48 protein-coding genes and 1 riboswitch (2 of these 49 cut by a window edge) are annotated in these 57,075 nt (G+C 60.4%); of the genes, 20 read left to right on the forward strand and 28 right to left on the reverse strand.

The genetic code is table 11. The features are described from left to right. The 5 genes from thiM to ACVC7O_RS04715 all read left to right on the forward strand — a co-directional run. Nucleotides 1-547, forward strand: partial view of a hydroxyethylthiazole kinase gene (gene thiM, locus ACVC7O_RS04695; RefSeq protein ID WP_458324927.1) — the 3' portion only. The gene continues 239 nt to the left of window position 1, outside the view; the window shows 547 of its 786 coding nt (coding positions 240-786); its start codon lies off the left edge, out of view; its stop codon occupies nucleotides 545-547. After that, nucleotides 538-1,176 carry a thiamine phosphate synthase gene (thiE, locus tag ACVC7O_RS04700; RefSeq protein WP_458324928.1) on the forward strand — a complete coding sequence of 213 codons (639 nt, stop codon included), beginning with the start codon at nucleotides 538-540 and terminating at the stop codon, nucleotides 1,174-1,176. The genes thiM and thiE overlap by 10 nt, the downstream gene beginning before the upstream one ends. Then, nucleotides 1,173-1,982, forward strand: coding sequence for a bifunctional hydroxymethylpyrimidine kinase/phosphomethylpyrimidine kinase (gene thiD / locus ACVC7O_RS04705; RefSeq protein WP_458324929.1), 810 nt, complete (start codon nucleotides 1,173-1,175; stop codon nucleotides 1,980-1,982). Before thiE ends, thiD begins: the two co-directional genes overlap by 4 nt. After that, complete coding sequence (locus ACVC7O_RS04710) at nucleotides 1,979-2,743, forward strand: 3-oxoacyl-ACP reductase (protein ID WP_458324930.1); 765 nt, start codon at nucleotides 1,979-1,981, stop codon at nucleotides 2,741-2,743. Before thiD ends, ACVC7O_RS04710 begins: the two co-directional genes overlap by 4 nt. 291 nt (nucleotides 2,744-3,034) lie before the next feature. Continuing rightward, nucleotides 3,035-4,039, forward strand: coding sequence for a calcium-binding protein (locus ACVC7O_RS04715; protein ID WP_458324931.1), 1,005 nt, complete (start codon nucleotides 3,035-3,037; stop codon nucleotides 4,037-4,039). 41 nt (nucleotides 4,040-4,080) lie between these two features. Here ACVC7O_RS04715 and ACVC7O_RS04720 read toward each other — a convergent pair whose 3' ends face one another. The 4 genes from ACVC7O_RS04720 to ACVC7O_RS04735 form a co-directional block, all read right to left on the reverse strand. After that, nucleotides 4,081-5,202 carry a sensor histidine kinase gene (locus ACVC7O_RS04720; RefSeq protein WP_458324932.1) on the reverse strand — a complete coding sequence of 374 codons (1,122 nt, stop codon included), beginning with the start codon at nucleotides 5,200-5,202 and terminating at the stop codon, nucleotides 4,081-4,083. Nucleotides 5,203-5,396: 194 nt separating this feature from the next. Continuing rightward, nucleotides 5,397-6,056, reverse strand: a complete 660-nt coding sequence (locus ACVC7O_RS04725) for a response regulator transcription factor (protein ID WP_458324933.1) — start codon at nucleotides 6,054-6,056, stop codon at nucleotides 5,397-5,399. A gap of 178 nt (nucleotides 6,057-6,234) precedes the next feature. Beyond that, entirely contained in the window at nucleotides 6,235-7,122 is an 888-nt protein-coding gene (gene yghX, locus ACVC7O_RS04730; RefSeq protein WP_458324934.1) for a YghX family hydrolase, read from the reverse strand. A 76-nt stretch (nucleotides 7,123-7,198) separates the two neighbouring features. Beyond that, nucleotides 7,199-8,218 (reverse strand): YHYH protein, encoded by a 1,020-nt coding sequence (locus ACVC7O_RS04735; protein ID WP_458324935.1) that lies wholly within the window; start codon nucleotides 8,216-8,218, stop codon nucleotides 7,199-7,201. A gap of 51 nt (nucleotides 8,219-8,269) precedes the next feature. On the opposite strand from ACVC7O_RS04735, the gene ACVC7O_RS04740 reads away from it, so the two are divergent. Beyond that, entirely contained in the window at nucleotides 8,270-8,770 is a 501-nt protein-coding gene (locus tag ACVC7O_RS04740; RefSeq protein WP_458324936.1) for a MarR family winged helix-turn-helix transcriptional regulator, read from the forward strand. A gap of 124 nt (nucleotides 8,771-8,894) precedes the next feature. Here ACVC7O_RS04740 and ACVC7O_RS04745 read toward each other — a convergent pair whose 3' ends face one another. Both ACVC7O_RS04745 and ACVC7O_RS04750 read right to left on the reverse strand, forming a co-directional pair. Next, the gene (locus tag ACVC7O_RS04745; RefSeq protein WP_458324937.1) at nucleotides 8,895-10,067 is read right to left on the reverse strand and encodes a phosphatase PAP2 family protein; all 1,173 of its coding nucleotides are present in this window, start codon (nucleotides 10,065-10,067) and stop codon (nucleotides 8,895-8,897) included. A gap of 26 nt (nucleotides 10,068-10,093) precedes the next feature. After that, nucleotides 10,094-11,878 carry an adenylate/guanylate cyclase domain-containing protein gene (locus ACVC7O_RS04750; protein WP_458324938.1) on the reverse strand — a complete coding sequence of 595 codons (1,785 nt, stop codon included), beginning with the start codon at nucleotides 11,876-11,878 and terminating at the stop codon, nucleotides 10,094-10,096. A 123-nt stretch (nucleotides 11,879-12,001) separates the two neighbouring features. On the opposite strand from ACVC7O_RS04750, the gene ACVC7O_RS04755 reads away from it, so the two are divergent. Continuing rightward, entirely contained in the window at nucleotides 12,002-13,333 is a 1,332-nt protein-coding gene (locus tag ACVC7O_RS04755; RefSeq protein WP_458324939.1) for a S8 family serine peptidase, read from the forward strand. Nucleotides 13,334-13,462: 129 nt separating this feature from the next. Here ACVC7O_RS04755 and ACVC7O_RS04760 read toward each other — a convergent pair whose 3' ends face one another. Then, nucleotides 13,463-13,930 (reverse strand): DUF2269 family protein, encoded by a 468-nt coding sequence (locus tag ACVC7O_RS04760; RefSeq protein WP_458324940.1) that lies wholly within the window; start codon nucleotides 13,928-13,930, stop codon nucleotides 13,463-13,465. Further along, entirely contained in the window at nucleotides 13,927-15,222 is a 1,296-nt protein-coding gene (locus tag ACVC7O_RS04765) for an SDR family oxidoreductase (protein ID WP_458324941.1), read from the reverse strand. Before ACVC7O_RS04765 ends, ACVC7O_RS04760 begins: the two co-directional genes overlap by 4 nt. A gap of 543 nt (nucleotides 15,223-15,765) precedes the next feature. On the opposite strand from ACVC7O_RS04765, the gene ACVC7O_RS04770 reads away from it, so the two are divergent. The 9 genes from ACVC7O_RS04770 to ACVC7O_RS04810 all read left to right on the forward strand — a co-directional run bounded on the left by ACVC7O_RS04770 (nucleotide 15,766) and on the right by ACVC7O_RS04810 (nucleotide 27,073). Then, complete coding sequence (locus ACVC7O_RS04770; protein WP_458324942.1) at nucleotides 15,766-16,899, forward strand: sugar ABC transporter substrate-binding protein; 1,134 nt, start codon at nucleotides 15,766-15,768, stop codon at nucleotides 16,897-16,899. Between the two features lie 72 nt (nucleotides 16,900-16,971). Further along, nucleotides 16,972-18,507 (forward strand): sugar ABC transporter ATP-binding protein, encoded by a 1,536-nt coding sequence (locus ACVC7O_RS04775; protein WP_458324943.1) that lies wholly within the window; start codon nucleotides 16,972-16,974, stop codon nucleotides 18,505-18,507. Beyond that, nucleotides 18,504-19,544, forward strand: a complete 1,041-nt coding sequence (locus ACVC7O_RS04780) for an ABC transporter permease (RefSeq protein WP_458324944.1) — start codon at nucleotides 18,504-18,506, stop codon at nucleotides 19,542-19,544. Before ACVC7O_RS04775 ends, ACVC7O_RS04780 begins: the two co-directional genes overlap by 4 nt. After that, nucleotides 19,541-20,521 carry an ABC transporter permease gene (locus tag ACVC7O_RS04785; RefSeq protein ID WP_458324945.1) on the forward strand — a complete coding sequence of 327 codons (981 nt, stop codon included), beginning with the start codon at nucleotides 19,541-19,543 and terminating at the stop codon, nucleotides 20,519-20,521. The genes ACVC7O_RS04780 and ACVC7O_RS04785 overlap by 4 nt, the downstream gene beginning before the upstream one ends. Before the next feature lie 12 nt (nucleotides 20,522-20,533). Continuing rightward, nucleotides 20,534-21,448 (forward strand): SMP-30/gluconolactonase/LRE family protein, encoded by a 915-nt coding sequence (locus tag ACVC7O_RS04790; RefSeq protein ID WP_458324946.1) that lies wholly within the window; start codon nucleotides 20,534-20,536, stop codon nucleotides 21,446-21,448. Between the two features lie 28 nt (nucleotides 21,449-21,476). Next, complete coding sequence (locus ACVC7O_RS04795) at nucleotides 21,477-22,034, forward strand: hypothetical protein (RefSeq protein ID WP_458324947.1); 558 nt, start codon at nucleotides 21,477-21,479, stop codon at nucleotides 22,032-22,034. 243 nt (nucleotides 22,035-22,277) lie between these two features. Then, complete coding sequence (locus ACVC7O_RS04800) at nucleotides 22,278-24,014, forward strand: putative bifunctional diguanylate cyclase/phosphodiesterase (protein WP_458324948.1); 1,737 nt, start codon at nucleotides 22,278-22,280, stop codon at nucleotides 24,012-24,014. Between the two features lie 1,036 nt (nucleotides 24,015-25,050). Further along, a complete protein-coding gene (locus ACVC7O_RS04805) occupies nucleotides 25,051-25,872 on the forward strand; it encodes a hypothetical protein (protein ID WP_458324949.1) in 822 nt (273 codons plus the stop codon). 16 nt (nucleotides 25,873-25,888) lie between these two features. Beyond that, nucleotides 25,889-27,073: an MFS transporter gene (locus ACVC7O_RS04810; protein WP_458324950.1), complete on the forward strand. Its 1,185-nt coding sequence runs from the start codon at nucleotides 25,889-25,891 to the stop codon at nucleotides 27,071-27,073. Between the two features lie 102 nt (nucleotides 27,074-27,175). On the opposite strand, the gene ACVC7O_RS04815 is transcribed toward ACVC7O_RS04810, so the two are convergent. Further along, on the reverse strand, nucleotides 27,176-27,790 hold the full coding sequence (locus tag ACVC7O_RS04815) for a DJ-1/PfpI family protein (RefSeq protein WP_458324951.1): 615 nt from the start codon (nucleotides 27,788-27,790) through the stop codon (nucleotides 27,176-27,178). Between the two features lie 83 nt (nucleotides 27,791-27,873). Between ACVC7O_RS04815 and ACVC7O_RS04820 the strand changes: the two genes are divergently transcribed. Further along, the gene (locus tag ACVC7O_RS04820; RefSeq protein ID WP_458324952.1) at nucleotides 27,874-28,893 is read left to right on the forward strand and encodes a GlxA family transcriptional regulator; all 1,020 of its coding nucleotides are present in this window, start codon (nucleotides 27,874-27,876) and stop codon (nucleotides 28,891-28,893) included. Between the two features lie 182 nt (nucleotides 28,894-29,075). On the opposite strand, the gene ACVC7O_RS04825 is transcribed toward ACVC7O_RS04820, so the two are convergent. The 3 genes from ACVC7O_RS04825 to ACVC7O_RS04835 all read right to left on the reverse strand — a co-directional run bounded on the left by ACVC7O_RS04825 (nucleotide 29,076) and on the right by ACVC7O_RS04835 (nucleotide 31,936). Next, entirely contained in the window at nucleotides 29,076-29,834 is a 759-nt protein-coding gene (locus tag ACVC7O_RS04825) for a metallophosphoesterase family protein (protein ID WP_458324953.1), read from the reverse strand. A gap of 250 nt (nucleotides 29,835-30,084) precedes the next feature. Beyond that, nucleotides 30,085-30,984, reverse strand: a complete 900-nt coding sequence (locus ACVC7O_RS04830) for a DMT family transporter (protein WP_458324954.1) — start codon at nucleotides 30,982-30,984, stop codon at nucleotides 30,085-30,087. 235 nt (nucleotides 30,985-31,219) lie between these two features. Next, entirely contained in the window at nucleotides 31,220-31,936 is a 717-nt protein-coding gene (locus ACVC7O_RS04835; RefSeq protein WP_458324955.1) for a TenA family protein, read from the reverse strand. Nucleotides 31,937-31,984: 48 nt separating this feature from the next. Continuing rightward, a riboswitch (TPP riboswitch) is annotated at nucleotides 31,985-32,081 on the reverse strand. A 340-nt stretch (nucleotides 32,082-32,421) separates the two neighbouring features. Between ACVC7O_RS04835 and ACVC7O_RS04840 the strand changes: the two genes are divergently transcribed. Then, nucleotides 32,422-33,777 (forward strand): MFS transporter, encoded by a 1,356-nt coding sequence (locus ACVC7O_RS04840; protein WP_458324956.1) that lies wholly within the window; start codon nucleotides 32,422-32,424, stop codon nucleotides 33,775-33,777. A gap of 112 nt (nucleotides 33,778-33,889) precedes the next feature. Here the strand turns inward: ACVC7O_RS04840 and cynS are convergent, their stop codons facing one another. Genes cynS through ACVC7O_RS04865 form a run of 5 tightly spaced genes read right to left on the reverse strand, consistent with a single transcriptional unit; the run spans nucleotide 33,890 to nucleotide 37,982 of the window. Further along, the gene (cynS, locus tag ACVC7O_RS04845) at nucleotides 33,890-34,357 is read right to left on the reverse strand and encodes a cyanase (protein ID WP_458324957.1); all 468 of its coding nucleotides are present in this window, start codon (nucleotides 34,355-34,357) and stop codon (nucleotides 33,890-33,892) included. A 1-nt stretch (nucleotide 34,358) separates the two neighbouring features. Next, on the reverse strand, nucleotides 34,359-34,838 hold the full coding sequence (locus tag ACVC7O_RS04850; RefSeq protein ID WP_458324958.1) for a nuclear transport factor 2 family protein: 480 nt from the start codon (nucleotides 34,836-34,838) through the stop codon (nucleotides 34,359-34,361). 4 nt (nucleotides 34,839-34,842) lie between these two features. Next, a complete protein-coding gene (locus ACVC7O_RS04855) occupies nucleotides 34,843-35,751 on the reverse strand; it encodes an ABC transporter ATP-binding protein (protein ID WP_458324959.1) in 909 nt (302 codons plus the stop codon). A 9-nt stretch (nucleotides 35,752-35,760) separates the two neighbouring features. After that, complete coding sequence (ntrB, locus tag ACVC7O_RS04860; RefSeq protein WP_458324960.1) at nucleotides 35,761-36,594, reverse strand: nitrate ABC transporter permease; 834 nt, start codon at nucleotides 36,592-36,594, stop codon at nucleotides 35,761-35,763. Next, a complete protein-coding gene (locus ACVC7O_RS04865) occupies nucleotides 36,594-37,982 on the reverse strand; it encodes a CmpA/NrtA family ABC transporter substrate-binding protein (RefSeq protein WP_458324961.1) in 1,389 nt (462 codons plus the stop codon). Before ACVC7O_RS04865 ends, ntrB begins: the two co-directional genes overlap by 1 nt. 177 nt (nucleotides 37,983-38,159) lie before the next feature. Between ACVC7O_RS04865 and ACVC7O_RS04870 the strand changes: the two genes are divergently transcribed. Continuing rightward, on the forward strand, nucleotides 38,160-40,016 hold the full coding sequence (locus ACVC7O_RS04870) for a sigma 54-interacting transcriptional regulator (RefSeq protein ID WP_458324962.1): 1,857 nt from the start codon (nucleotides 38,160-38,162) through the stop codon (nucleotides 40,014-40,016). 444 nt (nucleotides 40,017-40,460) lie between these two features. On the opposite strand, the gene ACVC7O_RS04875 is transcribed toward ACVC7O_RS04870, so the two are convergent. From ACVC7O_RS04875 to ACVC7O_RS04895, 5 genes are all read right to left on the reverse strand, one after another. Further along, the gene (locus ACVC7O_RS04875; RefSeq protein ID WP_458324963.1) at nucleotides 40,461-42,563 is read right to left on the reverse strand and encodes a trypsin-like peptidase domain-containing protein; all 2,103 of its coding nucleotides are present in this window, start codon (nucleotides 42,561-42,563) and stop codon (nucleotides 40,461-40,463) included. Beyond that, on the reverse strand, nucleotides 42,560-43,270 hold the full coding sequence (locus tag ACVC7O_RS04880; protein ID WP_458324964.1) for a hypothetical protein: 711 nt from the start codon (nucleotides 43,268-43,270) through the stop codon (nucleotides 42,560-42,562). Before ACVC7O_RS04880 ends, ACVC7O_RS04875 begins: the two co-directional genes overlap by 4 nt. Nucleotides 43,271-43,886: 616 nt before the next feature. Then, entirely contained in the window at nucleotides 43,887-47,111 is a 3,225-nt protein-coding gene (locus tag ACVC7O_RS04885; protein WP_458324965.1) for a CARDB domain-containing protein, read from the reverse strand. 534 nt (nucleotides 47,112-47,645) lie between these two features. Continuing rightward, the gene (locus tag ACVC7O_RS04890) at nucleotides 47,646-48,824 is read right to left on the reverse strand and encodes an amidohydrolase (protein WP_458324966.1); all 1,179 of its coding nucleotides are present in this window, start codon (nucleotides 48,822-48,824) and stop codon (nucleotides 47,646-47,648) included. Between the two features lie 97 nt (nucleotides 48,825-48,921). Next, complete coding sequence (locus tag ACVC7O_RS04895) at nucleotides 48,922-49,737, reverse strand: AraC family transcriptional regulator (RefSeq protein ID WP_458324967.1); 816 nt, start codon at nucleotides 49,735-49,737, stop codon at nucleotides 48,922-48,924. Nucleotides 49,738-49,937: 200 nt separating this feature from the next. On the opposite strand from ACVC7O_RS04895, the gene ACVC7O_RS04900 reads away from it, so the two are divergent. Further along, entirely contained in the window at nucleotides 49,938-50,483 is a 546-nt protein-coding gene (locus ACVC7O_RS04900; RefSeq protein ID WP_458324968.1) for an AAA family ATPase, read from the forward strand. Between the two features lie 512 nt (nucleotides 50,484-50,995). Here the strand turns inward: ACVC7O_RS04900 and ACVC7O_RS04905 are convergent. The 6 genes in view from ACVC7O_RS04905 to ACVC7O_RS04930 are tightly spaced (at most 55 nt apart) and all read right to left on the reverse strand, a layout consistent with a single transcriptional unit that may run on beyond the window. Then, nucleotides 50,996-52,501 carry an aldehyde dehydrogenase (NADP(+)) gene (locus tag ACVC7O_RS04905; RefSeq protein ID WP_458324969.1) on the reverse strand — a complete coding sequence of 502 codons (1,506 nt, stop codon included), beginning with the start codon at nucleotides 52,499-52,501 and terminating at the stop codon, nucleotides 50,996-50,998. A gap of 55 nt (nucleotides 52,502-52,556) precedes the next feature. Further along, entirely contained in the window at nucleotides 52,557-53,426 is an 870-nt protein-coding gene (locus ACVC7O_RS04910; protein ID WP_458324970.1) for an NAD(P)-dependent oxidoreductase, read from the reverse strand. Continuing rightward, entirely contained in the window at nucleotides 53,423-54,427 is a 1,005-nt protein-coding gene (locus ACVC7O_RS04915; RefSeq protein ID WP_458324971.1) for a 4-hydroxythreonine-4-phosphate dehydrogenase PdxA, read from the reverse strand. The genes ACVC7O_RS04910 and ACVC7O_RS04915 overlap by 4 nt, the downstream gene beginning before the upstream one ends. After that, a complete protein-coding gene (locus ACVC7O_RS04920; protein WP_458324972.1) occupies nucleotides 54,427-55,140 on the reverse strand; it encodes a GntR family transcriptional regulator in 714 nt (237 codons plus the stop codon). The genes ACVC7O_RS04915 and ACVC7O_RS04920 overlap by 1 nt, the downstream gene beginning before the upstream one ends. Nucleotide 55,141: 1 nt before the next feature. Beyond that, nucleotides 55,142-56,053 (reverse strand): dihydrodipicolinate synthase family protein, encoded by a 912-nt coding sequence (locus ACVC7O_RS04925; protein ID WP_458324973.1) that lies wholly within the window; start codon nucleotides 56,051-56,053, stop codon nucleotides 55,142-55,144. Continuing rightward, nucleotides 56,050-57,075 carry the 3' portion of an L-rhamnonate dehydratase gene (locus ACVC7O_RS04930; protein ID WP_458324974.1) on the reverse strand. 150 nt of this gene lie beyond the right edge of the window, so only the last 1,026 of its 1,176 coding nucleotides appear in the window; the start codon falls outside the window, past its right edge; its stop codon occupies nucleotides 56,050-56,052. Before ACVC7O_RS04930 ends, ACVC7O_RS04925 begins: the two co-directional genes overlap by 4 nt.

The raw sequence follows: 57,075 nt of genomic DNA on the forward strand, positions 1-57,075 counted from the left end.
CGCTGCACGCGCGGCACAGGTGCCTTGGGTGTTGGACCCAGTTGCGCATTTCGTGACACCCTACCGGGCGGACGTGACACGGCAGCAGTTGGCGCAGCACCCGACAATCCTGCGCGGCAACGCGTCCGAAATTCTTGCGCTGGCGGGCGAGAAGGCGGCAGGCAAGGGGGCTGACAGCGGCGACAGTGTTGCCGCGGCGAAAGACGGCGCGATCCGGCTTGCTCAAGCCCAGCGTTGCGTCGTCGCCGTGACCGGTGTGGTGGACTTCGTAACGGATGGCACGCGTCACGCCGAGATCTCGGGCGGTGATGCGGTGATGCCGAAGGTCACGGCTCTGGGCTGTGCGCTCACCGCATTGGTGGGCGCCTTCGCCGCGCTTGCAGACCCGCTTGAGGCGAGCATCGCGGCCTGCACCCTCTTCTCCGAGGCGGGCGCGCGCGCCGCCAGGGAGAGCGCAGGCCCCGGCAGCTTTTCCGTGGCCTTTCTTGATCAGTTGCACAGCCTGCAACCCGGTGATCTCGATGCGGGGCGGGTGGTATGGCAATAGACCCGCAGACCCTGCGCCTCTATCTCGTGACCGACCCGGAGCTCTGCGCCCGCACCGGCCTGGCTGAGACGGTGACTGCCGCCGTAGAGGGCGGCGTCAGCTTCGTTCAACTGCGCGACAAGACAGCTTCGTCGGCCCATCGGATTGAGTTGGCCAAGGCGCTCAAGGAGGTTCTCGCGGGCACAGGTATCCCGCTGGTCGTGAATGACGATCTCGACGCTGCCATCGCCGCAGATGCGGACGGCGTTCACCTGGGGCAGGAAGATATCTCGCCCGCCAAGGCACGGGCACGGCTTGGGCCGGACAAGATCATCGGTTTGTCGTGTGAAAGCGCGCAAGACGTGCGCGCCGCCGATCCGGGCGCCGTCGACTACCTCGGGATCGGAACGGTCTTTGCGACCGCGACGAAGGCGGATCATAAGCCGGTCATTGGCTTTTCCGGTCTGCAAGAGCTTTGCGCGCTGTCATCGCTGCCGACGGTCGCGATTGGCGGGCTCAAGGCGCAGCATGCGGCACAGGTCCTCGCGGCGGGTGCGGACGGCATCGCGGTGGTGTCCGCCATCTGCGGCCAGCCGGACCCCCGCGCCGCCGCGCACCGTATCCATGTCCAACTTCAGGAGAGCACATGATCAGAAATGTCTTGTCCATTGCCGGTTCTGACCCGTCGGGCGGCGCTGGCATCCAGGCCGACATCAAGGCCATCTCTGCCAATGGTGCCTACGCGATGGCGGCCCTCACCGCGGTGACGGTGCAGAACACCCAAGGTGTCAGCGCGGTGCACCTCGTCCCGCCGGATATTGTGGCAGCCCAGATCGCAGCCGTCTTCGACGATGTGCGGGTGGATGCCGTCAAAATCGGCATGATCGCGAACGACGAGATCGCGTGTGCGGTCGCTGCAGTTCTGGAGGGAGTAGACAAAACACCAATCGTTCTCGACCCGGTGATGATTGCGAAGGGTGGCGCGCCGCTGCTGGCGGATGATGCGATCGCCATTGTCCGAGACCGGCTATTGCCCCTGGCTGCCGTGGTTACGCCAAACCTGCCCGAAGCGGCCCGCCTGCTTGATCAACCCGTCGCGACCAATCGCCAACAGATGGAGGATCAGGCGCGCGCGCTAGCCAGGCTGGGAGCCCGTTCGGTGCTGATCAAGGGCGGGCATCTTGACGACCCGGACAGCCCGGATGTCTTCGTCTCTGGTGACGCTTTGCATTGGCTCGAAGGCACTCGGATTGCCACGAAAAACACCCACGGCACGGGTTGCACGCTCTCCTCGGCGGTTGCGGCGCAGCTGGCGCAGGGTGTGCCAGACCGCGAGGCTGTCTCTGCCGCCAAAGCCTACATCAGCGCGGCGATTGCGCGGGCCGAGGAGTTGACCGTCGGACATGGGCATGGACCGGTCCATCACTTCTCTGAGCTTTGGGAGACACGGGCATGACGCGAGCGCTTCAGGATCAAACAGTGCTTGTCACGGGTGGCGGACGAGGCCTTGGTGCCGCCATCGCCCGCGCTTTTGCGCGCGAAGGCGCGCGCGTCGCGATCAACTACCGTAACAGCAAGGAGGCCGCCCAGGCCTTGGCGGCTGAGCTTGGGCCCCGCGCGATGACCGTCCAGGCGGATGTGAGGGAGCGCGACGCCGTGGCTCAGATGGTTGAGGCCGTGTCCGAGACCTTTGGGCCAGTCACAACGGCTGTGCACAACGCCTTGGCCGATTACAGCTTCAACGGAGACGCCCGCGCTCAGCTCGATAGCCTGTCGCCGGAGATGATGTTGGCCCAGCATGGCACGGCAACGCTTGGGGCGTTGAACGTGATGCAGGCCGTTCTGCCGGAGATGGAGACCGCAAGCTTTGGCCGGATCATCACCATTGGCACCAATCTCGTGCAGAATCCGGTTGTGCCCTATCACGACTATACCTCGGCCAAGGCGGCCTTGCTGGCCCTGACCCGCACAGCAGCAGCCGAACTCGGGCCGAAGGGGATCACGGTCAACATGGTCTCGGGCGGCTTGCTGCGCACCACCGATGCGAGCGCTGCGACGCCGGAGGCTGTCTTCGATCTCATCGCCGAGATGACCCCTTTGCGGTCCGTCACAACGCCCGCCGAAGCAGCCGATGCGGTGCTCTTCTTCGCCAGCCCTTGGGCGAGGGCCGTGACCGGGCAGAACCTGATCGTCGATGGCGGCTTGGTCTTCGGGTGAGGGGTGTGCATGGTCTTTGGCCTTTTCTGCAGGACTACCCGCCGGGTTTGCCACGGTTCGCCATGCCGACTTGCTTCCCAAGCGTTTCGGCAGAGAAGCGCGCATCCTGAGTGCTTTTTTCCGAATCTGAACATCCGCTGAACAGGGTGCTCAGCGGGCGTTCAGCCTGACCTGCCATACCCTCTCCGGCCCGCATTGGCGCGGCACGATCAACCCACCGGCCCGGATGATTTCAAGGAGGGGAGGGGCGAGACGGCGGATCGTTTCAGCAACGGAAAGAGGACGTCAGCGATGCAAGGAAATACACAAGGAAACTCCGACGGTCGCGGAGGTGGCCAGAACGGTGGCAACAGGAACCGCGATACCATTGATCTTGAGGATCTGGCTGGGGCGAGCGATGTCGATCTTGATCTCAGCGATGTCGACGACGACGGGTTCGTCGCCGCCCAAATCGACACGGATGGTGACGGAACGACCGACGAGACCATCGAGTTCGAACTGCCTGACAGGGGCGATGTGACCGTGGTCGGGACCGATGGCGACAACACACTTCTTGGCAGCGACGGCGATGACACCTTTATCGGGTCGGCTGGCAATGATGCGTTTGTTGGCGGCGATGGGGACGATACCATTGATTACTCCGACCTCGGGGCCGCCATTTCGATCAGTTCCGCTGGCGGGTTGGACAAGGGCGGGCTCGGGACCGACACGCTCGGCACCTTCGACGTGGATGCCGGAACCATCGAAGTGGTCGAGACCGTGATTGGCGATGAGGACGAACGAAACGTCGTTGACTCGACGTCGGTCCAGGGCGCGGTCGCCACCGAGGTGGATCTGTCGAGCGGTGCCTACATTGGCAACATTGTCGAAGATATCGGTGGCTTTTCGGTTGGCGACGCGTTTTCGCTGACGCTCGAGAACTTCGTCGATGTGCTTGGCAGCGACAATGACGATCAGATCACGGGAAGCCGTCAGGCAAACCTTCTGACCGGCGCTGCAGGCGCGGATGTGATCAGCGGTGGCGGTGGGCAGGATAGGATCATCGGCGGAACCGGTGATGATAGCCTGACCGGGGGTCGCGGTGCGGATATCTTTGAATTCGCGGTGGGCGATGGGTCTGATGTGGTGACCGACTTCAATGTTGGCGTGGATGCGCTCACCTTCACGGGCGTCGGTACGGAGGACATCGCGGTTGTGGCTGACGAAACAGATACGACCCTGAGCTATGGTGACAGCACACTTCTCCTTGCGGATGTGGTTGAAGAGGATTTGTCGTCCTTGCTTCTCATCGCCTGACATGGCGCGGGCCAGCGGGCGGCTGTCTGCTGGTCCGATTATCACGCGTCGATGGGCAACTCCAGGATGACACGCAGACCGCCGAGGGCCGCTGTCTCGAGATGGATTGACCCGTCATAGAGAGCTGCAACATCGCGCGCGATGGTCAGGCCAAGACCTGACCCACCCGTTGGGGGAGCGAGACGCACGCCAGGTTCGAGCACGCGCATCCGCTCGCCTGCTGGCACGCCGGGGCCATCGTCATCAACTGTGATGATTGCAGCGCCCGCCGTCTTTTTCACCGTCACCTGCACGCGGCTATGTGCCCATTGGGCGGCATTCTCTATCAGGCTCCCCAGTATGTCCTGAAGATCGGGTGATGCCACGGACAGCTGCAGCTCTGACGGTGCATCGATATCAAATGTCACATCTGGGTAAAGCCGTCTGGTCGCCCGGATGAGGGCCTCCAGCGATGCGATCACTTTCACCGTTTCGCCGGGAAGCAGGGCGTCGGGGCCCGTGCCCGCGTGGTCGAGATGGAGCGCTGTTGCCTCCTTGAGGCGGGCCAGAGCCTCCTCGGCGGCCGCAACATCCAGCGGTCGCCCACGCGCCGCGCGTTGAATTTCGCCGCAGAGAACAGTTGTCGGTGTTTTCAGCGCGTGGGCCAACCCTGCGGCCTGCAGTCTTCCCCGATCACGTTGGCGGCGGTTGCGGTCGATGAGCGTGTCGAGATCGCGCACCAAGGGGGCAACCTCTGACGGGAACGCATCGGGCGCGGGCCGCGCGTCGGTCTGTGACAGCTCGACAACGGCGGCGCGCAGCTGCCTGAGCGGACCAAGGGCCACGCCGAGCATCACCGCCGCCGCAGCCACCAGCGACACACCAAAGCCGCAGAGGCCAAGCGAAAGGCTGCGGCGGAACGAGGCCACCAGCGTCTCCATCCTGGCCAGATCGGCGGCAACGCCCAGCCGCCAGCGGGCACCATCGCGGATCTGGACGCTCTGGCTGAGCAGGCGCAGATCCTGACCCACAGGCCCTTTGACGACTTGACGTTCCGGTACGGTGGCCGGCAGGCCGAGAGCCAGATGCTGATCCAAAAGGGACGGCGACGTGACGGTGCGACCGCTTGTTTCAGCTTGAAAATAGAGGCCGGAATAGATGCGCGAGAAGGATGGGGTGGTCATGTACGTGGCCGGATCCTGTGGTTCCAATGCGACTGCGCGCCGCAAAACCGCGAGCTCTTCGTGTAGCTGTTGGTCAAATTGGCGGAGCGTTGTGCTTTTGAAAACCGTAAGGATGGCGACACCACCGGCTGTCAGCGACACCGCAATCCAGAGGGTGGCAGCGATCAGAACACGCAGGCGAAGCGAGCGCGGCCTCATCCCGGGCCCAGGCGATAGCCGCAACCTCGCACCGTTTCGACCACATTGGGCCCCAGTTTGCGGCGCAGCCGCGCAACGAAGACCTCGATTGTGTTGCTGTCCCGCTCGTCATGCAGACCATAGACGATTTCGGCAAGTTCTGCCTTGGAATGAACCCGGTCAGGCGTCTGAATGAGGGTCGCGAAGACCTTGTATTCGTGCGTGGTCAGCGCAACGGAGCACCCGTCCCGGGTTACCCGGTGGGCTTGCGGGTCCAGCGTGATCGCCCCGACCCGGGAAATCGGCCATGCCGCCCCACCCGCGCGGCGTATGAGGGCATTTATGCGCGCAATCAGCTCCTCGATGCAAAAGGGTTTGCCGAGATAATCATCGCCGCCCGTGTTCAGCCCTTCCACACGGTCCTGCCATCGGTTGCGTGCCGTCAGTAGTAGCACCGGTGTGCTCAGGCCTTCGCGCCGCCAGGCACGCAATACCGAGACACCATCGAGACGCGGCAGAGACAGATCGAGCACGATGGCGTGGTAGAGCTCGGTTGCGCCGAGGTGATAGCCGTCCTCGCCATCACGGGCGACGTCGACTGTGAAGCGCTCCGCCTCCAGCGCTTCGGTGATCTGGGCAGCAACGCGGTGTTCATCTTCGATCAGCAGCAGGCGCATGTCAGTTTTCCTGCGGGTCAGTCCAAAAACACCTTCACGGAAGAAGGATCTGGAATTGGCAAGGGCGCTCTGGGCTCGCTTTTCGTTTGGCTGGCTCTTCTAGTCCATGGTCATCCATTTGATGAAGCGCTTTATCAAATAGGGGGCGGAGAGGCACGCCGCCGACGGGAAGACGTCGCTACAGCAAGTATGTGTTGAACCAGCCGATCGTCCGGTCCCACGCCAGGTTGGCCATAGCCTCATCATAGCGCGGTGTGCTGTCGTTGTGGAAACCGTGGTTCGCGCCTTCGTAGATATAGGCCTCATACACCTTGTCATGTGCTTGCAAGGCAGCTTCGAAATCCGGCCAGCCTGCGTTGATCCGCTCGTCCAGCTCACCCATCTGGATCAGAAGTGGGGCAGCGATCTTCGGCACGTCTTCCGTTGCGGGTTGCCGCCCGTAGAAGGGAACGCCTGCTGCAAGTTCGGGATAGGCCACTGCAATGGCACCGACCACACCGCCACCATAGCAAAAGCCGACAGCGCCGACGCGGCCCGTGCTGTCGTCCCGCGTCAACAGGTGTTCGAACCCCGCGAAGAAGTCATTCATCAAGGCGACGCCATCAACTGTCCGCTGCAGCTCTCTCCCGTCGGCGTCATTGCCGGGATACCCACCCACCGACGTCAGACCATCGGGTGCCAATGCCATGAAACCTGCCTTGGCCACGCGGCGCGCAACGTCTTCGATGTAGGGGTTGAGGCCGCGGTTCTCGTGGATGACCAGCACGGCGGGCAGCGGTTCTTCAACCTCGGCTGGACGCACCAGATACCCCCGAACGTCACCCGTGCCATTTGGCGAGGGATACATGATGTAGTCGGCATGGATATCGGGGTCATTGAACGAGACTTGCTCGGCCAAGGCATAGTTCGGGCTCAGCATGTTGAGCAGCGCCGCAGCGGTCACACCACCCACTGCAAACTTGCCGGCGCGATCCAGGAATTCGCGCTTGGTGATCTTTCCGTGCGCGTAGAAATCATAAAGATCAAGGAGTTCCTGATCGAAGTCTTTGGCGGTCATGCGGGTCATGGCAAGTCTCCCTTGTGTTGAACGGTCGGTGCTACTGTGAGATCTGATGATATTGCATGTGTCGAGGTCTCTCGCGCTAGGGCCTCGGACGGCGCGCGGTGGCGTCGCAGATGGCGTCTGGATCATTCAAGGTGCAGCCGGTTTCGGCCCGCAGACAGCCTAGGATTGCGTTCGAGCCGGCGGCACCCGCGTGATAGTGATAGCTGCCGTCTTCTCCAATATGACCATTGCAGCGGTCGAGCGTGGTCGGGTGCGATCCATCGGCCATCAGATGGGCGTAAATCGGATACCCATCCATCGCGATCCCGATCTGGGCACCGTGGTTTGGCAAGCTCCCAACGGGGGCGTCGTTCAGACAATCGGTGACCGCGTGATAGTGGTATCCGACGTGAAGGTTGACGTGCCCTCCACAATCATCGAACGGCGCAATAGTGTAGGCGCCCAGAATGGCGTCCACAGGCGCCGGGCCGTCCAGCCGCACCCCGTTGTATGCGACGCCCGATCCGGACATCCGTGTTGGAAACGTTTCGGTCGGTGGGCCGGGATCAAGCGGGATGATATAGGTGACGGAGGCGTCATCCGGCATGTATTCCGGCAGGCATTCGACGCAGTGGTTTTGATAGTCCGGGTCGACGTCCGGGCGCGCGGCGGCCTCGCAGGCCTCAAGCGTGCCGGTGAAACGGACCTCTCCGGTTTCCGGATCAAAGAGTTGCCAATTGGTGTCGCCGTAAAACTCGGCCAACTCCTTTATGAAGGCACCATCGACAGTGTGAACGTCGCCGTCGTGCAACCAGATGCCGCCGCTGTCCGGGCCGTCGTTAATGTTGTGCGGGCACCAAGGGCCGGGGGTGTAGCTGGTGGGGTCGTCTGTAACGGTAATGGCGAAACACGTGGTTTCTGTCCCGCCGCTTAACGTGCAATCCACCGCCCTTGGGCCCGCCAGAACGCTCGCCTCCGCGAAAAACCGCGCGATATCTTCCAGCTTGGCGTCTCCTTCGTTGGCGAAGGCCGTCGCAGGTAAGCCCACGGCAATGGACAGACAGCATTGGATAAAACCCGATTTGCCAAGTTTGTGGACTGCTTTCACGAATGCCATGGGTGCGCGTCCTGCTTGCGTCTGATTCTTAGTTAGCTTACTAATAATTGAATGAAACGCAACGAAGCCAACCTCCACTTCCTGCTGCATTCCGCCGCTTTGGTCGAAGACGCGGTGCGGCGCGAGCTTTTGCCGCTTGGCCTCGGGCCTAGTCAGGCCCGGGTTCTCGATGCGCTGGACCGAATGGGGCCATCGTCACAGGTGGAGCTGGCAGAGGAGTGCAGCATTACCGCTGCCAGCATGAGCACGATGACGATGCGTCTGCTGGCAGCAGGGTTTGTCGAGCGGCGACAGGATCCCGACGAGCGGCGTTGCAATATACTGCGGTTGTCGGAAAGCGGCGCGCGACTGCTCGTAGATGTCCGTGCGGCTTGGGATGCGGTGGACCGTGTCGTGGAAGACGCCGTTGGTCAGGAAAAGGCCGCGACCATCGCCGAACTGACGCGCGACCTGAGGAACGCGCTGGGTGGGCGCACGCCCGCGGCGCGGCGCGTCAGAAGGCCGAAAGCCGAGGCAGACGCCCGGTGTCAAGAAACTGAAGTCGTAGGCTGAACAAGGCTATGTCAGCTAAGCAAACCGCCCTGACCTCTCGGTTCCACCGCCGAGCGGCGGTCGCTGACGACGGTCACAAGGGCAAAAGTATTGCTGTTCGGCACCGGACAACGAAAGCCGCGCCCTAGCACTTCTCGTCTGCATCTGCCTCGACCTCTGGTTCTGGCCAGGCCGTTTCCGGGACTGGCAGCGGGCCGTTCCCCCATTCAGCCCGCGCGGCCGTCATCAAATCTCGAATGCGGCCTGTCTCCACGCGGATGATCGTCGCGTAGGCGGCGTGTGCAAGCCGACGGCCAGCTTCGCTGTCAGACGGATAGTGCAGCCCGAGAATTTCACGGTTGCGGGCGATGCGGCGCGCCATGTCGAACAGCGGATTTGTCCGGTCCTCCGAGAAGGTCACGCCTGCAATGGGCTGGGGTTGCAGTTGGCCTCCCATCGCCGCATCCAGCAAGAGCGCAGTCAACCACGCCTGCGTCGCGTGCCCACTGGGGAAAGAGGCATGTTCGGGCGGATCAATTGGTGGCAGCAACGTCGGGCACAGTTGCGAGGGGCGCGGCCGGTTGTAGAACGCCTTGAAGAGCATCGCGATATGCGTCCCGGCCTCGATTGCGAAGGCTGTGAGTTTCGCGGTGTTCGGATGCGTAATCCGGTTGAAGGTTATGATGCCGCTGAAACACTGGTCGATGGAAATGGCCTGTTCGAGACCTTCGGCGAGAACGCCGGGCCGGTACTCGATGAGGCCGACCAGCTCGATCAATTCCTGTTCGAGCACGGATAGATCTTGTGCGACTGTGCTGGGCCAGGCGGGCAGAGGCTCAAACGGCGCTTCCGCCGCACTGACTGCGCCAAACTCGAAAGGCCCAGCCTCGGTGGCCGGAAACCCAAGTGACTGAGGGGGCGCATCGGCAGAAGCCCAGGATTGAATGTGCTGCGAAAACTCGGGCAGGAGGCTGCGGGCGTAGGGAAACGGACCCCAGTGCGCGTCTGTCCAGACGCCGCCGATGTTGAGGTTGTAGTACTCGTGCAGGCGCAGCGCCCGGGCCGGATCGGGGGCCTTGGTATGGGTGATGTTCGGATCCACATGCGGCCAGGATTGGCCGCGCCACCACCAGAGACTTGGATCATCCGGGACGTCAGGATTATTCGCGCGGTCGATATTCGCAGTGATCCCAAGCGTTCGCCCGCCACCGGCGCTGCCCGACGATCCCGTCATCGAGGCGTTGGAGTTGTTCGAATTATTCGAGTTATTGGAATTGTTTGAGTTGTTGGAGTTATTCGAGTTGTTGGAATTGTGCATGTGGAAGCCCCCTAAAAAGAGTGTTTTCAGTCCGGAATCCCGGCGGCGCGCAGATGTTCGATCCAGCCCTCCTGAAGCGCTGCATCCGCGAAAGTTGCGTGCGCTTTCGCATATTCGCCCAGTCGAAAATCAGGCGCGGCTGATAGCAGGATATCTGCGGTATCCCGCGCAGCAGTGATGTTGCCGTCCGCGGCAAGCGACGCGGCCAGCAAGCGCAATGACGGCAGGTGCCCCTTTTGCTCATCGAGGGCACGGCGGGCCCAGAAGATCGCACGCTGATAGTTGCCCGCAGAGTAGTGCGCCAGCGCAAGCCAATCGAACTCGCGAAACGGGATCTGATCAAGGGGAACAAGCTGATGTGCTTGCTCGGCATACATGACGGCGTCTTGACCCCGCCCGACGTAGGCCATCATCCCCGCAGAAATCATCATGACAAAGGTGTTGCCGGGGCCCGCGCGGCGGGCGCGTTCCATCAGCGCAAGGGCGCCTTCATGGTCACCGCGCATGAACGCTTTGGTTTGCGCCAGGATCGCCAGCGCCTGGGCATTGGATCCGTCGAGCTTTACCGCCCGTTTTGCATCTTGCTCGGCCTCGGAGGTGGCCAGTTCCCTGTCCTCGGCCCAACCCTGCACGACCATCATGATCCACCACGCCGCGCGCCAGCAATAGGCGGCGGCAAAGTTACCATCATCCGCCACGGCCTGGTCCAGAAAGGTGCGCGCCTCTTCATAGCGCTCCAGCTTCAGTTGCCGCATCAGGTCGAGCGCCTTCAACAGGCAGTCATAGGCGGAAAAGACCTCAGGCGGTTTGCGGATGGCCCGCATCAGCTCCGCTTGGCGCACCTGCGGCGCGATACTCGTGACGATTTCGGAGACAATCCGGTCCTGCTGCTGAAAGAGCTGGTCTTCGCGAATGTCAGACCGTGTGGAGAACATCGTCCCACCCGTCTCGGTGTCACTGAGCGTTGCCGACAGGCGAATTGCGCCCTGCCAGCGCCGGATCGTGCCCTGAAGAACGTAGCGCACACCGAGAACCCGCCGAGCGTCCAACGGGTCGATGTGGCGTTCCCGGAACCCAAGCGTGGAGCCGCGCGCGATGACCACCATTTCGCGCAGCCCCGACAACGACCCGATGATGTCCTCCACGAGGCCATCGGCGAAATAGGTATCGCTCTCAGACGCCCCAAGGTTCTCGAAGGGCAGGACCGCGATGGAGGGGATCTCCTCCTCCGCGCGCAAGACGCGCAGGGAGGATGAGGGCCCGGAGATCAGGTCATATGCGCGAACCGGCCTGTCAAAACCCTTCAGGGCGACAAAGCCCAGGTCCCTTATTTCGGTCGCGCGGGTTGGTCGGATGTTTTCGCAGACGGCGTGTGACAGGATCACGGCATCGGTCGCCGCGGCTTCCTGCAGCCGCTTGGCCAGATTGACCCCTTCTCCGAACACGTCATCTCCTACGTATTGAACATCCGAAAAATGAATTGCGATCCGAAACCGCAGGCCTTTCCATCGCGGGCGGTCCGCCGCACGATCCGCGGCAAGCATCGCCTGCAGGTTTTCGGCGCAGCGCACCGCGGTCTCGACACTCGCAAATGTCGCCAACAGCCCATCGCCGAGGTCCTTGCGCGTGTCGGCCCCGAGCTTGTCCAGCAACGGGTGCGCCGTCGATGTCAGAAAATCATGCAAAACCGCGATGGCATGATCCTCGTCTTGCGATGTGAACGCGGTAAAATCGACTGCATCCGCAAACATGATCGCCGCGAGGCGCTTTGCGGGGCGCGACGCCACTGCATCGGTGGCCTGTGTTAACATTGGTTGGGCGGCCACGGGTGTTGCTGGGCCTTATGATTGATTCAATGGCCTGTTATCCTTACACTATCGAAAAGATAATTTCGACAAAAGTTAACGTTTGACTGCCTTTGCGAGGCCTTGGCCATGTCCCAGCGAAACAGGTACTTCATTTGGCGCGGGATTGCGGATGTCGATGAACAGGTCGACGCGCTGATCAATATCTCCAAGGAATACGAAAGCAGATTGACCCGGGTCACCGACGATTTTGCGGTGATATTCATCACCGACGAAGAAATCCGAAGCGTCTTCCAGACCTTTGATGAAGGTCAGATCATTGTCCGCGGAGAGGCCAAGACGCGCAGCAGGTTTGATCTGAGTGGTCAGTTTCTGTTGGGCGTCGATGCACCAATTGCCTTGGCTGAATACGCGGGGCGGCGCAATGTCCAGCCGGTGCCCGCGCCTCATAGCCGGCTCCAGGCGGAAACACTGATTGCCGCTGATGCAATCCGCGCGTTTGCCGCCTCCGGTGATCGGCCAGTCAATGTCGTTATCGTTGATGGGGGATTGGATGAAGGCTACCTCAGCACAATAGGCTACACGAAGGGCGTGGGGGCCATACCCAATCTGACCGGCTCGAAAACACAGCCTCATGTTCAGGAGGGCAGGCGGCATGCAAATGCCGTCGCGCGCAGTGTCCTGTCAATTGCTCCGCACGTGCAACTGGTGGACGCGCCCATCCTGCCCGACCGCATCGAGAACGCGGACCTCTTCGCGTCGCGCGTCATTGAACTTGTCGTGCACCTGGCGGGTCTGATTGGACAGCGCCGAGAGGAAGCCTGGGTCGTTGTCTGTGCCTGGGGTCTTCTGGACCGGAAGTATGATCGGTTTCTCGGCACCTATGCCGATGACCGGCGGCATCCGCTGTCTGTGATGTTTGAATATCTTGTCTCGAAAGATGTCGACGTTGTCTTCTCGGCCGGAAACAGCGGGTTGTTCTGGCCGGACCTGCGCAGTGGCCACACCGATCGGGGCCCCTTTCAGAGCATCATCGGCTCAAATGGGCTGGGCGCAGTGCTGACCGTTGGCGCTGTCGATGCCATCGGGCAGTGGATCGGTGAAAGCTCGCAAGGACCGGAGCCGGAGGGCCTGCGCTCCCCTGACCTTGGGTTTGAGGCGCGCAAGCCGGATGTGTGCGCGCCGAGCTGGTTTCGCGAGGACGACGACCGGCATGCAGCCTTCACAGGTACATCCGGCGCCTGCGCCGTCGCTGCAGGCGTTGTGGCCGGTGTCCGCAAGCGAATTTCTCCCGATGTCGCCTCGCCCGCAGTGCTAATTGACAAGATCCGGGAGACCGCCCGCCGCGAGGGATACACAAGCGGAACCGGTCGCGCGACGCCCGCCGAATGGCGGCTTGGCTCGGGCATTATCGACTGCGCAGCATTGGTGGACTGCCTCGAAAAGCTGGGTGCAACGTAGGCTTTCATCTGCCCTCAGCCGTCAGCCGAGCCCATAAAGTGTTGCTTTCAGGTCCGACAAGCAACGATGTCTCAAGGAGCCAACACAATGGCGATCCGGCATGTCGATTGCCTGTCGATCCGCGTGGGCTCAAAGTGTTGGCTTGGTCACCATCAGCCAGACGACTGCAAGGACTGCGGCGAAGGAGGGAAATCCGAAAGCGAACCACCATCTATAGAGCCGATGGTAGCTGTCAGGCAGCGGAAGGCCTGCATCTCGCGATGCAATGGCGAGGTCGCGCATCTTGATCTGCATCCAGACCACCGGCAACCAGAACAGGCCCACGAAGACGTAAAGCGCGAGTGACCACGCAACCCAGCCGGTCAGCAGTGGCCAGCCCATCTCGCGCGCCAGCAGATACCCGGTGATGGGCTGCACGATCGCCGCTGTTGCGGTGAAAAGGGTATCAGCCAGTACAACAATCCCGGAGACATGCGCGATCAGCCGCGGGTCACCGCTGCGATTTGACAGGATCATGAAAAAGGCGATGCCAGCCCCTGTGCCCAACAAGACGGTCGCGCCGATGACATGGAGGAAGAGGAGAAACTCGTAGCTCACCTGTCCTCCATCAGCAGCCAGACCATCGCGGCGAGCGCCATGCCCGGAAACACCTTTACCATGGGACCCAGCGGATCGGCCCAAAGGTCTGGCGCCGCGATCAGGGCGCCAATCAGATAGACCGCCGAGAGACCCAGCATCCCAAGTGCGGCGGGTTTGGTCCAGTTCCGCCACAGGATGGCGAGGCCCAGCACGATGTCGGCGATGGCCCCTCCGATCACGGTTGGACTCGCCACCCAAACCGGTGCGCTGCGATCCGTCAGGACTGCCATGGCTCGAGCGGGGTCAAGCAGTGTGATCAGGCCGGACACGCACCAGAAAAGTGCCAGCGTTGCGATGGCAAGGGGCAGCGCAAGATATGCACGGGCGAACAGCCTTTCCTGACTTGTCGCAGGCAGAAGTGCGAGCGTGTCTGGAAGAGAGCGGCACGGGCGCCCGCCCGCCTGCTCCCACGGATCGGGATGCCCGGAAATGCCGTCTCCCAGCGTTGTCAACGCGGTGCTGCGCAGCGGTGACCGCCAACCGAGATGACCGAGCAGGTCCGCTCCTCTTGCCATTGCCATGAGAACTATGTCTGAGATGGCAGGTCTAAATGCGGCGTCCGGCCAGCCTTGCCAGCGCCTTACGCTCTCAACAAGCTCCGGGAACGGGCGGGCCTCATGTTCGGTCAGATCTGCGATCAAGCCGGAGGGCACCGCGCGCCGTGCGGCGGTAACCACCGCGTCAGCAACATCGCCGATATATACCGTCTGAACTGGCGCAGCAGGCATGATCCGGGGGGCGACCAGCGGTAGTGCGGCCGCTGCGCGCAAGAGCGCCGTGCCTCCGTATGCCTCTGGCGACAAGACGAGCGTTGGTCGCAGAATGACCCAGTCGCGCGCACTGGACCGGAGAATTGCATCGCCCCTCGCCTTGGTGCGGAAGAATGCGGTGGACGCGTCCTCGGCCACGCCCGCCGCCGAAATCTGCACAATGCGAAGAGGCAATTCTGCAGCTGCTTCGACGAGTTGAGCGACGGCGGTGACGTGGATGGCTTTCAAGTCGTCCTTTGCGCCATCTTGGAGTGCGCCAGAGGCGTTCACGACCACATCCGCGTCCGACAGCAAGCCGCGCCACTCTTCCACCGTGATGGTCGGAATGTCGCGGATCACCCAGTCGGCGGACGGCATGGTCGCACGTGCAGCCCGGCTGGACCTTCCGACGCCCGTAACCGCAAACCCCGCGTTCTTGAGGGCCTGCATACATGCCGAACCGATCAAACCGTACCCACCTAGAACAACAGCTTTCCGCATGTACGCCTGCCCAATTGCTCTCGCGACGGTATAGGTGTGAGAGACACAAAACCAACGCTTTCGGCTTCTACTCTTTACAAAACATGAAAGCCGACGCGCGGGCGGTTTGCCTGAGTGCGCACCCAAGTCTGGAGGTTCCGCCCCGCGCCATCTTTCGTCGCTCCAATGGAGATAACCCCGCGATTTTGCCAAGACGGAACCCTGGTTTGTCCTCACTGCGGCCCTTTGTGACGTGGCTCAAAGCCGTGTTCCGAGCCATTGGGCAAGATCCTCTGATCTGGAGATAGCCGGCGGCTTCGTTTGGGTCGTTTCCGCGTTTGAGAAGTCATCATCACAGTGCCGAGCAGTCGGACCTGCCCCTCGCGGCTTGAACGCGGCCGGTCGAGCGACGGACCTGATCGGGATGCGCCAATTCCTTGCAAAGAAAACAAAACCGGCTATCGTCGGTCCAAAATCATTTAATCAGACGCCGAGTTTCGGCGCTCAACGACGAAAATAATAAAGGGCGAATAAGGCCCAACAACACCAAGTGGAGGAAACATAATGTTCAATTTCAAGCGGGCGATCGCCCCGTCGGCGCTGGCATTTGCGATGATGGCCGGTGCAGCTGCCGCTGCCCCCAACAAGGTCTCCGGCCCCGGATTCGACGCAGGGTGCTTTGCGCCATGGGATGATCAAATCGGCTATTTCCAATGGGACAAGCGGGAGGGTCCGCACAAGATCGCCATCGTGAACGGCTTTGTCGGCAACACCTGGCGGATCCAGATGATCCAGACTGCCAAAGCCTATGCGGCCCAGCCTGAGATTGCAGCTCAGATCGAAGAATTCAAAGTTGTCTCCACCGGCACGGACGTGGCGGCTCAACTCGGTGCGATCGAGGATTTCATCAACCAGGGCTATGACGCCATTGTGACCATTGCGGTTTCGCCCGAGGGGTTTGACCGCGTCATCCGCCTCGCGGACCGCAACGATGTGGTGCTTGTTCCATTTGATAACGTGCTCGACACCGACAAGGTGATGCAGGTCAACAAGGACCAGCTTGAGATGGGCCGGATGTACGGGCGCTGGCTCTTGGAACAGTTCGGCGACAAGACCGAAGGCAAGATTCTCGAGGTGCGGGGTCTGCCAGGCAACTCGGTCGATCGGGACCGCAACATCGGCTTCCACGAGGTGATGGATGCCTCGGGCGGCAACTGGGATATCGTCGAGGTTGTTGGCAATTGGGATGATGGTACCGCGCAAAAGGTGACGGCGGATGCCATCGCCGTGCACAGTGAATTCGATGGTGTTGTTGTCCAGGGCGGCACCACCGGCGCCGTGCGCGCCATGCTGGATGCGGGCCACCCGATGGTGCCGTTGGCCGGAGAAGCGGAGAACGGGTTCCGCAAGATCTTGGCGGAGCAGGCTGACAATGGGCTGAAGGCGATTTCCATTGGGCAATCGCCGGGGATGGTGTCGGTGGCTATGAAGGCCGCGCTTGCGGCGCTCGACGGTCAGGTGATGCCACAGCTAATTTCCATTCCGATCCCAGCGACACGGTATGATGAGCTTGAAGCGGGCAAGAACTATTGGCCGGATCTCACGGATAACTTCTTTACCGTGAATGAATTTCCCGCCTGCGGTGTCAACATCACGGCCCGGGAGATCATGACCAACGACGCTGAGAACCTCGAATAGCACCATGAAACGCGGCGCCGGGCCCGTGGTCCGGCGCCCTACATCTATTCCTTTGAGTGTTTCGGGACTTTCATGTCGACACCCCTCCGTGAGCCTGCGCAAGCGCACGTCCAACTGACCGGCGTCACCAAACGCTATGGTGGGGTGACTGCGCTGGATAAGGTTGATTTCTCCTGCGACTTGGGTTCGGTCCATGCGGTCCTTGGCGAGAATGGCGCGGGCAAATCGACCCTGATCAAGATCATGTCGGGTGTGGTACAGCCCGACGAGGGTGAAATCAGACTCGATGGAACGCCGACCAGTTTTTCACACCCTGCGGCAGCGAATGCGCAGGGGATTGTCTGCATTTTCCAGGAGCTCTCGCTTTTGTCCGACCTTTCGGTGGCGGACAATATCTCCATCGCCGACCCACCGCGGCGTTTCGGGCTGATCGACCGGAAGAGCCAGCGCCGTCGAGCCGAAGAGCTGTTGGCGCGCATCGGGTGCCAGGACGTCAACCCGATGTCGCGCGTGCGTGATTTGCCCTTGTCGCGCAGGCAGATGGTCGAGATTGCGAAAGCGTTGGCCAAGGATCCCAGTGTCCTGATCCTGGATGAGGCGACCTCCGCACTGACTGCCGCTGATGTGGACACCGTCTTCGACATTCTGCGGCGCTTGCGGGAGGACGGGATTTCGATCCTGACGATCTCGCACCGAATGCACGAGATCGAAGCCATCGCCGACAAGTGTTCGGTGTTCCGCAATGGGCGGCACATCGAAACCTTCCAACAGGGCGCGCGGTCCGAAGGAGAGATCGTACAGATGATGATCGGCCGCGAAATCACGGCGCATTTCCCGCCGAAACCCCCACCTCCGGATGCAGCCAAGCCCATGTTGCAGCTTGAGAATTATTCCTGGGAGGACAAGCTGAAATCCATCGACCTTTCCGTGGGGGCTGGCGAAATCGTGGGTCTTGGCGGGCTGGACGGGCAGGGGCAGAAAGAACTGCTTTTGGGGCTTTTTGGCGTGCTCAAGGTCACCAGCGGAAAAGTCACGGTGCAAGGCAAAGAGGTCACCATCAGCTCGCCGCAAGACGCCAAGAAGGCGGGCGTTGACCTGGCCCTGATCCCGGAAGACCGCAAGACCGAAGGCCTGATGCTGCCCATGTCGATTGCCGACAACCTCACGATTGCCTCGTTGAGCCGCCTGTCGCGGGGCCCATTCGTCGATGCGGATGCGCTGTCGGCGGCGGTCGAAGATGGCATCCAGCGGATGCAGATCAAGGTGGGGTCTAGCGCCGACCCGGTGTCGACCCTATCAGGCGGCAACCAGCAAAAGGTGGTGATCGCAAAATGGCTGATGACCGACCCCAAGATCATTCTGTTGAATGATCCCACTCGGGGTATCGACGTGGGCACCAAGCAGGAAATCTACCGCCTGCTGCGCAACCTCGCGGAAGCGGGCGCGTCGGTGATCTACTACTCTACCGATTACGAAGAGCTGATCGGCTGCTGCGACCGTGTCGCTGTGATGTATGACGGCGAGATCGTGCGGGAGCTGAAAGGCGACGAGATCAACGAGCGCAATATCATCGCATCCGCGCTCAAGATGGATGAGGCAGCGGAATGACCGATCTGAGAATTCGGCTGTCGCAAAACGCGGCGTTGCTGACTGCCATTGCGATCTTCATCCTGTTCTATGTTTTCTACAACATGAACCACCCGCGCGGCTTTTCGGTGGCTGTGCTCATCCAGAACTCTAACGAGGTCTTCACGCTGGCCATGGTGGCCATGGCACAGACCGTGCCGGTGCTGATGGGGGGGCTCGATCTGTCGGTGGGGGCGATCATGACGCTGGTCAACACCATCGCCAGCCACCTTCTCAATGGCAGCCCCATGCAAATGGCGTTCGGGATGGTAATCAGCCTGGCCGCCGGCGCAGCCTGCGGCTTCGTGAACGGCTGCATCGTGGTCTACGGACGCATTCAACCGATCATCGCCACACTGGCCACGGGGGCGATTTTCCTCGGGCTTGCCCTGTTCCTGCGGCCCTCACCTGGTGGGAATGTGGATGATGATCTGTCCTGGGCCGCGACCAATGATCTCTACGAGATCGCGGCCACTTATGGCTTTGCGCAGGACGGCGAGGCGGCGTGGTTTCAACCCATTGCGTGGATCCCCGTGCCGCTTGTGCTGCTTGTGCTGGTGGTCGTCCTGGTTTGGCTGCCCTTCTCGCGGTCGGTGACGGGGCGTACCGTTTATGCCGTGGGCTCGGGCGAGGGGGCCGCCTATATGTCCGGCCTGCCGATTGACCGCGCTAAGATCGCCGCCTTCACGCTTGGCGGTTTCTTTGCGGGGATCGGGGGGCTGTATCTAACCCTGCAGACTTCCTCCGGCAATGCCGACATCCCGCAAGCAGGGGCCTATACGCTGAATTCCATCGCGGCGGTGGTGATTGGCGGCACCTCGCTTCTTGGTGGCGTCGGCACGGCCATCGGGTCGATTTTCGGTGCACTGATCCTGCGCACGATTTCGTTCAATTTCCGGATTTTCGAGATTGATCCCCTGATGCAGCCGCTCTTCGAGGGCGTCGTGCTGCTCGCCGCGGTCAGCCTGGGGGCGTTCCGGGTCCTCCGGGTCAAGAACACGTTGGAGCTCTTCCGATGACGTCCCTGCCGCAAGACCACAGACCGAGCCGCTTCAAACTTGGCGAGGATGACAAGCCGATTGTCATGTCCGCCGGTTTTATCCTCGTGATCCTCGCGGTAGGCACGGTCTACACCATCTACACTCAAGGCACGGCCACCTTGCTGTCGCCCGAGTACCTGCTGCAGCAACTACAGGTGGGCGCGTTTCTGGGGATTGTCGCGGCGGGTATGATGCTCGTGATCCTGCTGGGTCATATTGATCTGTCGATCCCATGGACGATTGCCGCGGGTGCCATGATGGCCACGACCGTCGGTGGGCCTATGGCGATCCCCGTCGGGCTCGGGGTCGGGCTGCTGGTGGGTTTGGTGAACGGGCTCGGGGTGGCCTACCTGCGAATTCCCTCAATGATCTTCACACTTGGGGTCAACGCGGTGATGCGCGGCCTGATGGTGGCCCATACCGGCGGCTTTGCTCCGCAGACGGCCGCGACCGACCTGATGCAATATCTCGCTGTCGGCAAGATCCTCGGCATCCCCGTGGCCTTGATGGTCTGGGCTGTTGTGTCCATCGCCGTCATGCTGCTCCTGCAACGAACCGCCGTCGGCAAGAGTATCTATGCGATCGGTAACAAGGAGGCCGCCGCCTATCTCGCCGGGGTGCCCACCAAGCTGGTCATTGTCACCGCATTCTGCCTCTGCGGCATGCTCGCGGGCCTCTCCGGCACGCTGCTCGCCGGTTATTCGACAAAGGCCTACCAGGGCATGGGTGACGCCTATCTGCTGCCCGCCATCGCCGCCGTGGTGATCGGCGGCACCCATATTCTGGGCGGGCGTGGGCGCTATCTCGGCACGCTGATTGGCGTGATCCTGATCGTTTTGCTGAACTCGGTTCTGTCTATCATGCAGATGCCGGAATCCGGGCGGCAGGTGATTTACGGCAGCGTGATCATCGTCATGCTGCTGGTCTACGGACGGGGACGGAAGGTCACAAGTTAGGGAGAAACGACGATGCTCACCGAGGCCTTTGAAGTGATCGATAAGAGGTTCACGCGTTATGCGATGGGCAACGTGCATCTGGAAACGCTCTACACCGGGACACGCTGGGCCGAGGGTCCGGCTTACTTTCCGGCGGGCAAATACCTGATCTGGTCCGACATCCCCAACGACCGGCTGATGCGCTATGATGAGTTAACCGGCGCGGTGTCTGAGTTCCTGTCGCCCTGCCGCAATCACAATGGACACACAGTCGACCGCGAGGGCCGCCTCGTGTCGTGCGAGCACCGGGGCCGCTGTGTCAGCCGCGTCGAAGTCGATGGGTCCACGACCATCCTCGCCGACCGTTTCCAGGGTAAGCGCCTCAATTCCCCCAACGACGTGATCGTCAAGTCAGACGGGTCGATCTGGTTCACCGATCCCACCTACGGGATCGACAGCGACTATGAAGGTGACAAGGCAGAGCCCGAGCTAGACGGCTCGTATGTCTTCCGCATTGACCCTGATACCGGGGCTCTGTCTGCGATGATCACGGACATGCTCAAGCCAAACGGTCTTGCCTTCTCGCCCGACGAGAGCCTGCTCTACGTGGCTGATACCGGTGCGACACATGTCGAGAACGGCCCCAAGCACATCCGCGCGTTTGAGGTCAGCGGTAATGGCACCCTGTCCGGCGGAGAGGTTTTTGCAAGCTGTGACATTGGTCTCTTTGACGGCTTCCGGTTGGACATCCACGGTAATATTTGGACCTCCGCAGGTGACGGGGTGCATTGCTACGCACCCGATGGCGATCTGATCGGGAAGATCCACACCGGCGAGGTTGTGGCCAACGTTGAGTTTGGTGGCATCAAGCGAAACCGGTTGTTCATCTGTGCGACCACGACGCTGCGGGCGGTCTATCTGAACACAAGGGCCGCACCACGGCCCTGACCGGAGATCAATCAAGGGGGAGCAAAAGATGAAAACGGAGAGCTACACATCGAAACCCGAGGGCAAGATCCCCAACAGCCGGTTTCCGCTTCTGATCCACCGCAACGCGATCCCCGGAGGTGGTACCGATTCGGTCAAGGCGCGGTTCCGCGAAAACGGCTGGGGTAACAACTGGGAGTATCCAGGCATTTACGAATACGCCCATTTTCATTCCACATCGCATGAGTGCCTTGGATGCGCGGCGGGTTGGATGGAGTTCAACCTTTCGGTCGAAGGCTGGACGAAGGTGCGGCTCGACGTCGGCGACGTCATCGTCATGCCGGCGGGGGTGAGCCATGAGATGATCGGCCATTCCGACGACATCATGATGTGCGGCGGCTACGCTGGTGGCCGGGACTGGGACAACATTCAGGAAGCCTATCTGACACCTGAGCTCTACTATCAGGCCTGCAAGCGGATCATGACGCTGCCGATCCCCGACCGCGATCCAGTCACGGGGGACGTCCTGCATCAATGGCATGAGGCGCCGTCGTCGGTTGATGGCGGCTGGAACGACTTCCGCGACGGGCTTGACGCGAGCAGTTGATCAAGCGTGCGTCGAATGATCGACACCGCTCAGAAAGCACGTGACCCTTCGATTGTTCCACTTTTCTATAAAAAAAGTTCTCTCATTGTTCTGGCTTAAACCTTCTTAGTCGTTTGGCAGCTATGTAACCGGCGAACAACGTAGATTGTGTCCGTGGTCCCTGCGCAAATACTCAATCAAATCAATGATAAGTGCACCGAAGGGCTGGCACTTGCTTTGGCGTCCCATGACGACGGAGCCGTCATGGTATTTCAGTGGTGCAACAAAGCTTTCACCAAGATCACCGGCTATGACGCAGAGGAGGTTCTGGGCCAACGCGGGACTATTTTGATCGGCCCGGATCTCGAGCAGGGCATTCACCTTTACATCATTGAAAAGCTGATGAATTGGGAGAATTTTTCAACCAAGGCAGTCAACAACCGCAAAAGCGGCGACACCTATCTGCAACGCATGGGCTGGACACATCTTTCCGATCCCGAAACTGGCGACCACTGGTGGCTCTGCTCGATCATTGAACTCGAGGAAGACCAGGTCAAACCGGCAGCACGCTCCAGTGATCAACTCGCCACGGCGGATCAGGAAGGCTATGCAAAAGCCCTCGAAAAAATTCACCGGCTGGAGAAGGAAAACACGCGGCTGCATGAACTTGCAAAATCTGTGGCCAAGGATGCAAACGAGGACGCTCTGACCGGCCTTTCAAACCGGAGACACTTTGAGGTTGAGTTGAAGACCTGGATCGGAAACCTCAAGACGCGAGGAACCGAATTCGCGGTGCTTTACATTGACCTCGACCGGTTCAAATTCGTCAACGACACGCTTGGCCATGATGCGGGCGACCGTCTTCTGGTTTCTGTTGCCCATATGCTGCGTGAGTTGACCACTGAGGCGGATCTGGTTGCGCGTCTTGGTGGCGATGAGTTTGTGATACTGAAGCCGCTTGGCACGAGTGCGCTCAACGTAAGCAGTCTGGCCGATGAAATTGTGCAGAAGATGCAAGCGCCCTTTTCTTTCGATGGCAAATCCACTGCGTGCAGCGCGAGTGTCGGTGTCGCCATTGCCAACGCCAATATGGACGTTCCGGAACAGGTCGTCGCGGACGCCGACGCAGCCCTCTACCACGCAAAATCGCAAGGACGGGGCCGGTGGTCGTTCTTTACGGAAGAGATGCACGCAAACTCGATCGCGACCAAGCAATTGGCGTCGGATCTTTTGCTTGCCTGCGAAAGACGTGAGTTCATCTCGTATTTTCAACCCTTGATTGATGCGCAGACCGGTCGGATTGTCTGCGCAGAGGCGCTGGTCAGGTGGGATCATCCCAGCAGGGGGATCCTCGCGCCCGTTGCGTTTCTCGATACAGCGGCTCACCTCGGGATCCTCAAGCGGATTGATGAAATCGTTTTTGCCGGCCTGTCGGGCGCCCTGTCAGACTTTGACGACGCAGGCGTTGACCTTCCCCGCGTTGCAGTGAATGTCTCAGCCGCCAGGCTGGCCGATCCAACGTTCATTCATGACATCAAGAGCTCTGGGATCAATCCGAAGCGTCTGACGGTTGAAATTCTGGAGTCCGTTTACCTGGATCGGATCGGTGATGTGGTGCGTTGGATCATCGACGAGCTTGACGAATTGGGCGTGACCATTGCGCTCGACGATTTCGGAACCGGGCATGCGTCGGTGCAGGGGCTGCTGCAAATCAGGCCAACCATTCTGAAGATTGATCGCCACTTCATCCAACCCGTCGTAGCGGACGAAGGTGCGAGGGCGCTGACAGCATCCATTATCGGCATCGGTAAGAGCCTTGGCATGCGCGTGGTCGCGGAAGGCGTCGAGTCCGAAGAACACGCGCGGATCGTCAGCAAGATGGGCTGCGACTATCTGCAAGGGTTCTATTTTGGCAAGCCGATGAGCAAGGCTGATCTGTGCGACCGGCTGCTTGAAACGGGGGGGCAGTTCTGGTCTCCGGAACTGCGGGGCGCGGGCTGAAGGCTGTTTTGAGTGTCCTGCGAACTAATGGCTGTTGGTCGTAATATGTGTCGCTCCGTACATCCAATACCGTCGCGCCAGTGTATGAGGCTAGTGAAACATGTTCGAGGCTCTCGGGTGGGCGGCAAAGACTGTGCAACTCTTAGATCGACCGTCTCTTAGGCCGCGGCAGTCACCGCGAGTTCAATCGCGCGAGACAGAGCTTCATCGGCGGAGTAGGTGGGTCGGCTTGCGGAGCACACCTGTCTGCGCCCCGGCCCGATCTCGTAGACACAGGACACATATGCGCCACCGGCGATTGCGGACGCACATGGAATCCATCTTCCTCCTGGGCCTTCGACGGCGTCTCCAATGCACACATTCACCGACCCGGGCGGAGGACAGGACACCAAAGAGGATACGTCAAGAAGCTCATCAATACTCATAAACATCCCTTTCAGACTACAGTATTTTGGCCAGATTGGGCAAAAATATGGCTGCGGCGCAGCTACCGTCATTGGGGGGTCATATTTCGAAAGGCCGAGACACTTAGAGCGATTTTTCTGGCTATGGTTTTGACAGCTTTGGGAGAGATGTACACCGAGATAAACATTTAAAAACAGAAGGTTGAATTCAGATCAAGGATTAAGATGAGTTTCATTAAATTCTATGAATCTTTCTTACTTCTGATCGCCTTCAATCGAACAGTTTCGCGGTATCTCCCATTGGATCGGTCGCTCCGAGAGTTTCGCGAGCTGCATGTCGGAGAGGTAATGGATACTGCTGCGCCATGAGACCAAATCGCACCTCCGTCGAGACGAGGTATGCGTCCAGGTCAGGGGGATCTCACGAGAATTTCAAACCAGCATGCCCCGCCGCGTGTTCATAAAGTCGTGACAGTTGCCGTGCAGATACGTAGTGCGGAAGGTCCAGCGCCGAGATAAGATCACAGGTCTGAATTCAAGCGAACCGACCGACAAGTAAGAGATCGGTCAGCAGCCACTATTTCTTTTCTACCATCGAAGTTGGCTAACAAATCCTTAACCAATTGATGGGAATGTTGTTGCTTGAACGGAAGCAATTGGCCAAGTGGGTGGGCATGTTACCAAGTAGTTTGTTTAAAATTGTAACGAGCCTGTCGGGGATCCTCCGCGATCTTGAAGGCATGGGAATTCACGTCGAGGTCGGTGACGACTTTGCCAAGTACCGCGCGTACAGGGGTCAGCAACCTGATCGCGGCGCGATCTATCCCATGTTCGATGTGACGAGTTCGTATGTTGATCGTCGCAACGGTTTCTGGATCTGTGGCTTTGACGAAAATGGCGATCTGATCCACACACAGGCGGTACGTCTCCTTGACCTGTCTGGCGTGTCGCTCGGAGCTCATCTGAACGATCACCGTCACAAGTACATCACGCCGGACACGACACCCGATCCGGATCTGACATTTTACTCGGGCCCGGAAGCACTCCGCACAATCACGGGACAGGTCTGTTATCAGGGCGATTTTTGGCTTCGAGCAAACGGCCTAGGAGGGCCGCGAAGCCAAGGCGCAACGGCACTTCTGTCGCGCGCCTTGTTCGAGATTATGGTCGCCGCCTGGAACCCTTCCTTTGTTTTTGCCCTGGTACCCAAACGGTTGGGCGCGAAAGGTGCTCACCTTCGGTATGGTTATACTCATTGTGAACCGGGCAGGTGGCTGGGCCCGGATCAACAGGTTACCGAGGAAGACTATCTGATCTGGATGGGCGCGAAAGACATGGCAAACATGCTTGCTCCATCATCGGACGGCTTTCCGCGCCCGACCGGTGTTTCGGCGGTTCACTCCACTACAGCTGTTGACGCAAAAGGCCACCTCGACACACGTGAAAACGTTTGATCGGCGGGACTGATTAATGACAACCCAGACGCCGGATATCGATAAGGCGGCTCTCGCAGCTGCGCCGCCGCGCAAGGCGATCTTCGGGCCAATCGTGGCAAACGTCGCCTTCGTGATGGAACTCACGTTGGTTCCGTTGCTATTACCCGCGATCCAGTTGCATTTCGGGTTGTCGATTGGCGAACTGGCCTGGGTTTTCAACGCCTACGGCATCGCGGTGGCGGTTGGGGTTATTCTCGGAGGCTGGTGCGGCGATGCGTTCAACACCAGGAGAGTCTTTGCCTACGGTGTCGCCTTTTTCGCGGCGGGGTCTCTCGTGGTGGCCGCCGCCGAAAGCTTCGAGATGCTCGTCATCGGGCGCATATTGCAAGGCCTTGGCGGCGGTATCTTCTCACCGCTTGTGCCGCTTCTATTGACACAAGCTTTACCGCAGAAACCTGGGCGGGCGCTCATCGTCTGGGGCAGCATTTCGGGCTACGTGGCCGCCTTCGCACCACTTTTCTATGGCAGCGTCCTTGGACAACATGGCTGGAACATCGCTTTCATTTTCATTGGGATTGTAGCTGCCGTTGCATGGCTGGTTCTGAGTGCATCGCAGTCTGACAACGACGCTGCACCAGCTGCGGTTCAGCCAAAGCAATACACAGAGCTTTTTCGCACCCGCAATCTCTGGGTGACGTTCCTCTATGTCTTCTGCACATACGGAGCCATCACTTATTACCTCTTCCGATTGCCGGTTTGGCTCTCCGAAAACGATGTTGAGGCGACGAGCGTTGGCCTGGTGCTGTCGATCATGTGGCTGACCTTCTCTGGTTTGAGCACCCTGTTGCGGAATCTGGTCGATAGTCCTCGCCTCCGGGTCATTATGATCGCCGCGCCGCTCCTCATTGTTGCGGGATTTCCCCTGTCTTACTTTGGCGACAGCTTCTTTTTGCTTGTGCTGTCTTCGGTGCTCGTAGGCTCAGGTTTGGCTTGCAGCAACGCACCTTCGACGCAGTTGATCCTAAAGTTTGCGCCTAAGGGCATGAGCGCTGTATCGACCAGCCTTGACATCACCTTCGCGCGCTTGGGCGGAATTGCAGCCGTCGCTCTCTTCGCCGAGACCGAATTCTCTTACGCTGCCGCGGCGATAGGTTTTGCATGCTTGGCGGCGGCCGCGTGTGCGCTTGTGGCCAACAAGGGTTTGGCGATCAACGGATGATTTCGCAGTAACCGTGGGGCCGTAGCTTCGCGGGCGCGTCGCTGCAGATCGGCGAAGAGCAGTCTTAAAACAGATGCTTTTGACCCGCCATCGTGGGAGGGGTTACGGCTGACCAAGTCCGCATTTGTCAGCGAATGGATCCCAGGTTGGGTCCCGGTGCCAGTCGTACTCCGATCCGGTTGCCATCCATTCCGCGGCCTCTTCATCGAGTACATGCGAAATGGCCGCGAGCGCCATATCCATCCCTGCAGAGACGCCCGAGGATGTGAAGAACTTGCCATCGTGGACCCACCGCGCCTTCTCAACCCAGTTCACACGCGGCGCCAGCGGCACGGTGTCCCTGAAATCAATCTTGTTGGTCGTTGCGCGGCGACCGTCGAGCATGCCGGTCAAAGCCAACAGGATGCTCCCTGTACAGACTGTCATAACATGATCGGCTTCGCGCGCCGTCTCGACGATCCAAGTCATGGCCGCGGGGCGCTTTGCGACATCAAGCGCACTGTCGCCGCCGGGGATCAACAGGAGATCGTAATTGGTGCCGTCGCGGATAGTTGCATCCGGGAGGATGCGTTGACCATGGCGTGTGGCGACGGGGTCGTCGGTCTCCGCCACTAGCTTCAATGAGATACGTTCTGCAAATCCCCCTAAGAACTCTACCGGCCCAAAGAGGTCCAGCGTTTGGACTCCCGGAAACACAAAGACTGCAAGTGATTTCATAAGGGATACCTCCAGCGATTTGCGCCGCACTGTCGTGCGGGTTGGCCTAGACTACGTCGATTTGCTTTGGCACAAATGCCAATATGAACACATTTTCTGCCAATCTTCAGGACCGACCGTCTGCCGGCGAGCATCCAGTCCACCAGATCGTCTTTGTGGTTTATCCGGATATCGCGCTTCTGGATCTTGCAGGCCCGCTGCAGGTGTTCGTTTGGGCGCGGAACAAGGACACCGGCGCACTTGGGTATCGTGCCAGCATCGTGTCGAGTGAGGGCGGGCGGATTCCCACGGACACGCTGCTTTCGGTGGAGACTGACCCCATCGACGATTGGGCGGGACGGCACATCGACACTTTGCTGGTGGTCGGTGGCGATGGCGTCTACGAGGCGGCAGAAAACACGGGCTTCGTGACGAAGATAGCCGATCTGGCAGCGCGGGCGGATCGTGTGGCGTCTGTGTGTTCCGGAGCGTTCCTGCTGGCGTCGGCTGGCGTGCTGAGAGGCCGCAGGGCCGCAACTCATTGGGAAGACGCCGACCGCCTTCAGGCCTCTTTTCCGGACACATGTGTGGACATCGACCCGATCTACGTCAAAGACGATCACGTATGGACATCAGCGGGTGTTACAGCTGGCACGGATATGGCGTTGGCCATCGTCGCAGAGGACCTCGGCCAAGAGGTTGCGCTTGATCGCGCCAAAGCGCTGGTCACCTATATGGTGCGGCCCGGTGGGCAATCGCAGTTCAGCCCGGCGCTTGAGCGGCAACGACTTGATCAATCGAACACGTTCGAGAGGCTGCACAATTGGATCGGTGAGAACCTGGCGCGTGACTTGCGGGTTGAAGAGCTGGCCGAACGGGAGAACATGAGCCTTCGCAGCTTTCATCGTCAATACCAGGCCACGATGGGCCTTACTCCGGCGAAGGCCGTCGAGAAGATGCGAACGGAAGCCGCGCGGGACATGCTGGAGTCGACCAGGTTGAGCATGAAGACAATCGCGGTGCGATGCGGTTTCAAAGACGAGGCGCGGATGCGCTGTGCATTTGTCCGGTCATTGGGTGTATCGCCGAGTGCCTATCGGCGCCGATTCCAGATCGTGGTGTGAGGGGTTAAGCAGCCCGCATTTGTAGCAATCAGGCCAGACCAGTTTGTGATCGTGGCGCGCCACGGCACCATCCGATTTTGCCCTTGGGGGCGCCTTCGACGTCCGAGCATCCAGCCGATGTCCTGTCGGTCTGTCCTCAAGGTGCCTCGCACGACCCTGTCCCGTTTTCGCCGCGTAACTGGTCAGCTGATCCAGCCGGTCGCCAATCTGGGCTCCCAGTGGGCGTGATCGGCTGCCTTCGCGGCCTCGATCATGCGTTGCGGATCATAGGCGATATGCCGGAATGTACTCATCCAGCCATGATCCGTCCTCTCGACAAGTGCGTAACACGCAGCAGCTGTTCCGGTCTGCACGATATGCTCCACAGGATCGTTGTCGGTGTAGGCCGGGCATCCCACGCTGCCGGGGTTCAAGACCACGCGCCCGTCAGGCAGATCGACCCGGCGGGGGAGATGCGTGTGACCACACAGGAAGAGCGTGGCGACAATCCCCTCTGCTTCTTTTGCGATCTCGTCCCGTGGTCTCAACAGAACGTCTCCGCTGGGTGAGACGCGCTCGGTCCAGTAGACGGTGTCGCTTCTCGGCGTTCCATGGCACGCAAAGATCTCCCCATCGACGGCGTGTGTAGCGGGCATCTGCCGAACCCAATCGAGGTGGTCGGCCTCCAGCTGATCGAAGGCGGCCGCCTCAATCGTATCCATGTGGTCGCGTGCTTGCTCGGTCAGCCAACGATCGTGGTTGCCCTTAAGAAGGATCATGTCTCTTGCCATCAAGAGGTCCGCTGTCTCCCGCGCAGCCATCGGGCCGCTGAGGTGATCGCCAAGATTGATGATGCTGTCGACACCATGGTCATCGATATCGCGCAGGACAGCGGTCAATGCATCCGCATTGCTGTGAATGTCTGCGATCACGGCAAATCGATGTTGATTAAACGCTGTCATTGTTTTTCCTAGGCTGTGGGGGGCTCACTGCCCTGAAGTTGCAGGTTTCCATGCTCGCAGGGTAGCTGCTGGTGCTTCACTCACAAATGCCAATCTGCGTGCGGAAACTGCCGAAGCATCAAGAAACTCATGAAGTGGGGTCATCCCTGCCAATGGCAATTCAGGGCGTCTGAGCGGACTACCCCAATGGACACGAGCGCTGGCTGGCTGAGACGCAGAAATCCATACTTCGATGCCTTCCGACCAAATCCTAAATCCGCGCCTCGGAACTCAGCCGACCAAGCATGACCGCGCTGAGGACAATCGTGGCGGAGCCGATGATGGCGGTGACACTCGGTATCACGCCAAACAGCGCAAAGTCATAGAGCGCTGCAAATACCAGAACGAAGTAGAACGCCGGCATCACGAGGCTCGCGGCACCACGTTTCATCGACTGAATGAACAGAGCCTGCCCCGAGACCATAACAACACCCAGCGAGATCAGAAGCATCCACTGCGCCCCGGTTGGGGTCGTCCAGACGAACGCGGCGACCGTCAGAGCGATAGTGGTTCCAATGAGGTTGTTGATGACGAGTATGCGCATGGCAGGCTCGGAGCCGGTCAGGCGTTTGATGAAGATGGCTTCCAGACCCATCAGGGCGGCGGCCAGCAAGGCAAAGAGACCCGCGGCCTGGAACGCATCGGTCCCGGGCCGCAGGATCAACATTGCGCCCGCAAGTGCAAAGACTGAGGCAAGCACCTTGCGTAGACCGATGTGCTCGTTGAGCATCAAGGCTGCCAGAGCCATAGTGACAATGGGGCTGAGGAAACTGATTGCGGTCGCATCGGCGACAGGCATTTTTGCAACCGCCGCGAACATGGCCGTGACGCCGGACCAGCCGCAGACTGACCTCATGAGATGCAAGGTCCAGTTCGTATGACTGAAGGTCGGGCGACTGGCAGGTAGGACACACAAGACGGCAAGAAGCGTGAGTGCTGCAAAGCAGAAGCGGCCCGCACTGATCTGCAGGGGATGCAGACCCGAGCCGTCGTCCAGTCCGACACCGAGCGATTTTCCGATGATCGAGGTCATGGCGACCAAAGCCGCTGCACCGATCATCGAAGGCACCGCAAGTGCTGCCGAGTTGAGCTTTTGGGGGCTGTTACTCAAGAGTGTCTCTGACTTTGCATGGTTTTGCGGATGGAGGATACGAGTTCGCGTGTTTTTTCTATCTCCATTAGCCAACCGGTGAGCGCAACCCATCTTCTGATGCGGCCTCACCAGGGGCATCAGAAAAACGATGGGAAGCGTTCGAGCGTCCGAATATGCCGGGTCGCATCTTTCGAGCTTGACCGCATTAGCCACAGGTTGGTCTGCTCACCACGCTACGGCCACTTCGGTGGCATTAGGCTGTTTCGGTTGCAGGGTCCTTCCGTGGCGGAACGTCCAGCGGCGTGGGTGGCTCAGGCCAGCCTGTCCGGTGGTACGCGCTGTGCCAAAACATCCATTCATGCCAGGAGGACTGGGTGAACGCGACCTGCATGGCGTTCCGGGTTGCATCGTCGGCATCGTCAGCCAGGGTATTGGTGAGATCGATCATCGCCTGCACCGAGGCTGCAAAGGCCTCACCGGCGTAGGTGTCGATCCAGGCGCGATAGGGGTTGTTCGCTACTGCTTCTGCGTGGATCGCAGTGCCGACCCGGTGGTAGATCCAGAAACAGGGCAGGAGTGCCGTGACCGCGACCGGGAAAGGCCCAATCGCTGCCGAACTGATCAGAAATGATACATAGTGGTCGCAGGCGCGCGATGGTGGCGTCGCGGCGAATGTCCCGGGTGAGACGCCAAAGCGCGCCATGTAGTCCCCGTGCAGCCTGCGTTCAACGGCGATGGCGCCCGCGGCTGATCCGGCAAGCTGAGCAATGGCGTCTGCTCCTGGGGCGCGGGACGCAGCCATCGCCAGCGCGCGCGCAAAACCTTCCAGGTAGTGCGCGTCCTGAATGATGTATCCTTGGAAGGTCTCGGATGGTAGGGTGCCCATCGCCAGTTCCGTGTTGAACGGCATGGTGCGTATGGTTTCTTGCAAATCCGCCGTTGCAGACCAGAGGGTATCAGTGAAGCTCATCTTTCCATCTCCTTGCGTGTGCACGTGGAGGAGATGGACAGGCCCGAGCAGCACCTGCGCACAACTTCCTCCGCCGGTATGAGCCGGTTCAGGTTCAAAGGGTGCGTCTCAACCCGGCCAATGCCGGATGCCCCTGTTGCAGGTCCGAAGGTCACAGCCTTCGCGGCAATTGTCAAACGACGATCAGGTGTCCGACCTTTGCGATGTTCCGGGGGCCATCTTTCTTCGCCGTCCCATCGCCATCTCAGAGAGGACTATGGAGCTGTCGCAGACGGTGGGATTTGAGATGGTGGATGACGAACTGGACGAGTGGTTGCACGACGAGTTCATCGGTCTGTCAACAACTGCCCCGTAATGCTGGCAGCTGCTTCGGATGCAGCGGCTGCATCGTGGCCCACGATGCCGGAACAGAATGAGGTTCCGGCGAAAACCTGGCATTCGACGAGCGAAGAACCCCTTTGCTTCATGGCCGAAAGCCACCTTTTGTGCAGATTCCGACGTGTTTGGAACCGCAAAGACATCATCGTCAGAACCGTTGCTATCTGCTGTCGCCTTCAAATGAGCAGGTAACGGGTCGCTCGCACGACAAGCGACGCCCCAACCTGAGCGAAAAGCACAGGAGTTTTTCTTTGTCTGTCCTTCATCGCCTCACCGGTGCTGCCTACGGCACTCATTTTGCCGATCAGATCGCACTTGTGTCGGTCCCTCTGGTTGCCGCTTTGGCCTTTGGTGCAACTCCGGAGGTCATCGGCATTCTGGTCGCCTGCCAGTCCATGGCCCATCTGCTTGGCTCAATTCCATTCGGCATTCTTGTCGATCAACAACAGCTTCGGTCCCTCGCGATTGCATCCGCCCTGACCTCCTTTGCGGGATTCGCCACCGCTGCATTGAGCATCTTGCTAGGCACGGTCATCTGGTTTGGCGTTGGGATCACAATTGCGGGCTTTGGCGTCGTCCTTTTCGGTCTGACGGCACTTTCGATTTTGCCTCGAACAGTCGCCGCGCCCGCGCTGGCTCAAGCGAATGCGGCGATCGAGATACCAAGAGCGCTATGCTCGTTCGCTGTCCCATTGGCCATCGGCCTGCTGATCGGCACTGCGCCGGGATGGATGATCTTTGCCTGCGCTTGCATTGGTTCTCTTTTTGCCTTGAGCCTGTCCCTGACGCTGCCGACGTTTGAGGTAAGGCCAAAACAGCAGGCCTCCGCCTTTTCGCGAGTTCTTGAGGGCGGGCAGTACGTGATCTCGCACCGGCTCCTACTGCCGATTGCACTTTGCGCGATCTTCTGGAACCTCGCCTTCGCGGCGTTGCTCGTGGTCCTCGTCCCTATTATCCGGGAGGTCTACCAGTTCGTACCGGGCGCATTCGGATTTGCCCTCTCGGCATTTGGATTGGCCGCTGTGATGGGCTCTTGGCTTGCAGGGCGACTGGCTCAACGCATTGCCCCATCCGTTATCCTTTTGTTCGGTCCCTGCAGTTCGGTCGTCGCAGCGGGCGGTCTGCTTCTGATTGGCGGCGACACTTACGAGGTGTGGCTTTACGCTTGCTTCTTTTTGCTCGGTTTTGGCCCAGCCATGTGGCTTGTCGTCCAAAATTCAGTTCGCCAGCTGGTCACGCCGCCCGCCATGCTTGGGCGGGTCAATGCGGTGATCCAAACGGCGATTTACGGGATCAGACCGTTGGGTGCGCTCGTTGGAGGGGGCGTTGCTGGCAGCCTTGGCCCTCAGACAGGGCTGCTGCTCGTATTCGGCGCCTACGTTCTGTCGTTCTTGGTCGCATTCTTCAGCGGTCTGCGGTTGGTGAGGAGCTATGGCTCACTGTCGTCAGATGGTCCGATGTGACGCTTGGAGAAGCTGCATGCGCGAAGTTGCAGACCTGCGTAATCAGCGTCCGAAGCTTGGGACGCTGATCGACTGTGTTTCCAGCGATATCCTGCGAGCGAAACGCGTCAGCTCACCAGCTGTTGTAGCCGAGGAACTTGCCGGACATTTCGACCTTCACGCGGTCGCCCTTCGGATGCTCCACCCGCGTCACCGACATGTCGAAATCGATGGCCGACATGATGCCGTCGCCGAACTTCTCCTGAATGATCGCCTTGAGTGTCGGGCCATAAACCCCCACAATCTCGTAGAAGCGATAGATGCACGGGTCGGTCGGCACCGCCTGTTCCCAGATCTTGGTGGGGCTTTCGGCCAGCACCGAGGCGGCTTCTTGCGGCAGCCCCATGGTGGTGACCATCAGCTCGGCTTTGTCAGTTGGGAAGGCGTTCATCCCCATGGCGGCGGAATGGGTCCAGACCGGGGACATGTCGATCTTCTCGGCGATCTCCTCCCATGTCAGCCCAGCCTGTTTCTTGGCCGACAGGATCATCGCGGTGACGTCCTCTTTGGTCATCTCGGTCATTGGGATCGTGTCCTTCATTTTATAGTCCTAACTCTGTCAGTCCGGGGTGGTCGTCGGGCCGGGGGGTGCCCTCCGGCCAGTGAAACAGGCGGTCTTCATCCGCAATCGGCACATCGTTGATCGAAGCATGGCGCACGGCCATGTAGCCCAGATCATCAAACTCCCAGTTCTCGTTGCCATGGGCGCGGTACCACTGGCCCGCCTCGTCGTGCCATTCGTAGCAAAAGCGCACCGCGATCCGGTGGCCCGCATGCGCCCAGATCTCCTTGATCAGGCGATAGCCGGTCTCCTTCGCCCATTTGCGGGTGAGGAACGCCTGCACCTCGGCCCGCCCACGCGGAAACTCGGAACGATTGCGCCAGCGGGTGTCCGGCGTATAGGCCTGCGCCACCTTCTCCGGGTCGCGCGTGTTCCAGGCGTTCTCGGCCATGCGCACCTTGGCGACCGCTTCTTCATAGGAAAATGGCGGCAGTGGCGGGCGGGGAAGCGTGTCGCTCATGGCATCACCCTTCCACCGCGCGCAAAACAGGCTTGGCAGGCTCGGGCTCTTCGCTCTCCTGCGCGTCGGACAGATCAATACGGATGGTCTCGGGCTGGTTGGCCCCATCGCCGGGCTGGCCTGCCAGCTCTGCAGACCGCTGCGCAAGGAAATGGACCAGATGGTTACGGATGGCGTAGTAGTTCGGATGCTCGACAATATCATTGCGGACACGCGGACGCGGAATGGTCATCTCCACGCTTTCCGCCACCTGCGCCATCGGCCCGTTTGTCATCAGCAGGATGCGGTCGGCCAGCAGGATCGCCTCATCAATATCATGGGTGATCATGAAGACGGTCTGGTCCGTGTCGCTCCAGACCTTAATCAGCTCGTCCTGAATGGTGCCCCGGGTCAGCGCGTCGAGCGCGCCGAACGGTTCATCCAGCAGCAAGAGCTTGGGCTCGTTGGCGAACGCCCGCGCGATAGACACCCGCTGGCGCATCCCGCCCGAGAGCTGGCTAGGCTTGCGGTGGATGGTGTCACCCGTCAACCCGACCTTGGCGAGAAAGGCCGTCGAATGCTCGATCACCTTCTCCTTGCTCCAGTCCGGAAAGCGGGCCGAAACGCCAAAGGTCACATTCTTGAGCGCCGTCAGCCAAGGCAGCAGCGAGTAGTTCTGAAACACCACACCCCGGTCGAGGCTGGGGCCGGAGACATGCTGCCCATCCATCTTGACCACGCCGCTTGTGGGCTCAGCCAATCCTGCGAGGATGTTCATGATGGTGGATTTGCCGCAGCCCGAATGACCCAAGATGCAGACAAACTCTCCCTTCTCGATGCCAAAGCTGGCGTTCTCGAAGACGGTGAACTCCCCACCTTGCCCATCAGGATAGCGCTGTGTGAGTTGCTCGATACTCAGAAAGGGTTTGGCCACGAAAAGCTCCTATTCCGTGTAGGCGACGGTGCGCTGCAGCAGGCCGAACAGAGAGTCCAGCAGCATGCCCACGACACCGATCATGAGAATGGAAAAGATGACGGAGGTCAGGTCGAGGTTGTTCCACTCGTTCCAGACATAGTAACCGATGCCGGTGCCCCCCACGAGCATCTCGGCTGCGACAATCACCAACCAGGCGATGCCGATGGAGATGCGCATGCCCGTGACGATGGTGGGGGCCGCAGCGGGCAGGATCACGGTGAAAGCCGTCTTCAGCGCGCCTAACTCATGCGTCCGCGCCACATTCACCCAATCCTCGCGCACCCCGGCCACGCCAAAGGCGGTGTTGATCAGCATGGGCCAGATCGAACAGATGAAGATCACGAAGATCGCGCTCATCTCACTGTCCTGAATGACGAAGAGCGCCAACGGCATCCACGCGAGCGGCGAGATCGGCCGCAGCACCTGAATGAAAGGGTTGAGCGCCTTGTAGGCCACCGAAGACATGCCGATTAGAAAGCCCAGCGGGATCGCAATGGCTGCCGCCAGCGCGTAGCCGGTCAGCACCCTGTAGATCGAATAGCCAATCTGGATGCCGATCCCCTTGTCGTTGGGGCCTGCGTCATAGAACGGGTTCGACAGCTGCTCCCACGCCTTGGCCAGCACCTGACTGGGTGGTGGCACACCGGCTTTGGGCTGTCCCCCGCCGGTGAGCAGTTCGTATTCGGTCAGTTCACCCACCGCCTTCTGCGCGGGGATCGACGCTTCCCAGATCAGGCAGCCCACGATCAGGATCAGGATCGAGAGCAGGGTTGCCTTTCGGTTTTCCGACAGGGTTTTCATCAGCCCGCCTTGATCGCGAAACTGTCGACATAGGCCTCAGGCTGATCCGGGTCGAAGGTCTTGCCCATGATCGTGTGCGATTTGTAGGTGATGTCGGGCGCGTCATAGCCCAGATCAGTCATCACCTTCTTGGCATCCGAGGCCAGATACACCTGCTCGGCCACCGCCTTGTAGTCCAAATCACCCTCGATATAGCCCCAACGCTTCATCTGCGTGAGGATCCACACACCCATCGAGTGCCAGGGGAACGGGTCAAAATCGATCCGGTCGGGCACGCGCTGCACCTCGCCCAAACCGTCGGCATATGTGCCGGTCAGCACCTGCTGCACCACCGTGACCGGCTGGTTGAGGTAGTTGGTGGGTGAAATCGCCTCCGCAATCTCGACCCTGTTGTCCGGGTTCGAGGCGTATTGCGTCGCATCGATGATCGACTTCAAGAGCGCGCCATAGGTGTTGGGCAGCTCCTGCGCAAAGCTCAAAGGAGCGGCAAAGGCGCAGCACGGGTGCCCTTCCCAAATCTCCTTGGTCAGGATGTGAATAAAGCCGATGCCCTCGAAGACCGCACGCTGGTTGAACGGATCGGGCGAGAGGTAGCCGTCAAGGTTCCCCGCGCGCAGGTTTGCGACCATCTCGGGCGGAGGAACGACGCGGATTTGGATGTCCTTGTCGGGGTCCAGCCCGAACTCAGCCACGTAGTAGCGCAGCAGGAAGTTGTGCATCGAGTATTCAAACGGTACCCCGAAGGTAAAGCCCTTCCACTGTTGCGGGTCGCGCTTGTCGAGGTGTTCGTTCGACAGGACGATGGCTTGCCCGTTGATGTTTTCCACGGCGGGCATGATGTAGGGCGTCGCGACTGATCCCGCGCCCAGGGTCATGGCCAGCGGCATCGGCGTCAGCATGTGGCTGGCATCATATTCACCCGACAGTGACTTATCGCGCGCCACAGCCCAGCCCGCAGTCTTAATCACCTCGGCGTTCAGACCGTAGCGTTCGTAAAAGCCCAAAGGCTGCGCCATGATAATCGGCGTCGCGCAGGTGATCGGCACAAAGCCGATGTTGAGGTCGGTTTTTTCGGGCTGGCCGAGGTTGTCGAGGATCGCCGCCTTCGCCTGCTCCATCGGGAAGACAGACGCGAGTGCCGCCGCTGCCGTGGCCCCGCCGATCATCCCCATGAAGGACCGACGCCCAATATCATTCTGACCAAAGACGGAGCGGACAATCGCGCTTTCCACCGCACGCTCCATCATCTGCTCAGACGACATCTGATGCGGCTCGATATGGTCATGATCGTGCCCGTGACCCGCCAGACACCCCTCGCAGCCGCAATCCGCGCCATGCCTCAGATCGGTCTTTTCCGAAAACGGATTGCCTAGGCTTTTGATTGTCATGTCCATCTCCTGTCAGCGTTTGAGCAACTGTCCCACGGGTTTGCGCCGGGGAAAATGTGGTCTGAGACCTGCCTGAAAACCGTCACCGCACTGAATTTACTGATGAATTTCTGTGCATTTCTCACGAATTTTCGTAAATTACGGTTTTTCGTGACTATCCATCGCCGGGAAGCTGCGATGCTGATGGCCATGCTGGATTTGCTTGATTCCGACCGGTTGGTCTCGCACCAACCCCTGCCGACGCTGCTCTTGAACACGCAGGACGACCGCGTCTTGTCCGCCAATGACGCGGCATGCCACCTATTTGGCCTTGAAACCTCAGGCAGAGCGTTCTCAGATCTTCTGCAATGTGATGTCTCAACCGCCGCCGTCTTTTTCGATGCAGTGGCGCATTTCGGTACCTACATTGACCGCAGCCTGTCCCTGGCCGACCCGGACGGCACGGAACTGCGCCTGCAAAGCTATGGCGTGCAGGTCCAGCCGGATCTGGTACTGCTCAGCTTTCTGGATCTGGACGAGCAAGACCACCGCAACCGCTTGGCCGAGCAGGAGGCGCATCAGCGCGCGGGGCTCTCGCAATGGCAGAACATCTATGGCTTTTTTCGCGAGGTCGAGGCGCAGAACCACCTTATTCTGGAGGCCGCGGGCGAAGGCATCTACGGCATCAACGCCATGGGTCAGGCGACCTTTGTGAACCGCGCCGCGCAGAAAATGCTGGGCTGGTCTTCAGAAGATCTGATCGGGCGCGACCTGCACGCCACGATCCACCACAAACACCTGAATGGCGAGCATTTTCCAGCCCATACCTGCCCGATCTATGCATCCTTCCGACAGGAAGAGACCAAGCGCGTCGACGATGACGTCTTCTGGCGCAAGGACGGCAAGCCTATTCTGGTCGAATATGTCTCGACGCCGATCTACGATCATGGCGTGCTGGCGGGCGCGGTGGTGATCTTTCGCGATGTGACCGAGCGAAAGGAAAACGAACGCAAGCTGCGCGAGGCACTGGCGCAGGTCGAAGAGCTGAAGGTCAAGCTGGAGCAGGAAAACGACTATTTGCTGACCGAAATTCGCTCGGCCCGCTCGCACACCGGGGTTGTGGGTGTCTCGCCTGCGATCAAATCGCTGAATGCGCGGATCGATCTGGCGGCGCGGAACAAGGCGCCTGTGCTGGTCTCCGGGCCGCCCGGATCGGGCAAGAGCCTGACCGTTTCGGCCATCCACGAGGCCAGCGACCGCGCCCGCCGCCCATTGGTGCGCATCAGCTGCGATCACCTCTCGGCGCAGGAACTGGAGGCGGAGCTTTTTGGTTACCGCCGGGGTGCCTTTGCCGGGGCGACCCGCGACAAGACCGGCAAGCTGATCATGGCGCATAACGGCACGCTGCATCTCGACGAGATTGCAGAGTTGCCGAAGGGTGTGCAGGCCAAGCTTTATGATGTGCTGCAACGCGGCCACTTCCAGCGCCTTGGCGACAGCACGCAGACCCCTGTGTCTCTGACGGTCGTGGCCACGACCTCGCGCGATCTGATGGCAGAGCTGCGTGCGGGTCGGTTCCGGCAGGATCTCTATTTCGCGCTGAACGTCTTTTCGATCACCTGCGAGCCGCTGCACGAGCGGCCCGAGGACATTCCCTATCTGGCCAAGCATTTCCTCGACCGCACCACGCGCCGCCTGCGGTTGCCGGCGACGCGGTTGTCCAAGTCCAATATCGACGCGCTTAAGCAGTACGAATGGCCTGGGAACGTGCGGGAGCTCGAAAACGTCATCGAGAGAGCGGCCATCCTCGCGCAGGGTCGGCGGTTGAAGTTCGACTTTCAGCGCAATGGGCGGGCCCTGGGCAATGGCGCTGATGCGGTTCTGACAGCCGAAGAATTGCGCAGTCTGGAGCGCGAAAACCTTCAAAACGCGCTGCGCCGCACCAAGGGCAAGGTGGCTGGGCATAAAGGTGTCGCGGCCATGCTGGGTATCGCGCCAACGACGGCGTACTCCAAGATCAAGTCTCTCGGCATCGACCCCAAATATTTTAAGTGAGATGTGTTAGTGCGGTCTACGCTTCTTGTGGCGCTGCAAAAGCTGCAGCCTTTCCTGTCGCAAAAACCACTCGGTGATCGTCTGACACTCATCGCGCCTGTATAGCGCTGTCGACCAGATCGGCGGTAGCCGACGCTACGTCCCCGCGAGTGAATAGTTTTAGTTCGATCCGACGTAGCGGCCACAATGCATTGTCGGTCTGCGTGTCGTTTCCGTGCCAATCTACGACTCTCTCCCGGACGGTGTACCGGCGCAGTGCCAGTGGCGAACGACAGAGGAAGCCGTTCGCTCTCCGCCAACGGATGCTTCTCAGATTAGACCCGCAGGTCAGGGAAGCGGTGGTCACAAAGCCGGTTGATGGAAAAATGGAGGATCGCGGGCCGTTTTTCCGCTATGCGCACGGCCGTTCAACGACGAAGCTAATCATTTGGCCCGCGTCTCACTTCAACGCACCGCAAAGTCGGATAGATGCTCGGCTCCGATGAGCATCATCCGGTAGGCGACGACCTCCTGATCGGAAAGCTCTTCTTCTTCGCCCAGGATGTAGACGGAAGTCCCCAGAAACACGTTCTCCTGCGCGGTCAGGCCGAGATAGATGTCGGCGAAAGAACCCGTCTCCTTGTCGGTTCCCGCAAAGTATCCCCAGCACTCGGCGCGCTCCGCTTCGACGTCAATTTCGGGGTCGCAGTTGGTGGGGTTGAGCTCATCCCACTCTGCCATCTCGCTCAGTCTTTCGAGAAACTGCACCACATTGTCCCCGGTAATCTCGTCAAAACTCTCGCCTTGATGAATTGCGATCGCCAAACGGAGACGACCGTCGCTGGCGACCCCCTCAATAGCCCCAAGTGTCGGGTTCCACTCAAGCTCCAGGCCTTCGGGTGTCGCCACCGTGGCCCCGGTGATGCGGTCTTCATAGATGTCGAACCGAAGCTTGTCGAAATCTGACGGGTCTCTCAGCTTTGACTTCAGATAGACCAAGTCACTTTTCCAGCCAAAATCCTGATCGGCAACGAAGTCAGCGGCGACGTCCGCAAGGGGAACCCGGCGGACAAGCGTTAGAGCTGAAGTCTCCGGCCAATAACGGTCTTCATCTTCTGCAGGCTGCTCGAACAATGTCCGGAGAAGACTTGCCTTGCCGAAGTCGTTGAGATTGTACGACGCGAATTGCATCATGAGGTAGTCCATCCAATCGGCGTCCGACATGTCGTTGGGATGGCGGTCGCGGCGTACAACACGACCGGAAAAAGTGGGCCCGTTGGCCTGGATCACGAATTCTAACGCCGTCTTGCCGTTTTGCGTCTCTTGGTAGAAATCGTAATTGGCATATTCGAGCGATTGATCGACGAACTGTTCTGGCAACAGATCCGGTACTGCGCCATCGCCCAATGCTGTGCCCAAATAGCTGTGCAGCTGTTCGAGACCCTCCTCGAGAGCCGCGTCAAAACTATCGGCGCTGAAAAGAACCTCAGCATAGGTCGCTGCGCCGTCCGTCGATACAGCCTCCAGAAATCCGTTCGCGGGATCCACAGTGACATCTGTACCCGAGGGGACGACAGACCAGCTTCCTGTCCCCAAGGCTTGCATCACATCGAGTGTAAAATTGTTCCAGGCGGCTTCGGGAATGAAACCGTCGAGTTCGTCGATGATCCAGTCTGCGTCCTCGGGAGCGTGCGCCTTCAGCTCCGACAGTACATCTCCGAACGAGAGTTGACCGATGGGCTGAAACGCGGGCGCGACGCGGTCTTCGGGTGATGCAGTTTCGACCGGCGGTCCGCCAAAGTGCACGGTCTTTGGTTCCTGCACCGCATAGCTGCTCATCAGCAGGGCGTTGCGGGATGAGACTTGTGGAATGTCATCTTCAGACGCGGGCAACGAAGGCAGATAGACATGCGCGGGAATGGACCAGTTCATCCCACGCCACCCCCCTAGGAGACCGCCGTCCGCGATCGCGACAACCCGTCCGTCCCGATCAAGGATCGGTGCGCCGGACTGACCGTGCTGAAGCAACGAGGCGACGCGCAGGATCTGTGTGTCACGTGTTGGGAAGTTTTGGGCACGATAGAGCTTCAAGAGATCCGCGGATGAATATGCGCGCCCGAGTGTTGTCAACGCTCCAGAAAGCCCGGTGGAAAATCTGACACTATCGCGATTCATCTGTTCAGCAGCCATCGGATAGCCCCAGATGAAGTGTGGATCATCCACGTTTGGCGTCGCGCCTGCGATGGACAGCGCGGGCAAACCGAAGTCCTCCGACAGCTTGACGAGCGCAAGATCGGGCTCCAGATCAACGGCGACGATGGCATCGATCGTCGTTTCCAAGCCAACGTGCTCGCTCAGCACAATGCCGTCCTTGCAGCCGGCCACCGCGTGTAAGGCAGTGACCATATAACCAGGTTCCGGCCAGACAAAGCCTGTCGCCTTCGTCTCTCCGCCTTCTGGAAAGCACCTGATCTGCAGCACCGACCGTGCGGATATGGCGTCGCTCTGGGCCAGGCCTGTTGATGGGCTGGCAAACAGGGCGCTGGCGATCAGCAGGGCGCGGATCATTCGCTCGCGTCCAGCTTGCTCAGGGTGCCTTCGGCGATCTGCATCTTGCAAAGAATACCATGCGCGATCCGTAGACCGCTTTCCTTGTCCTCAGCAGGAAGTGCGCCAAGTTCAGCGCCGACCAGACGTACGACATCGGGGGCGTTCGGTCGCGCATAGACCCGAAGCGTCGCGTCAGCTGTCGCCAATCGTTCTGGGTCCAGCTGAGAACAGGCATCGAAGTCGCTCAACTCGCTTGAAAATAAGACCGCCTGTTTGCCCGAAGCGATCCCGCCATTTTGTTGCAGGGGACTTTGCGGTGCCCCTTCAGAGTAGGAGACGGCTTTCGGCGTGATTGCTGTCCGTTCATAAACCATCATTTGGCGGGCGAGGGTTGGGTTATTCGGGAACGCCTCGTTCCATTTCGCCATGACGATCTCGGGGTGCAGCGCAAGGGGGTTGTTGATGCGCACAAACAACCCCAATCCTATGCCGACGACCGTTGCGAAGCCGAAGGCGCCAATGCGGACGGCGTTCACGGCGGGCAGGCGGGTCTCGAACGTTCGTGAGTCGATGCCAAGAAAAACAGCCAGCAAAGATGTCAGGGCGCCAACAACACCGGCGACCACGGGGGTCACGGCAAGCCCCAAGATGACCCCAAGAAGCAAGCCGAGCCCGGCTCCGGCAAAAAGATCTGGCGCTAACCGTGACTGTGATTGCTCTGTCATATCCCCCGCCAAGCAGTATTTTGCTGTGCTTTTCCTCACCGTGCAGGACAGAGATGCTTTTCGCAAGGTAAACGCTGTCACCTCAAAACGAAGCAGGCTGTCTGAGGAGGCTTCGGCGCCCCTTTGGACATTGTCGACGTACGCGTTGCAGCGGTGGACAAGCGTAAAGAGACGGAGTGGCGTGAACGACTCTAAGTCAAAGTACTCCCTGTCCGTCCATCTAATCGATGGTACGGCGGCCAGCCGCCCCATCGCCTCGGGTTGTGGCAACGGCCTATGCTGGGCCTTCATCACGATATCAGCGCTGAAACATCGCTTTCGGACTCCCGCTGTTCTTGCACAGCTCAGCGTTCGCACCTCGACAGCTACCTGTGCGCAAACGAACCTGCGTTTGACAGCTGCGGCATTGGCCTGCGCGGACTTGCCTTGCACCAGTGTTTTGAAGCCTTTGGAACTGCGGCCGGTTCCCCGTGATCTGGCGCTTCACTGAGCGGCTTGAGTAGAGCCAAAGCGGCTCTCGGCGGCAGCCAGGTCTGTTTTGGACGCACCGCGACCGGTAGCAAAAGGGGGCGCTGGAAGTGGGTCCGGCCTGGAGAGGGCCGAACCCATGGTGGCCTCACCCAGCTGGCGACAGGCAAAGGCTTTCATCGCCATTGTTGCTCTCGTCCTGCTCGATCAACATGTCGCCATGATCGGCGGCGAGTTCGAACGCACAGGATGAGGTTCCGTAGCAATCACGCGGTATGTTGACCGACACATCCATATCGCTGCCAGCGGGCAGGGCAGGAATGACCGTGTCGACGGTCGCGCTTCCGGCGAACGAGATCCGTAGCGTCGAAGGTCCCGCGTCGCCCATACCGATGTTGCGAACGACAGCCTCGACCGTCCGTGCGGGACCTCCGCTTGGTCCGTTGTCGCCGCAATAAAGCGCATTGGGCACACCTTCGGGCAGTTGAATATCAAACTGCGGATCAATCGGTGGTTCCGGGTTGGCGGGCAAGACCACGAGATCCGGGCGTGGACCTTCCTTGCGCTCGCGTTCTGAGATCTCCTCCACGTCGATGCTGGTTGAAATGCCGCCCTCCTTCTGCGTCACCTGCGTCGTATAGACGGCATCCACATCCAGGCTGAGCGGCGATTGAACGATCAGATAGCCTTCGACATAGCCCGCCTGTCCGATTAGATCGCGCGCTTCGGAGCAATCGGCCTTCAGGGCCTCGTCGTAGTCCAGCTCATCCAGCCCGATGGGCACGACCTTCCCGGCCACTTGTCGTTCTGGTGGGAAGCTTAGCGCGATCTTCTTGAAGAAGGTCACCCGCTCGTCATTGGGGTTGTGGACGTTGACGGTTGTCCGGAAGTCACCCGGAACGAGCCGCGGGTCCTCCGGGGCGTCGTGCCCACCGCAGATGTACTTTGCGGCATACTCGAACCGGGCGCAAAGCACCTCGACCGTTGCGCGCCCGGTGTTGTTCGACGGATCGGTGTCATAGCTGCCTGCATTCACAACTTCGGCGACATTCGTCAGCGTCGCGAACTGCGCTTCGGGCACGCAGACCACATCGACGCTGACCCGGGCATTGATCACAGCATCCCGCGTCTCACCTGGTGCAAGACCACCAAGGGAGCATGTCACCTCTTGGCCGTTGGCGGTACAATCGGGCGAGCCGCCGACAAAGTGCAACCGATCATCCAGAACATCCGTGACCTGCACATTTGTCGTGGCATTTCCGCCCCGGTTCTCCACGGTGATCGTAAAGTCAACAGGCTGGCCGGCCACGACTGGATCGGGGTTTGCCGTCTTCGTCACCACCGCGAGATCGGTCGTCTGCATGCTCGCCACCACAAAGTCGATGCTCTGCGCAGAGGGCTCTTCGTTCCAGCCCGGAATGTCGCCCTCGGCCGTCAGAGCATGGCGGTTCGGGTCAAGCACGATACTGCTCCAGTCATCGGCGCCGGAGTACTGCTGGACACCCGCATTTGACGCGTTGCCGCAGCGGGTGTTCCCGATGCAGCTGGCATCGGCGGCGTCAATGGCGCCATTTCCATCGTTGTCGATCATATCGCCGCAGGTGTTGTTGCCAGCCCCTCCTTCGCTGGCGGCGGGGTTCCAGAACGCATTGTTGAAGTCGATCGCAGGCGGAGCCTGTTGCGCGCCCGGCGTTCCGTCGCCATCCCAGTCGGGCGTCGCATTGAGCTGTCCTGTGGTCAGCGCCTGATTGTTCAGAGTCCAGGCCGAGAAGTTAGCGGGGTCCGAGCCGTCCTGGATGATGGTTTCATCCCAAGCCGTTTCGTCAATATCCGCAAGCGGGGCAAAGCCGCGGCCGTTGGCAAACCGCGGCGGTGAGAAGTCGAGGATGAACCCGTCGCCGGTGCCGTCGCCATCGATGTCCTGACCGTTCGGCACGCCGCCCGCCACCATGATCCCGCCTTGAAAGCGGTAGTTCATGACGCTGACATAATTGGGCTTACAGTTCACGTCATTGGTCGTGGGCTCGTCTTCGTTTGGGCCGCCATGGCCAAGATCGAGCGTGTGCCCGATCTCATGCATCAAGAGCCCGGCGTTCTGATTAAAGAGCAGCATGTCGTTGCCGAGGGCCTGACCGCCCATGTTGGGCGGCGGCCCGCCCGCCACCGCGTTGATGCCATAGCGAAAGACCTGTGCGCGGATCGGGTCGAAATTGCCGCGCGCGGGGTCGAATTTCACTTCGGCAAAGTCGGTCTCGCCATCGTCGTCGGAATCCACGAAGAGATCCGGCACGCCGCCCACCGGGAAGGCATTGCCTTCTCCGAGGCCGCCTCCGCCTGGTAGGGTGGAGAAGGCGAGCGCGCCGACAAGGCAGTCTGTATCGAATTGGTCCGATCCGTCGCCGCCGCCGTTGTCGATTCCGTCACCGCAGGTGTTGGCGCCCGCACCGTCTTCGGAGGCTGTGGGATCTGTGAGATCACCCGTATCGACCCACAGGTTGATGCCTTCGCCGGGTGTGCTGACACCGCCCGCGTTCGCAGGCGCCAGCGCGAAAGACTGCACGACCGCGGCGACCGCGGCTTGGGTCGGTGCTTGGCCGATCATCCAGTCCAGCTCGACAAAGAGGTCCTTGGCCGTCGGATCGGCACCCATAGCCGGAAGGTCGAGGTCTGGCGTGCCGTCGCAATCCTGATCGATCCCGGAGATCTCCCATTGATCGGGCAGTCCGTCACCGTCGGTGTCATCCAGAAGCGGAACGATCGTGACCTCGTCGAAAGTCACCTCGCGCCCGCCCTGCTGGAAGTCGGACATCCCATTTAAGCCAAACTTGCGGGCGTTGACACGCACCACAAAGTCATAGGTGACGCCTGCTGTCAGGGTCGCCGTGATCGCCTGCTCGAGTGTTCTGTCGATATTGCGATTGACGGTTGTGCCTGCCGTTCCACGTTCTTCGCGTTCAAAGATGACGTCATTCGCGAGTTCGACGTCGTTCGTGATGTCACGCAGGATCGTGCGGACATCGACTTCGCCGCGGATCACGGGGCCCCCACCAAATCCGCGCAATCGCCCGATCACGTGGATATCGCTCATGGCGATCGTTGTGGTCCCACTGAAACAAGGCCGAAAGCGCACACCGACTTCCGCGAAGGCCGAGCGCTGCGACGCGCCATTGCCCGAGGCGCGCGCCTCCGCGCGGTGGTCTTCAAGGCTGATCCCATGATGGTCGCCTCCTTCATCGGACGTGTTTGCGTCGCAGTCCCCGAGGGGGCAGTCAAAGACGCCGCCGACATCAAATTGAGCGGTTGCTAGGGTGGGTATTATGGTCACGCTAAAGGCAATGACCACGACTCGCACGAAGCCGAATAAATCCAACATCTTAAAAAATCCAAATATGATTTAAATTGCTATAAATGCAAAAATGATAGCATAGATTGGCCAAAAACTCGATGGCAAACTATCTTGGTACCCGATCCGATGGTCGAGCGAGGAGGAACCACGAGGAGATTCCGAGGCCGGATCTGCTGCAAATCTGATGGCTTTTCGCACACTTGGAGCTGGTCGACTGGGGCGCTGCTTTGCTGACAATTCAGTTGGCGGAATCGTGCCGAAGCCGTACCTAAAACAGATGCGGAAGGACCGCCCTGTCGCCTGCATTGATAGACATGTGCACGATGCGTTGAACCGCTATCCGGACAACGGCAGCGGGCCATCGCCGGTACGCGTCGGAGTGCCCGACATCTGAAATGGCTTGATCGTTTGCGCCGTGTTGGGGCGCCGGGCCGACGAGCGGGTTCCTGCGCAAACGCGAACGATCATTGCACCAGATCCGTAGAAGCGAGTTCCGCCATAAGTTGCAAATTGCTAAGCTTGGAATTTCGGAGCTGCAATCCATCTGTATCGGTGTGTGGTTTACGCTGGCCGCCGGGGCAGGGCCACCTCGGCCAATGCGAGCCACATTCGGACGCCGACGGGGAAGAGCTTTTCGTTGAAGACGAACTGATCGCCGTGGAGCCCGCCTCTCGGGCCCACGTCTCCCGCCCCAAGCCAGATGTACGCCCCATTCCCAACCGCGTTCAGAAGATAGGAGAAATCCTCGCAGCCGAGTGACGGCGGCTCACCAGTGATCACCAATTCCGTCGGCAGAAAGCTGTGGGCTGCTCGTTTCACAATGTCCGTCCCTTCAGCCGAATTGACGACAGCCGGATACCCCTTGCGATAGTCCAGTTCGACTTCGACACTGCTCGCGCGCGCGATGCCATCAGCGATCTGCGTGATCTGCGCTTCGACATGATCTGACAAGGCGGGGTCGAAAAACCGCGCTGTGCCTTGCACCTCCATCTGGGCTGGGACGATGTTGTTGATCCGCCCGCCGTGAAGCTGCGTGAACGAAAGGACCAATGCAGACCGAGGGTCGACCGTGCGACTTACGACCCGCTGCGCCGAGGTTACAAACTCTGCCGCAGCAACCAGGGGGTCGTCCCCAAGCTCGGGCATCGCCGCGTGCGCGCCTTTACCTTTGAAAGTCAGCGTGAAGTCATCGACACCTGCCATGATCGGTCCTTCGGTTGCGATCACAGCGCCCTCCTTGACACCGGGCCAACTGTGTTGCGAGAACACCTGTTCTGCTGGAAAGCGGTCAAGCAGGCCGTCGGCGACCATCTTCTTCCCACCGCCGTGTACTTCTTCGGCGGGCTGGAAGACAAAGTAGATCGTCCCGTCGAAATTGGGGCTTTCACCAAGCAGCTTCGCAGCGCCGAGAAGCATGGCCGTATGGGCATCATGACCACAGGCATGCATCACACCATCGACGTCCGAGCTGTGCGGCAAACCCGTTGCCTCCTGAACGGGCAGCGCATCCAATTCGGCGCGGAACATGATCCGACGGTCACTTTCACCGGCTGACAGAACTCCGACGACAGCCGTCTCGGACACGTCGCGGTGCACCTCCAGGCCAAAGCTCTTGAGCCTTTCTGCAACGAATTCAGCGGTTTTCGTTTCTGCGAAACCAAGTTCCGGATTGCGGTGAATGTGTCTCTGCCACTCCGTCACATGCGGCAGAACGGCGTCCAAATAGTCGTTCGTGTTCATCTGAAACCCCCTGTGCTAACGAGGCAGGCGTCGCGCTCTGCACTCGTTCACAGCAGAGGTAAAACGACTTCTCACAGCCGTCTTGTACGTAATTGCTCTAGGCCGCGCGCATCGCCTGATAGGTGCCCGGTGTAAAACCGTAGGCCCGCACGAACTGTCGCGTCAGATGGCTTTGGTCCACGAAGCCAGCGGCGGCGGATGCCATCGCCAACGGCTCACCAGCGTCTATGAGGCCTTTGGCATGCCGCAAGCGGCAATCGAGAACTAAGGCATGTGGCGAGGTGCCTTTCGCGCGCTTGAAGGATCGCACCAGATGCCACTGGGACCACCCGACCTGCTCTGCAACCTCTTCAAGGGAGATACCCTCCACCGCATGTGCGCGCAGTATCTCCTCGATCAACCGGATGCGCTGCGCGTCCTGCCGGTCATAGCACTCAGACGGTTTCTGGTCGGCGTGGCGGTCCACCAGATCGAAGAGAATCTCTGCCCAGGCAAGCTGTATGTTGATCGGGTTTGCAGACGGCGCCGCCGCGTTGTGAAAATCAGCAATTCGGGTGGCCAGGTCGGGGTCATGCACGACAGACTGGCAGAAGCGCGGAGCACGCGCCAGTTGCGCCACATTCAAAAAGTGATCCTCACGGGGATAGATGACGCGATAGGCCCATCCGAGCTCCGAGGCGGCTTCGCCGTCATGCTGTGATTGCGGGTTCACCAAGATGATGTCGCCAGGTCCGGCGACGTGAACCTTTCCTCGGCAGAAGAACGCTTCGGCACCATCGACAACGACGCCGACCACATAACCGACATGGCTATGTCTCCGGTACTTGTGCGTCTGGAACCTGGCAGAGAACAGTTCCAGATTGGAAAGGGCCGAATTGGTCCAAAAACGTTTGTCTATTCGCCGTGACTGCATGGTCTGCTCTCTCTGCAACCAGAACTGCTCGGGGCTCAATGTCCGGTTTCGCGGCCTGTCATAGCTGACAGCGTCGTGAAACCCATCAACATGGGGTCAGCCTCCGGACCAGAAGCGCCAGCGTAGCCCGTAACCGCCCATTTTCATTTTAACATATCCGAACTCTTGTACATACTGTCTCTCCCCACCAACATACAGTCATGCAGCGCGTGATGATTATTGGACAACCTGGGTCGGGCAAGTCAACGCTTGCGCGGAGCTTGGGTGCTCTGACCTTTCTGCCAGTCATCCACATGGACCAGATCCACTGGAAACCGGGTTGGACCGAACGAGACAGCGCGGAGAAGACCCAAATGGCGCTCGATGTCATCACAAGCCCTCAATGGATATTCGAAGGCGGTCACAGTGCCACGTGGCCGGAGCGATTGCATCGGGCCGACACTCTGATCTGGCTTGACCTACCCTTGGGCGTGCGCGCCTGGCGCGTGTTCTGGCGCACCCTGCGCCATTATGGCAGGACACGCCCAGACCTTCCCGATGGATGCCCGGAAAAGTTCAGCTTGGAGTTCTGGATCTGGATCTGGCAGACGCGCCAAACGGGACGTCGGAAAATGCAGGCACTCTATGAGAGTGCGCCTGACGGCAAGACCACTTACCACTTCACCTCATCGAATGCCGTAAGCGCCTTTTTGTCAGGGCTGGATGAGGCGCTTGTCATTGGCAGCTTGGGTATTCCGCACCGTTAACTCGAGGCTGTTGCTTCGCTAGACAGGCCGAATGCAATTATCTTGCGGCAATATCGTTGGGTGCATTTCGGCGGCCTGATAACTGCTGGCAAAAGTCATCGAACCGGTCGGCCCGATACTGCTTTTTCGCCACCTCGTTAATTGTCGCGGTGGGGTTTGATCAGAATGGACATCGGCTGCGACAGAAGATCTCCAAAAGACCTCTAACCTACGCAAATATGGCCAATAGCAGGGCAGTAAATCGACGACGCTGGGCGCTGTAATCACCCGACCACGGCAACACCGAGATCGATGTAGATAAGGTTGCGCGTTGGCTTATTCCGTGAGGCTGAAGCTGGCTGGTTTGTAGCCAACGAGCGATGACGGTTGCGGATCGGTTAATATTCAATGAACAAAGCTCACACTGCTGCCTCTCAAGGCTGAAGCCCGAGAGTGCATATCAGTTCGACGAACGGATATTTGCTCGCGTCAGCCTGCGCCTTCGACGCCTCGCTGACCGACGGTTCAAAAGCTCAGAAATCATGCGGCAGGAGCGCGTCGGGCACGTTCTGATAGCAGACGGGCCGAAGGAAACGGCGGATGGACAGGGTTCCCACAGAAGTTGCGCCGAAGTTGGTAGAGGCCGGATACGGGCCGCCGTGCACCATGCTGTCGGCAACTTCGACGCCGGTGGGAAAGCCGTTGACCAGCACCCGGCCTGCTTTTCGTTCGATGATCGGCATCAGTGCCTGTGCCTGTTCGGTATCCGTGTCATCCATATGGATTGTGCAGGTGAGTTGACCTTGCAGTGCCTGTGCAACCTTAACCATTTCGCGCGCGTCCTCAGCTACCACGACGATGCCAAGCGGGCCAAAGACTTCCTCCTGCAGGCTGTGATCGGCCAGCCAGTCCTTGGCCGGCACACTGTAGAGATGGGGTTTTGCCACGCGTTCAGCGCAAGCGGTACCTAGATGCTGGGCCACCGCAGGATTGGCCGCGACGCGCGCGACGCCCCGCCGATAGGCGTCCGCAATGCCGTCGGTCAGCATGGTCTGATCCGCGGCTTCGCGCAAAGCGGCCTCCGCAGCGCTGACAAACTCGTCCGCGACGGGCAGGACCACCGCGATACCAGGATTTGTGCAGAATTGCCCGGCCCCCATGGTGAGCGATCCGGCCCAGCCTACGCCGATGTCTGCGCCACGCGTCGTGACCGCACCAGGTAGTAGGAACATCGGGTTGACCGAGCCCAACTCTCCGAAGAAGGGGATGGGATCAGGACGTGCCGCGCAGAGATCAAAAAGCGCGCGCCCACCTGCCAGTGAGCCGGTGAAGCCCACCGCGCGGATGAACGGGTGCTGGACCAGCGCGGTGCCAACCTCATGCGCGTTGTCCTGGATGAAGCTGAACACGCCGGGGTGCGTGCCTGTCTTCTGGGTGGCGGCATGGATGGCGTCGGCCACCATCTCGCCGGTTCCGGGATGGGCGGCGTGGCCTTTGACCACGACAGGGCAGCCGGCTGCCAGCGCCGCTGCCGTGTCGCCGCCTCCGGTCGAAAAGGCCAGCGGAAAGTTCGAGGCGCCGAAGACGGCCACCGGACCGATGGGCCGCTGGATCATCTTCAGATCCGGCCGCGGCAACGGCGCCCGTTCGGGCAGCGCGGGATCGTGACGCTGATCGAGGTAGTCCCCTTTCAAAATGTGCTTGGCAAAGAGGCGCAGCTGTCCCGTCGTGCGCCCGCGCTCTCCCTGAAGACGCGCCTCGGGCAGGCCGGTTTCCTGCGCACCGATCTCAGTGATCGCATCCGCGCGGGTCTCGATCTCATCGGCGATGCTGTTGAGCAGGGCGGCGCGGTCCGTGCGGCTGCTGTATCCGAAGGACCAGAAGGCCTGCTCTGCGGCCTCACAAGCCTGATCCACCAGATCAGCTGTTCCGATGCAGAACGTATGGGCCGGACCATGAGCTGGATCAGATTGGAAGGTCTGGTCGGTCTCGACCCATGCGCCAGCAATCAGATGTTTGCCATGTGGTGTGAAGCTCATCGATCATATCCGTCTGTTAGTGTGGGAGGGGATAGCAGCGTCTGCCCGGCGAATGTCAGCGTTTGGTCGGGTCAAGCATGGTGCTGACGAAATCGGGCCCACGGCCTTGCGCGACGAGATCGTCCAGCCGCTCGGCCAGAACGGTGGCGAGGGGCAGGCGCGCGGGAGCCGTTTGCGCGATGAAGTCTCGGGCATAACGCAGGTCCTTCTCGGCATTGGCGATGGTGAATTGGGCGCCGTTGTAGTTGCCCTTAAGCGTCGGGCCGACCGCCTTTTGCAGGGTGCCGGAGCGTGCAGCCCCGGCCATCATCACATCATAGAGCGCCTGGGCGTCGACGCCGATCAGATCGGCGCATTGGAAGGCATCGGCCAGCAGCACGGTGGTGCCCTGAGTGACCAGGTTGTTGAGCAGCTTGGCGGCATGACCGCGACCCACCTCACCAAACCGCCGGACGGTAACAGAATAAGTCCCGCACAAAGCCTCGATGGCGGGATAGTGGGCTTCGGCGCAACCGACCAGCGACGCGAGCGTACCCTTTTGTGACTGCTCCGGCCCGCCAGTGACTGGCGCGTCAGCAAAGATCGCACCACGCTCCGCAAGGCGTCGGGCAAGGTCTTCGCTGGTGCCGGGTCGCGAGGTGGTGGTGTCGATCCAGATCTGACCGGCGCGCATATGCGGCACCAGATCCTCTGCAAGTGCAGCGACAACCTCGGCATTGGGCAGGCAGGTGAAGAGCACGTTGCTGCTCTTCAGCAAGGTCAGCGCATCCGGCGCTTCGACGGCGCCCCGGGCCAGCAGGGGCGCGATGGGTGCGCGGTTTCTGTGGGCGATCAGGCTGAGCAGGTGACCGGCGGAGAGCAGGCGGCTGGCCATGCCCGCGCCCATGAGCCCCGCGCCGATGAAGCCGATGGAGGGTTTACTCATGCCGGGGCCTCACCCTTGGCCGTCCGCGCCATGCGCACCAGGAGATCGAAGGCCTGTCGGGTGGCGCCGACGTTGGCGATGCCCTTGCCTGCAATGTCGAAGGCGGTGCCATGGGCGGGTGTGGCCACCGGGATCGGCAGGCCGCCCGCAACGGTCACGCCGCGTTCAAAGCCCATCAGCTTGATCGCGATCTGCCCCTGGTCGTGATACATGGTCACCACCGCATCGACCTCGCCCCGCTTGGCCTTCAGAAAGACCGTGTCAGACGGCCAGGGGCCGGTCACGTTCATCTGCCGGTCTTGGAAGGCCTTCACGACGGGTTCGATGATGTCGATCTCCTCGCGGCCGAACTTGCCGTTGTCGCCCGCGTGCGGGTTGAGCGCAGCCACCGCCACATGTGGACAGGCCTTGCCGGAGCGGGCCAGTGTCGCATGTGCCAGCTCAATCGCGCGTTCGATGCCGGGGCCGTCGATGTTGGCGGCGACATCCTTGAGCCCGATGTGGCTGGTGACCCGGGTGGTCATCAGCTCGTCCAGCACGTTGATTTCCGAGTGATAGCCGGTGAAGCCCAGATAGCGCGCCATATAGCGGTGTTCGTCCTCGGCATTGAGCCCTGCGGAGGTCATCGCCGCCTTGTTGAAGGGGGCAAAGAGCACGCCGTCTACATGCCCCGCCTGGGCCAGATCGAGCGCTTTATCCAGACAGCGCAATGAGGTTGTGCCACCCGCGACCGTCACTTTGGCAATGCGCACCGCACCGGGCGCGATGGTCTCCAGATCGAGGTGTGCAAGCCCCGTGAAACCTGGCACATCCGTCTCGGCAATGGTGTTGAGGGCAACCTCAAGTCCAGCCTGATCGGCGCCGCGGCGCCAGAGGTGCGCATCGCCTACAAGCAGGATATCCGCCGCCGCGCGCACGCCGTCTTCGGCCAGGAGCCGGGCGATCAGTTCCGGACCGATCCCGGACGGATCACCGGGCACGATGGCTAATCTGGGACGCATTACTGGTTTTCCTTTGTGGTTTCGGCCTCTGCCATGGCCGCTGCGATGTTGGTCTCAGCGGTGCGGAGATGTTGTTTCAGGGCGCGTCTGGCCGCTTTCGCGTCGCGGGACTTCAGCGCATCGACAATCTCGAGGTGCTCGCGGCGGGTGCCGTCGCGGCTCGGGATGCGTTGCGACGACAGGAAGCGCACCCGCCAGAGCCGCGCGTTGTAGGTGGCGTGGGTTTCGGCCAGCGCCCGGTTGCCCGAGGCTGCGACGATGGCCTCGTGAAAGGTCATGTCGCGGCGAAAGGCTTCGAGCTGGCCGTCTGTGTCGCGCGCCTCCTTGATCGAGGCATTAAGGGTCTCGATCTCAGCCAGTTGCTGGTCACTGGCCACCTCGCAGGCGAGCTCTCCGGCGAGGGCTTCAAGCGCGCCCTGCACGCGCAACCAGTCGTTGATCTGGTCCAGCGACGGGTCGGCGACATACGGACGGCGGGTCGGGCCGTATTCGATCAGGCCCTCGCCTTCGAGGATGCGCAGGGCCTCTTTCAAGGGGGTGCGGCTGATGCCGAAGGCTTCGGCCAGATCACGCTCGCGCACCGGCATGCCGGGGGCCAGTTTGCCCAGCATGATGAACTCGCGCAGGTTGTCCGCCGCCTCGGAGGCCAGCGATTTGCGTGGCTTGAGTTCCGCGAAATTCCGCAGCTCATTTGTCCAGGCGGCATCACTCATCTCATTTGCCCCATCTCAGCACCAGAGGATCGAGCGGGCGCAGCAGGTCGATCATCCGTGTGCGGATCGCCGGGTGCAGGGGTGGAATCGGGTGGCGGCAAAATTCCGATGCGATCACGCCGCCTTCGACCATCGCCGCCTTGCAGGATTGCCAGCCGCATTGCCGGTTCTCGTGGTTGATGGCCATCGCCACGCGCCCATAGGCGTCGGTGGCTCCACCCACATCGCCGCCAAGGTGCTTGGTGATGACCGGTTTGATCTGATCGACGATCGTGCCGCTGGTCATCGACCCCGTGGCGCCAGCGTCGAGATCGGCCAGAAGGGTGATCGCCTCTTCCCCGTCAAACGGCGCCTCGATGGCGTCGCCACCTTCGGAGATCAAGGCGCGGATCTTGTTCGCCGCCCGCGGGCATTCGATCTTGAAGAGCTTCACGGCCTCAATCTCCTGCGCCATGCGCACCAACAGCGGCACGGGCAGATCAACACCGGAAAGCGGCGCGTCCTGCACCATGATCGGAATACCCACCTCACCCACGGCGGCGAATTGTTCAAAGCTCTGCTCGGGCGTGCCTTTCAGCAGGGCGCCGTGATAGGGCGGCATCATCATCACGATGTCCGCACCCAGATCCTTGGCAAAGCGCGCGCGCTCGACCGCGATCTGAGTGGCATAGTGGCTGATCGTCACGATCACCGGCACGCGCCCCGCGATATGCTCGACACTGAGGCGCGCGAGGGTTTCGCGCTCGGCGTCCGAGATCAGGAACTGTTCGGAGAAATTCGCCAGCACGCAAATGCCGTCTGCACCCTGATCGATCAGGCAGTCAAGCACCCGCTTCATGCCATAGAGATCGAGCGTTCCATCCTCGTGAAACGGGGTGGGGGCGACGGGCCAAATGCCGGTGTATTGGGTCATTCTGTGATCTCGAAATACTTCAGTTGCGTGTCGCTGATGGTGATGCCCAGACCGGGGGTGTCGTCATCCAGTTGCAGATACCCGTCCACGGCTTCGGCATCGCCTTCAAAGATGTAATAGAACAACTCGTTCCCGACCTCGACATCGAAGACCGGAAAATACTCGCTGATCGGGCAATTCGTGTTGGCCATGGTCAGATGATAATTGTGCATCTGGCCCGCATGCGGGATCACGGGGATCTGCGCGGCCTCGGCAATGGCGTTGATCTTCTGCGCCGCGGTGATGCCGCCCACCCGGTTGGTGTCATATTGCAGCACGCTAACGGCTTTGCGGTTGATCAACTCGGCACAGCCGATGACGCTGAACTCATGCTCGCCGCCTGAAATGGGCACGATCCCCATGGCGTTCAGCTCCGCATAGCCCGCCACATCATCGGCGATGACAGGCTCCTCCAGCCAGCGCGGCTCGTATTTGGCCAGCTTCGGCAGCATGCGCTTGGCGTAATCGAGGTTCCAGCCCATGTAGCATTCGAGCATGAGATCCACATCATAGCCCAGCACTTCGCGCAGCGCCTCGACCCGTTTGAGGTTCTCGCGCATGCCCGCCATGCCGTCCCGCGGGCCAAAGCCGAAGCGCGACTTATAGGCCTGATAGCCGTTCTTTTGCGCCTCTTCCGCCTCACGCTGCATCGCCTCGACGCTGTCGGCATAGAGCTTGGAGTAATAGACCGGGATTTTCTCCTTGGTGCGCCCGCCCAGCAGCTTGAAGACCGGCTTGCCGACCAGCTTGCCCATCAGGTCCCAGATTGCGATGTCGATGGCGGAGATGGCTGTCATGCCGATGCCCTTGCGACCCCAGGCATGGGTGCGGCGGTACATCTTTTCCCAGATGTAGGCGTAGTCGAACGGGTCCTCGCCCACCACCAGCGGGGCGTACCAGTCGTCAATGGCCTGTTTCACCACCGATGGGGCGAGGGCGGCGTTGCCGATCCCGATGGTGCCATCCTCGGCCTCGACCTCGCA

The sequence above is a fragment of the Roseobacter cerffii genome (assembly GCF_054226325.1).

What these genes read in the sequence shown, in the direction of transcription:
- ACVC7O_RS04915 (WP_458324971.1), bottom strand. Translation starts at nt 54,427, where the DNA reads ATGCGTCCCAGATTAGCCATCGTGCCCGGTGATCCGTCCGGGATCGGT.
- ACVC7O_RS04720 (WP_458324932.1), bottom strand. Translation starts at nt 5,202, where the DNA reads ATGACCACCCCATCCTTCTCGCGCATCTATTCCGGCCTCTATTTTCAA.
- ACVC7O_RS04815 (WP_458324951.1), bottom strand. Translation starts at nt 27,790, where the DNA reads ATGAAATCACTTGCAGTCTTTGTGTTTCCGGGAGTCCAAACGCTGGAC.
- ACVC7O_RS04895 (WP_458324967.1), bottom strand. Translation starts at nt 49,737, where the DNA reads ATGCAGTCACGGCGAATAGACAAACGTTTTTGGACCAATTCGGCCCTT.
- ACVC7O_RS04875 (WP_458324963.1), bottom strand. Translation starts at nt 42,563, where the DNA reads ATGATCCGCGCCCTGCTGATCGCCAGCGCCCTGTTTGCCAGCCCATCA.
- ACVC7O_RS04900 (WP_458324968.1), top strand. Translation starts at nt 49,938, where the DNA reads ATGCAGCGCGTGATGATTATTGGACAACCTGGGTCGGGCAAGTCAACG.
- thiD (WP_458324929.1), top strand. Translation starts at nt 1,173, where the DNA reads ATGATCAGAAATGTCTTGTCCATTGCCGGTTCTGACCCGTCGGGCGGC.
- ACVC7O_RS04885 (WP_458324965.1), bottom strand. Translation starts at nt 47,111, where the DNA reads ATGTTGGATTTATTCGGCTTCGTGCGAGTCGTGGTCATTGCCTTTAGC.
- yghX (WP_458324934.1), bottom strand. Translation starts at nt 7,122, where the DNA reads ATGACCCGCATGACCGCCAAAGACTTCGATCAGGAACTCCTTGATCTT.
- ACVC7O_RS04810 (WP_458324950.1), top strand. Translation starts at nt 25,889, where the DNA reads ATGACAACCCAGACGCCGGATATCGATAAGGCGGCTCTCGCAGCTGCG.
- ntrB (WP_458324960.1), bottom strand. Translation starts at nt 36,594, where the DNA reads ATGAAAACCCTGTCGGAAAACCGAAAGGCAACCCTGCTCTCGATCCTG.
- cynS (WP_458324957.1), bottom strand. Translation starts at nt 34,357, where the DNA reads ATGAAGGACACGATCCCAATGACCGAGATGACCAAAGAGGACGTCACC.
- ACVC7O_RS04890 (WP_458324966.1), bottom strand. Translation starts at nt 48,824, where the DNA reads ATGAACACGAACGACTATTTGGACGCCGTTCTGCCGCATGTGACGGAG.
- ACVC7O_RS04925 (WP_458324973.1), bottom strand. Translation starts at nt 56,053, where the DNA reads ATGACCCAATACACCGGCATTTGGCCCGTCGCCCCCACCCCGTTTCAC.
- ACVC7O_RS04715 (WP_458324931.1), top strand. Translation starts at nt 3,035, where the DNA reads ATGCAAGGAAATACACAAGGAAACTCCGACGGTCGCGGAGGTGGCCAG.
- ACVC7O_RS04870 (WP_458324962.1), top strand. Translation starts at nt 38,160, where the DNA reads ATGCTGATGGCCATGCTGGATTTGCTTGATTCCGACCGGTTGGTCTCG.
- ACVC7O_RS04740 (WP_458324936.1), top strand. Translation starts at nt 8,270, where the DNA reads ATGAAACGCAACGAAGCCAACCTCCACTTCCTGCTGCATTCCGCCGCT.
- ACVC7O_RS04865 (WP_458324961.1), bottom strand. Translation starts at nt 37,982, where the DNA reads ATGACAATCAAAAGCCTAGGCAATCCGTTTTCGGAAAAGACCGATCTG.
- ACVC7O_RS04800 (WP_458324948.1), top strand. Translation starts at nt 22,278, where the DNA reads ATGGTATTTCAGTGGTGCAACAAAGCTTTCACCAAGATCACCGGCTAT.
- thiE (WP_458324928.1), top strand. Translation starts at nt 538, where the DNA reads ATGGCAATAGACCCGCAGACCCTGCGCCTCTATCTCGTGACCGACCCG.
- ACVC7O_RS04820 (WP_458324952.1), top strand. Translation starts at nt 27,874, where the DNA reads ATGAACACATTTTCTGCCAATCTTCAGGACCGACCGTCTGCCGGCGAG.
- ACVC7O_RS04825 (WP_458324953.1), bottom strand. Translation starts at nt 29,834, where the DNA reads ATGACAGCGTTTAATCAACATCGATTTGCCGTGATCGCAGACATTCAC.
- ACVC7O_RS04910 (WP_458324970.1), bottom strand. Translation starts at nt 53,426, where the DNA reads ATGAGTAAACCCTCCATCGGCTTCATCGGCGCGGGGCTCATGGGCGCG.
- ACVC7O_RS04775 (WP_458324943.1), top strand. Translation starts at nt 16,972, where the DNA reads ATGTCGACACCCCTCCGTGAGCCTGCGCAAGCGCACGTCCAACTGACC.
- ACVC7O_RS04765 (WP_458324941.1), bottom strand. Translation starts at nt 15,222, where the DNA reads ATGCGGAAAGCTGTTGTTCTAGGTGGGTACGGTTTGATCGGTTCGGCA.
- ACVC7O_RS04850 (WP_458324958.1), bottom strand. Translation starts at nt 34,838, where the DNA reads ATGAGCGACACGCTTCCCCGCCCGCCACTGCCGCCATTTTCCTATGAA.
- ACVC7O_RS04770 (WP_458324942.1), top strand. Translation starts at nt 15,766, where the DNA reads ATGTTCAATTTCAAGCGGGCGATCGCCCCGTCGGCGCTGGCATTTGCG.
- ACVC7O_RS04750 (WP_458324938.1), bottom strand. Translation starts at nt 11,878, where the DNA reads ATGTTAACACAGGCCACCGATGCAGTGGCGTCGCGCCCCGCAAAGCGC.
- ACVC7O_RS04735 (WP_458324935.1), bottom strand. Translation starts at nt 8,218, where the DNA reads ATGGCATTCGTGAAAGCAGTCCACAAACTTGGCAAATCGGGTTTTATC.
- ACVC7O_RS04790 (WP_458324946.1), top strand. Translation starts at nt 20,534, where the DNA reads ATGCTCACCGAGGCCTTTGAAGTGATCGATAAGAGGTTCACGCGTTAT.
- ACVC7O_RS04835 (WP_458324955.1), bottom strand. Translation starts at nt 31,936, where the DNA reads ATGAGCTTCACTGATACCCTCTGGTCTGCAACGGCGGATTTGCAAGAA.
- ACVC7O_RS04710 (WP_458324930.1), top strand. Translation starts at nt 1,979, where the DNA reads ATGACGCGAGCGCTTCAGGATCAAACAGTGCTTGTCACGGGTGGCGGA.
- ACVC7O_RS04905 (WP_458324969.1), bottom strand. Translation starts at nt 52,501, where the DNA reads ATGAGCTTCACACCACATGGCAAACATCTGATTGCTGGCGCATGGGTC.
- ACVC7O_RS04805 (WP_458324949.1), top strand. Translation starts at nt 25,051, where the DNA reads ATGTTGTTGCTTGAACGGAAGCAATTGGCCAAGTGGGTGGGCATGTTA.
- ACVC7O_RS04880 (WP_458324964.1), bottom strand. Translation starts at nt 43,270, where the DNA reads ATGACAGAGCAATCACAGTCACGGTTAGCGCCAGATCTTTTTGCCGGA.
- ACVC7O_RS04920 (WP_458324972.1), bottom strand. Translation starts at nt 55,140, where the DNA reads ATGAGTGATGCCGCCTGGACAAATGAGCTGCGGAATTTCGCGGAACTC.
- ACVC7O_RS04725 (WP_458324933.1), bottom strand. Translation starts at nt 6,056, where the DNA reads ATGCGCCTGCTGCTGATCGAAGATGAACACCGCGTTGCTGCCCAGATC.
- ACVC7O_RS04755 (WP_458324939.1), top strand. Translation starts at nt 12,002, where the DNA reads ATGTCCCAGCGAAACAGGTACTTCATTTGGCGCGGGATTGCGGATGTC.
- ACVC7O_RS04745 (WP_458324937.1), bottom strand. Translation starts at nt 10,067, where the DNA reads ATGCACAATTCCAACAACTCGAATAACTCCAACAACTCAAACAATTCC.
- ACVC7O_RS04780 (WP_458324944.1), top strand. Translation starts at nt 18,504, where the DNA reads ATGACCGATCTGAGAATTCGGCTGTCGCAAAACGCGGCGTTGCTGACT.
- ACVC7O_RS04785 (WP_458324945.1), top strand. Translation starts at nt 19,541, where the DNA reads ATGACGTCCCTGCCGCAAGACCACAGACCGAGCCGCTTCAAACTTGGC.
- ACVC7O_RS04795 (WP_458324947.1), top strand. Translation starts at nt 21,477, where the DNA reads ATGAAAACGGAGAGCTACACATCGAAACCCGAGGGCAAGATCCCCAAC.